Annotated in this window: 50 protein-coding genes and 2 tRNA genes (2 of these 52 only partly in view); 15 read left to right on the top strand and 37 right to left on the bottom strand. The window is 57.5% G+C overall.

The window, feature by feature from the left end; genetic code table 11:
- Positions 1 to 418, bottom strand: partial view of a hypothetical protein gene (locus tag MHX64_RS08320; protein ID WP_239356485.1) — the 5' portion only. It extends 218 nt beyond the left edge of the window; 418 of the gene's 636 nt are visible here — the first part of the coding sequence; it begins with the start codon at positions 416 to 418; its stop codon lies beyond the left edge, outside the window.
- A gap of 27 nt (positions 419 to 445) precedes the next feature.
- Positions 446 to 709: a hypothetical protein gene (locus MHX64_RS08315; protein ID WP_239356484.1), complete on the bottom strand. Its 264-nt coding sequence runs from the start codon at positions 707 to 709 to the stop codon at positions 446 to 448.
- Between the two features lie 134 nt (positions 710 to 843).
- On the opposite strand from MHX64_RS08315, the gene MHX64_RS08310 reads away from it, so the two are divergent.
- Positions 844 to 916: transfer RNA gene (locus MHX64_RS08310), tRNA-Asn, on the top strand.
- Between the two features lie 154 nt (positions 917 to 1,070).
- Here the strand turns inward: MHX64_RS08310 and MHX64_RS08305 are convergent.
- A complete protein-coding gene (locus MHX64_RS08305) occupies positions 1,071 to 1,601 on the bottom strand; it encodes a hypothetical protein (protein ID WP_239356482.1) in 531 nt (176 codons plus the stop codon).
- Positions 1,602 to 1,721: 120 nt separating this feature from the next.
- Positions 1,722 to 2,186, bottom strand: coding sequence for a hypothetical protein (locus tag MHX64_RS08300; protein WP_239356481.1), 465 nt, complete (start codon positions 2,184 to 2,186; stop codon positions 1,722 to 1,724).
- 461 nt (positions 2,187 to 2,647) lie between these two features.
- Between MHX64_RS08300 and MHX64_RS08295 the strand changes: the two genes are divergently transcribed.
- Positions 2,648 to 3,646, top strand: coding sequence for an NADP-dependent oxidoreductase (locus MHX64_RS08295; RefSeq protein WP_239356480.1), 999 nt, complete (start codon positions 2,648 to 2,650; stop codon positions 3,644 to 3,646).
- Between the two features lie 308 nt (positions 3,647 to 3,954).
- On the opposite strand, the gene MHX64_RS08285 is transcribed toward MHX64_RS08295, so the two are convergent.
- On the bottom strand, positions 3,955 to 4,392 hold the full coding sequence (locus MHX64_RS08285) for a hypothetical protein (protein ID WP_239356479.1): 438 nt from the start codon (positions 4,390 to 4,392) through the stop codon (positions 3,955 to 3,957).
- Between the two features lie 171 nt (positions 4,393 to 4,563).
- Here MHX64_RS08285 and MHX64_RS08280 point away from each other — a divergent pair, with 171 nt between their 5' ends.
- On the top strand, positions 4,564 to 5,316 hold the full coding sequence (locus tag MHX64_RS08280; RefSeq protein WP_239356478.1) for a hypothetical protein: 753 nt from the start codon (positions 4,564 to 4,566) through the stop codon (positions 5,314 to 5,316).
- Positions 5,317 to 5,507: 191 nt separating this feature from the next.
- On the opposite strand, the gene MHX64_RS08275 is transcribed toward MHX64_RS08280, so the two are convergent.
- From MHX64_RS08275 to MHX64_RS08255, 5 genes are all read right to left on the bottom strand, one after another.
- Positions 5,508 to 6,098, bottom strand: coding sequence for a hypothetical protein (locus MHX64_RS08275; protein ID WP_239356477.1), 591 nt, complete (start codon positions 6,096 to 6,098; stop codon positions 5,508 to 5,510).
- Positions 6,099 to 6,349: 251 nt separating this feature from the next.
- On the bottom strand, positions 6,350 to 7,150 hold the full coding sequence (locus MHX64_RS08270; protein WP_239356476.1) for a TIGR02391 family protein: 801 nt from the start codon (positions 7,148 to 7,150) through the stop codon (positions 6,350 to 6,352).
- 53 nt (positions 7,151 to 7,203) lie between these two features.
- Positions 7,204 to 8,124, bottom strand: coding sequence for an ornithine cyclodeaminase family protein (locus MHX64_RS08265; protein WP_239356475.1), 921 nt, complete (start codon positions 8,122 to 8,124; stop codon positions 7,204 to 7,206).
- A 67-nt stretch (positions 8,125 to 8,191) separates the two neighbouring features.
- A complete protein-coding gene (locus tag MHX64_RS08260; RefSeq protein WP_239356474.1) occupies positions 8,192 to 13,558 on the bottom strand; it encodes a lamin tail domain-containing protein in 5,367 nt (1,788 codons plus the stop codon).
- Between the two features lie 203 nt (positions 13,559 to 13,761).
- The gene (locus MHX64_RS08255; protein WP_239356472.1) at positions 13,762 to 14,421 is read right to left on the bottom strand and encodes a hypothetical protein; all 660 of its coding nucleotides are present in this window, start codon (positions 14,419 to 14,421) and stop codon (positions 13,762 to 13,764) included.
- Between the two features lie 1,797 nt (positions 14,422 to 16,218).
- Between MHX64_RS08255 and MHX64_RS08250 the strand changes: the two genes are divergently transcribed.
- Both MHX64_RS08250 and MHX64_RS08245 read left to right on the top strand, forming a co-directional pair.
- Positions 16,219 to 17,604, top strand: coding sequence for an APC family permease (locus MHX64_RS08250; protein ID WP_239356471.1), 1,386 nt, complete (start codon positions 16,219 to 16,221; stop codon positions 17,602 to 17,604).
- A 120-nt stretch (positions 17,605 to 17,724) separates the two neighbouring features.
- Complete coding sequence (locus MHX64_RS08245; protein ID WP_239356470.1) at positions 17,725 to 18,843, top strand: hypothetical protein; 1,119 nt, start codon at positions 17,725 to 17,727, stop codon at positions 18,841 to 18,843.
- A gap of 164 nt (positions 18,844 to 19,007) precedes the next feature.
- Here the strand turns inward: MHX64_RS08245 and MHX64_RS08240 are convergent, their stop codons facing one another.
- Both MHX64_RS08240 and MHX64_RS08235 read right to left on the bottom strand, forming a co-directional pair.
- Positions 19,008 to 19,940, bottom strand: coding sequence for an NAD-dependent epimerase/dehydratase family protein (locus MHX64_RS08240; protein WP_239356469.1), 933 nt, complete (start codon positions 19,938 to 19,940; stop codon positions 19,008 to 19,010).
- A 42-nt stretch (positions 19,941 to 19,982) separates the two neighbouring features.
- The gene (locus MHX64_RS08235) at positions 19,983 to 20,951 is read right to left on the bottom strand and encodes a UTP--glucose-1-phosphate uridylyltransferase (RefSeq protein WP_239356468.1); all 969 of its coding nucleotides are present in this window, start codon (positions 20,949 to 20,951) and stop codon (positions 19,983 to 19,985) included.
- A 365-nt stretch (positions 20,952 to 21,316) separates the two neighbouring features.
- Here MHX64_RS08235 and MHX64_RS08230 point away from each other — a divergent pair, with 365 nt between their 5' ends.
- Positions 21,317 to 22,492, top strand: coding sequence for a hypothetical protein (locus MHX64_RS08230; protein WP_239356467.1), 1,176 nt, complete (start codon positions 21,317 to 21,319; stop codon positions 22,490 to 22,492).
- A gap of 767 nt (positions 22,493 to 23,259) precedes the next feature.
- Here the strand turns inward: MHX64_RS08230 and MHX64_RS08225 are convergent.
- The 3 genes from MHX64_RS08225 to MHX64_RS08215 are packed head-to-tail and all read right to left on the bottom strand — an operon-like array spanning position 23,260 to position 26,252.
- Positions 23,260 to 23,844, bottom strand: a complete 585-nt coding sequence (locus MHX64_RS08225; protein ID WP_239356466.1) for a hypothetical protein — start codon at positions 23,842 to 23,844, stop codon at positions 23,260 to 23,262.
- On the bottom strand, positions 23,834 to 25,873 hold the full coding sequence (locus tag MHX64_RS08220) for a glycosyltransferase (protein WP_239356465.1): 2,040 nt from the start codon (positions 25,871 to 25,873) through the stop codon (positions 23,834 to 23,836). The genes MHX64_RS08225 and MHX64_RS08220 overlap by 11 nt, the downstream gene beginning before the upstream one ends.
- Complete coding sequence (locus MHX64_RS08215) at positions 25,863 to 26,252, bottom strand: hypothetical protein (protein WP_239356464.1); 390 nt, start codon at positions 26,250 to 26,252, stop codon at positions 25,863 to 25,865. Before MHX64_RS08215 ends, MHX64_RS08220 begins: the two co-directional genes overlap by 11 nt.
- A gap of 99 nt (positions 26,253 to 26,351) precedes the next feature.
- Here MHX64_RS08215 and MHX64_RS08210 point away from each other — a divergent pair, with 99 nt between their 5' ends.
- Both MHX64_RS08210 and MHX64_RS08205 read left to right on the top strand, forming a co-directional pair.
- Positions 26,352 to 27,701 carry a UDP-glucose/GDP-mannose dehydrogenase family protein gene (locus MHX64_RS08210; RefSeq protein ID WP_239356462.1) on the top strand — a complete coding sequence of 450 codons (1,350 nt, stop codon included), beginning with the start codon at positions 26,352 to 26,354 and terminating at the stop codon, positions 27,699 to 27,701.
- Positions 27,702 to 27,794: 93 nt separating this feature from the next.
- Positions 27,795 to 28,703, top strand: a complete 909-nt coding sequence (locus tag MHX64_RS08205; protein WP_239356461.1) for a hypothetical protein — start codon at positions 27,795 to 27,797, stop codon at positions 28,701 to 28,703.
- 66 nt (positions 28,704 to 28,769) lie between these two features.
- Here the strand turns inward: MHX64_RS08205 and MHX64_RS08200 are convergent, their stop codons facing one another.
- The 6 genes from MHX64_RS08200 to MHX64_RS08175 form a co-directional block, all read right to left on the bottom strand.
- Complete coding sequence (locus tag MHX64_RS08200) at positions 28,770 to 29,957, bottom strand: glycosyltransferase (RefSeq protein ID WP_239356460.1); 1,188 nt, start codon at positions 29,955 to 29,957, stop codon at positions 28,770 to 28,772.
- Between the two features lie 40 nt (positions 29,958 to 29,997).
- Positions 29,998 to 31,914 (bottom strand): hypothetical protein, encoded by a 1,917-nt coding sequence (locus MHX64_RS08195; protein WP_239406327.1) that lies wholly within the window; start codon positions 31,912 to 31,914, stop codon positions 29,998 to 30,000.
- A gap of 53 nt (positions 31,915 to 31,967) precedes the next feature.
- The gene (locus tag MHX64_RS12090) at positions 31,968 to 34,643 is read right to left on the bottom strand and encodes a glycosyltransferase family 2 protein (protein WP_239356458.1); all 2,676 of its coding nucleotides are present in this window, start codon (positions 34,641 to 34,643) and stop codon (positions 31,968 to 31,970) included.
- On the bottom strand, positions 34,640 to 35,026 hold the full coding sequence (locus MHX64_RS08185) for a hypothetical protein (protein ID WP_239356457.1): 387 nt from the start codon (positions 35,024 to 35,026) through the stop codon (positions 34,640 to 34,642). The genes MHX64_RS12090 and MHX64_RS08185 overlap by 4 nt, the downstream gene beginning before the upstream one ends.
- Positions 35,027 to 35,028: 2 nt before the next feature.
- On the bottom strand, positions 35,029 to 36,393 hold the full coding sequence (locus tag MHX64_RS08180; RefSeq protein WP_239356456.1) for a hypothetical protein: 1,365 nt from the start codon (positions 36,391 to 36,393) through the stop codon (positions 35,029 to 35,031).
- Between the two features lie 218 nt (positions 36,394 to 36,611).
- Positions 36,612 to 37,340: a DUF6270 domain-containing protein gene (locus tag MHX64_RS08175; protein WP_239356455.1), complete on the bottom strand. Its 729-nt coding sequence runs from the start codon at positions 37,338 to 37,340 to the stop codon at positions 36,612 to 36,614.
- Positions 37,341 to 37,500: 160 nt separating this feature from the next.
- Here MHX64_RS08175 and MHX64_RS08170 point away from each other — a divergent pair, with 160 nt between their 5' ends.
- Positions 37,501 to 38,364 (top strand): ABC transporter permease, encoded by an 864-nt coding sequence (locus MHX64_RS08170; protein WP_239356454.1) that lies wholly within the window; start codon positions 37,501 to 37,503, stop codon positions 38,362 to 38,364.
- Positions 38,354 to 39,169: an ABC transporter ATP-binding protein gene (locus MHX64_RS08165; RefSeq protein ID WP_239356453.1), complete on the top strand. Its 816-nt coding sequence runs from the start codon at positions 38,354 to 38,356 to the stop codon at positions 39,167 to 39,169. The genes MHX64_RS08170 and MHX64_RS08165 overlap by 11 nt, the downstream gene beginning before the upstream one ends.
- On the opposite strand, the gene MHX64_RS08160 is transcribed toward MHX64_RS08165, so the two are convergent.
- The 6 genes from MHX64_RS08160 to wecB form a co-directional block, all read right to left on the bottom strand.
- The gene (locus MHX64_RS08160) at positions 39,166 to 41,061 is read right to left on the bottom strand and encodes a glycosyltransferase (RefSeq protein WP_239356452.1); all 1,896 of its coding nucleotides are present in this window, start codon (positions 41,059 to 41,061) and stop codon (positions 39,166 to 39,168) included. The genes MHX64_RS08165 and MHX64_RS08160 overlap by 4 nt on opposite strands.
- A gap of 45 nt (positions 41,062 to 41,106) precedes the next feature.
- Positions 41,107 to 42,384 carry a glycosyltransferase family 4 protein gene (locus tag MHX64_RS08155; protein WP_239356492.1) on the bottom strand — a complete coding sequence of 426 codons (1,278 nt, stop codon included), beginning with the start codon at positions 42,382 to 42,384 and terminating at the stop codon, positions 41,107 to 41,109.
- Positions 42,385 to 42,520: 136 nt separating this feature from the next.
- Positions 42,521 to 43,819, bottom strand: coding sequence for a glycosyltransferase family 4 protein (locus MHX64_RS08150; RefSeq protein WP_239356450.1), 1,299 nt, complete (start codon positions 43,817 to 43,819; stop codon positions 42,521 to 42,523).
- A gap of 39 nt (positions 43,820 to 43,858) precedes the next feature.
- A tRNA-Ile gene (locus tag MHX64_RS08145) sits at positions 43,859 to 43,932 on the bottom strand.
- Between the two features lie 62 nt (positions 43,933 to 43,994).
- The gene (wecC, locus tag MHX64_RS08140) at positions 43,995 to 45,278 is read right to left on the bottom strand and encodes a UDP-N-acetyl-D-mannosamine dehydrogenase (RefSeq protein ID WP_370642090.1); all 1,284 of its coding nucleotides are present in this window, start codon (positions 45,276 to 45,278) and stop codon (positions 43,995 to 43,997) included.
- An 88-nt stretch (positions 45,279 to 45,366) separates the two neighbouring features.
- Positions 45,367 to 46,530, bottom strand: a complete 1,164-nt coding sequence (wecB, locus tag MHX64_RS08135; RefSeq protein ID WP_239356448.1) for a non-hydrolyzing UDP-N-acetylglucosamine 2-epimerase — start codon at positions 46,528 to 46,530, stop codon at positions 45,367 to 45,369.
- Positions 46,531 to 46,647: 117 nt separating this feature from the next.
- Between wecB and MHX64_RS08130 the strand changes: the two genes are divergently transcribed.
- Entirely contained in the window at positions 46,648 to 46,920 is a 273-nt protein-coding gene (locus MHX64_RS08130) for a hypothetical protein (RefSeq protein WP_239356447.1), read from the top strand.
- Here the strand turns inward: MHX64_RS08130 and MHX64_RS08125 are convergent.
- The 6 genes from MHX64_RS08125 to MHX64_RS08100 form a co-directional block, all read right to left on the bottom strand.
- Positions 46,917 to 47,834, bottom strand: a complete 918-nt coding sequence (locus MHX64_RS08125) for a Ppx/GppA phosphatase family protein (protein WP_239356446.1) — start codon at positions 47,832 to 47,834, stop codon at positions 46,917 to 46,919. The genes MHX64_RS08130 and MHX64_RS08125 overlap by 4 nt on opposite strands.
- A complete protein-coding gene (locus tag MHX64_RS08120) occupies positions 47,831 to 48,394 on the bottom strand; it encodes a DUF501 domain-containing protein (protein ID WP_239356445.1) in 564 nt (187 codons plus the stop codon). The genes MHX64_RS08125 and MHX64_RS08120 overlap by 4 nt, the downstream gene beginning before the upstream one ends.
- Before the next feature lie 24 nt (positions 48,395 to 48,418).
- Positions 48,419 to 49,117 carry a septum formation initiator family protein gene (locus tag MHX64_RS08115; RefSeq protein ID WP_239356444.1) on the bottom strand — a complete coding sequence of 233 codons (699 nt, stop codon included), beginning with the start codon at positions 49,115 to 49,117 and terminating at the stop codon, positions 48,419 to 48,421.
- A gap of 100 nt (positions 49,118 to 49,217) precedes the next feature.
- The gene (locus tag MHX64_RS08110) at positions 49,218 to 50,021 is read right to left on the bottom strand and encodes a type IV toxin-antitoxin system AbiEi family antitoxin domain-containing protein (RefSeq protein ID WP_239356443.1); all 804 of its coding nucleotides are present in this window, start codon (positions 50,019 to 50,021) and stop codon (positions 49,218 to 49,220) included.
- A gap of 159 nt (positions 50,022 to 50,180) precedes the next feature.
- Positions 50,181 to 51,455 (bottom strand): phosphopyruvate hydratase, encoded by a 1,275-nt coding sequence (gene eno, locus MHX64_RS08105; protein WP_239356442.1) that lies wholly within the window; start codon positions 51,453 to 51,455, stop codon positions 50,181 to 50,183.
- 72 nt (positions 51,456 to 51,527) lie between these two features.
- The gene (locus MHX64_RS08100; protein ID WP_239356441.1) at positions 51,528 to 52,334 is read right to left on the bottom strand and encodes a lytic transglycosylase domain-containing protein; all 807 of its coding nucleotides are present in this window, start codon (positions 52,332 to 52,334) and stop codon (positions 51,528 to 51,530) included.
- A 146-nt stretch (positions 52,335 to 52,480) separates the two neighbouring features.
- Here MHX64_RS08100 and MHX64_RS08095 point away from each other — a divergent pair, with 146 nt between their 5' ends.
- Positions 52,481 to 52,897: a hypothetical protein gene (locus MHX64_RS08095; RefSeq protein WP_239356439.1), complete on the top strand. Its 417-nt coding sequence runs from the start codon at positions 52,481 to 52,483 to the stop codon at positions 52,895 to 52,897.
- A gap of 13 nt (positions 52,898 to 52,910) precedes the next feature.
- Here the strand turns inward: MHX64_RS08095 and MHX64_RS08090 are convergent, their stop codons facing one another.
- Complete coding sequence (locus MHX64_RS08090) at positions 52,911 to 53,516, bottom strand: MazG nucleotide pyrophosphohydrolase domain-containing protein (RefSeq protein WP_239356438.1); 606 nt, start codon at positions 53,514 to 53,516, stop codon at positions 52,911 to 52,913.
- 34 nt (positions 53,517 to 53,550) lie between these two features.
- Here MHX64_RS08090 and MHX64_RS08085 point away from each other — a divergent pair, with 34 nt between their 5' ends.
- From MHX64_RS08085 to MHX64_RS08075, 3 genes are all read left to right on the top strand, one after another.
- Complete coding sequence (locus MHX64_RS08085; RefSeq protein ID WP_239356437.1) at positions 53,551 to 54,198, top strand: hypothetical protein; 648 nt, start codon at positions 53,551 to 53,553, stop codon at positions 54,196 to 54,198.
- A gap of 145 nt (positions 54,199 to 54,343) precedes the next feature.
- A complete protein-coding gene (locus MHX64_RS08080) occupies positions 54,344 to 54,535 on the top strand; it encodes a toxin HicA (RefSeq protein WP_181193099.1) in 192 nt (63 codons plus the stop codon).
- Positions 54,532 to 54,927: a hypothetical protein gene (locus MHX64_RS08075; protein ID WP_239356436.1), complete on the top strand. Its 396-nt coding sequence runs from the start codon at positions 54,532 to 54,534 to the stop codon at positions 54,925 to 54,927. Before MHX64_RS08080 ends, MHX64_RS08075 begins: the two co-directional genes overlap by 4 nt.
- Positions 54,928 to 55,396: 469 nt before the next feature.
- Here the strand turns inward: MHX64_RS08075 and MHX64_RS08070 are convergent, their stop codons facing one another.
- The 3 genes from MHX64_RS08070 to dnaG form a co-directional block, all read right to left on the bottom strand.
- Positions 55,397 to 56,011, bottom strand: a complete 615-nt coding sequence (locus MHX64_RS08070) for a DUF5067 domain-containing protein (RefSeq protein WP_239356435.1) — start codon at positions 56,009 to 56,011, stop codon at positions 55,397 to 55,399.
- A gap of 509 nt (positions 56,012 to 56,520) precedes the next feature.
- Complete coding sequence (locus tag MHX64_RS08065) at positions 56,521 to 57,390, bottom strand: DUF3800 domain-containing protein (RefSeq protein WP_239356434.1); 870 nt, start codon at positions 57,388 to 57,390, stop codon at positions 56,521 to 56,523.
- Positions 57,391 to 57,408: 18 nt separating this feature from the next.
- On the bottom strand, positions 57,409 to 57,671 hold the final stretch of the coding sequence (dnaG, locus tag MHX64_RS08060) for a DNA primase (protein ID WP_239356433.1). Its footprint extends 1,771 nt past the window's final position; only the last 263 of its 2,034 coding nucleotides appear in the window; its start codon lies beyond the right edge, outside the window; the stop codon is at positions 57,409 to 57,411.

Genomic DNA, 57,671 nt, shown 5'->3' with positions numbered 1-57,671 from the left:
AGAACATCACGTTGGTACCAGTAAAGTGCGGCCACTCCGGCACCACCGCGTCGAAAGCCTGCGGCGCGCAAGATCCACCAGCAGCCGCACCATTGTCCTTCTTCGTCAGCCCCGGGATCGCGAGCGCCGGCACCAGCGAGGACAGCCCCGCGGCCGCAGCCGGGTCCACAAACTCGGGTAGCTCCAGCCAGCCCTGCTGCACCGCGAAGTACCCGCCGGCGCCCACCGCGGCCAGCACGCCGAGGGTGATGCCGATAATCGCGCCCGTGCTTAACGACGAACCTTCGGCCTCCCCCGAATCCGCAGACGAACCCGTATCGGTAGTGTTTGCGCCCTCCTCAGCAAAGGTGGCAGGCGCAATGACGGCGGAGGTGGTGACGGCGGCGGCGACACCGAGTGCAAGCATCGGTTTCTTCATGCCCGCCACCTTATCGCGTTATCCCCGTCACTTCGAGGGGAACAGCGCAATTCCCCACACCCCCAACGCGACGGCGGCCGCCACGAGCACCCACCACAGCACCCCGCGCGGCCGCGAGAACCACTTGTCTGCAGCCAACCAAACGACGCTCGGAACGACCAGCGCCAGCCCCAGAAACGTCAGCGCCCGCCAGTCGTCGAGACGGTTCGCCGACAACAGGCACACCACACCGAAGCCCGCCAGCCCCCATGCGACGGCGTTTGTTCGGAATCCTCCTACCGGAATCAACATGCCCGCAACCCTACCCAAAAAATCCAACCGCATAGCCACCCCAGAAAACCCCGTTCAACCTGCCGATTTGGGCAAGTCAAACATCCCGCGCTATTGTTACATCTCGTTGCACAGCGCAAGCAACGGCAACATATTCCTCCATAGCTCAGTTGGCAGAGCATTCGACTGTTAATCGAAGGGTCACTGGTTCGAGCCCAGTTGGAGGAGCAAATACTTAACATCCCCTCACCAGACGGATTGCCTGGTTAGGGGATGTTTTTCTTGCTGTGTCGCTATTTCTGTTTCCGGGGGCTTCCGGGGTCTTTTGTAGTCAAAATGTAGCCACGGACAACGCGTGCCACCCCACACACCTGACAACACCTCACAAACCGGAAGTGTGAAGATCCTTCGCCCCATCAAGCAGGGGATCCTCCTCCGACGCCAGGTACCCGTCCACCTGTTTCACCAGGTTCATCGGCGGCAGCTCAAGGCCGAGATCAATTCCCATCACTTCAGACAGCCACTCGTTGACGGTGTAGAGGCTCCAGATCTTCTGCCGCGCTTGGCCGCCCCCAACAAAATCTGTCTCCACCGGGAAGCCCAAATCAGGGTGCGTGACCCATTTGTTCACCGCCTGACGGGTCACGCCCGTTAGTCGCGCTATGTCGCTCGTATTCGACAAGTGGGGGACGACTTCCACAAACTCAAGTTCGTCGTAAGCTCCCATTTGGCGCATGAGATCGGCCACCTCATAAAAGGCCTTCTCAGGAGAGCATTCCAGGTGCAGTTCCGCGATCGTCCAGCCATTTAGCCGGACGAAAGAAACCGCCGGGAAGGCGCTCTCGATCCGCTCGATGCGTTCTTCATCGTCAAAGTCAATGCCCAATACTCGCAGGCCTAAGACAATAGCCATCCTCTACCCCTCCAACACGCCCGCAGTTGTCAATTGACAACTAGTTAATCAGCATAGGGAAGATTTGCCAAGCCTGCAGCAGCCCGCCAGCGGCTACCGTCACCCCTCGGCTTCACTCCCCTATCCCTGTTGCAGCGTGTTTAGCCGCGCTCGAACTGACCTGTAGCGCTGCCAAGCAGCCTCCACGTCTCGACGTACCGGTTTGCTTTGACGCAACGGAGCAATTTTCTCGCGAGCACGGTTCAGATTGCCACGAGCACGATCCGCGATTCCTGAGACATCGCCCAAATCACCACCGTCGGCGCCCTCCCGTTCAATCACCGAGAGAATCCGCAGCGCCTCATTCTCCAACTTTGCTGCACGATCAAGCAGCGCTCTCCGCTCCTCATTCAGCGCAGCATTCAACAGTGCATTCGATGCCGCCTGTTTTTCTACCGCGCCAATCAGCATCTCCGCGCGGTCGAGAGCTTCGTGCGCCGCCGCGACCGAATCGGTGTGCTCCGCACCGTGTTCGCACAGCTGAATTATTCGGCGAGCTTCTTTCGCCTTGGCGGTGGGGTTCCTTGGAGTCGAGTCGAACCGCACCTCGCATTCCCCAGCTGGGCAACGGATCACAAAGCCCCCGTGGCTCTCCTTGGATCTTGCGGTCCATCCTAAAGACCTCGCCCGCTGCGCCTGCTCATTGCAGTCCTTGTCCTCTAGCTCTGGCCATCTATCCCCGGCCCTATATGTTTTCCTGGCCACCGCACCCCCCAGTGTCGCTTCCTCACGGATTCTAGCACCCGCTTAATCAGCCTCAAGCCCGATCGCTACCCCTCCCCAATCACTCTCGCCACCGCCAGGTCCTCCCACGGCATCCCGACGGTCTTGAACACCACCCGCTGCGCCGAAATCCCCAGCACCTTCACCCCGCAATCAGCGCTAAAGCTGCTCGCGGGGTGTTTTCGTTGTCGCGGCCAAGCGGAGGGCCAAGCGGAGGGAATAGCGACCTCCCCGTCCAACGTTCTTACCGTTGTTCCAGGAACAGCGATTAAAGGAGTAATGCGTTGACTACAGCCAAGCAATGGGTTCTCGCTTCTCGCCCGGAGGGCGCGCCGACCGCCGAGAACTTCCGCATGGAAGAGGTGGAGCTGCCAGAGCTTTCCGACGGCCAGATCCTCGTCCAGAACACCTTCTCCAGCGTCGACCCCTACATGCGCGGGCGGATGAACGACGTGGAGTCCTACATCGAGCCGTTCCAGATCGATGAGCCGCTCAACGGCACCGCGATCGGTACAGTCACCGAGTCCCGCTCCAGCAAGTTCAACGCGGGCGACACGGTCCGGCACTTCGCCGGGTGGCGCACACACGCCGTCCTGAACGAGGACGAGGCGGAGCAGATCGATACCACCATCGCCCCCGCAGAGGCGTACCTGGGCATCCTCGGCCTGACGGGGCTGACCGCCTACGTCGGGTTGACCGCCGTCGGCGAGATGCAGGAGGGCGACACGGTGTTCATCTCGGGCGCGGCAGGTGCTGTGGGCTCGGCCGCAGGACAGATTGCGAAACACCTCGGCGCTGCGAAGGTGATCGGGTCCGCAGGCTCCGCGGAGAAAACCGAATACCTCAAAAGCATCGGCTTCGACGAGGCGTTCAACTACAAGGACGGCGACGTCAACGGCCAGCTGGCCAAGGCAGCGCCGGAGGGCATCGACGTCTACTTCGACAACGTCGGCGGAGACCACCTCGAGGCCGCGATCCAGAACGCGAACACGTTCGGCCGCATCGCCATGTGCGGGGCCATTGCCCAGTACAACGACACGGAGCCGGCGCCGGGGCCGCGGAATCTGGGCCTTTCCATCGGCAAGTGCCTCACGCTGCGCGGGTTCGTGGTGGGCCAATACTCCCACCTTGCCAAGGAGTTCCAGGAAAAGATCGCCCCACTCGTCGTCGATGGCTCAATCACGTTCGAGACCACGACGCGCGAGGGCATCGACAACATGCCGGCCGCATTCCTCGAGCTGTTCGAGGGCGGCAACACCGGCAAGATGATCGTCAAGCTTTAGGAGGACACAATGACCAAGGTTCTTATGGTCGTTTCAGCAGCAGACCACTGGACGCTTAACGACGGCACACCCCACCCCACCGGCTTCTAAGCCGAAGAACTGGTCACGCCCTAGAGCACGCCGGTGGGCTCGCCGACAAGGCGCCGTGGCTGCTCGAGGACCGGCTCGTCGCCCTCGGCGCTGAGTACGAGAAGGCGCCGGAGCCGTGGGCGTCCTACGTCACTGTCAACGGCAACCTGTACACCGGGCAGAACCCGTCCTCGTCGCGTGAGCTCGCGCAGCGCCTGGTCAAGGATCTCGGCTAAGCGTCACCTAGGCCCCGCTTGGACCTGGCCGGCGACAACCCTCGCCACCGCCAGGTCCTCCCACGGCATGCCGACGGTCTTAAACACCACCCGCCGTGCCGGATCCAGCGCCACCTCCCCGCGCACTACCTCAGCCATCGTCACCACGTCATCCCACGCGAGCGCCCCCTTCTCCACCGCAATCGCCACATCGCCAGCCTCCCGCCGCGCGGCCCCCACATCCTCCACAATCACCTGCGCGCCCCGCAGCACATCCTCGTGCAACTCCCGCGTATCCACCGTGTGAGCCCCCAAAAGCACAGTCGCATCAGGTCGCAATTGCCTATCGACGACCACAGGCTCCCCCGCACTCGTCGCCACCACAACCAACCCGGCACGCCCCAACACCTCATCAGCCGCAGCACTCCCCGGCTCGTCGAAAGTCGGCGATTCCGGAAGCACTTCCGCCGCCGCTGAATACCCGTGTCCATCCCTTATGCTCGAGGGTAATAAGCTGCGAAGAATGACCGGAGACTAGGGACCGAAATGCACACGCACATCGACTACTCACGACCGTTCCCTTCGGAGTGGTTAGGCGCTTTAGCACGACTCTGTCGCGAGGTTTCCCAGCTAATGAAGTTTGTGGGCGACGTGGATCCGGATCTGGACACCGCTGTTAAAGCTCGCATAAACGCGTACTTCGAAGACTCCGACTTCAATGTAGCCATGACACCCGAGGAATTGACTCGATCGATTACAGAGTTATGTGGCGGGTCGCTTCATTTCCTAAGTAGAACATTAGACAATGATTTCGTCTCGCCAGTGATTGTCGCCCCTCTCTCCCGATCCGTGGTCGAAAACTGCAGTCTCCTTCTCTTCATCAACTCTTTCGACGACATCGAGAGAACTTTTTGGACAATGCGAGCGGTAACTTCGGACATAAAGAAGGACAAGCAACGAGATCTGGTGCCAGAGGTCGACGAAGCTCTAACCCAAGCGGTGGCGGTGCACATTAATCGTCATAGAGGACAAGATTTTAAATTCCCCGGTTTTGGGAAGCTGGTCGCAGATACGCTTGGCGACGTAGCGGAAGATAATTTGTACAAGTTGCTCAGTAGCTATACGCACCGCAACGCTTGGACCGCATACAAGCATTTTATCTTCAATAAACAGGCCCCAGTTAAACTTGAGCTACTTTCAGCCCGTTTTGTGATTAGCGCACTACACTCAGCGGTTCTTGCCACTAAATCGGTTGCAAGATTTCGACCGAATGATGATGTTAAAGATTACCTAGACTACCTCAACAATCTGATCCCTTATTTGAATACAGTCGAGCGATTTCTGGACTCTTGGATGCAGACTAACGACATTCAGCCGGCGCCATAAGTTCTCCGGTAAGAGGTCAGCACGGACGATGGGCGATATACAGTTGATGAGTTCGAAACCTCAACTGGAAGCTTCGCACACACAAACTTCCTGACACCCTCATCGTGAATGGCAGCTTCTGTTTGCCCCTCTGGGTTAGACAATTCAATTTCATACCAGAGCTCTTTTCGGGCAACACTCGATCTAGATCATCATCGGCATAGAGCCCCAGCCTCCACAACCCTCGCCACAGCCAGGTCCTCCCACGGCATCCCGACGGTCTTAAACACCACCCGCCGCGCCGGATCCAGCGCCACATCCCCGCGCACAACCTCAGCCATCGTCACCACGTCATCCCACGCGAGCGCCCCCTTCTCCACCGCAATCGCCACATCGCCGGCCTCCCGCCGCGCAGCCTCAACATCCTCCACAATCACCTGCGCACCCCGCAGCACATCCTCGTGCAACTCCCGCGTGTCCACGGTGTGCGCCCCCACAGCAAGCACGGTCGCATCAGCTCGCAACTGCCTATCGACGACCACAGGTTCCCCCGCCGAAGTCGCCACCACAACCAACCCGGCACGCCCCAACACCTCATCGGCCGCGACACTGCCCGACTCCACCCACGGATGCGGCAGATCCGCCGGCCTACTTCTCGACACAAACGTCACCAAAACCTCCCGCACCCCCTCCAGCACGTCCACCACCGTGCGCGCATGCGCCCGCCCCTGCACACCCGCGCCAACGATGACACACTCCAACGGCTCACTCGCCGCCCGCAGCCGGTCCGACACCCCCGCCACCGGCCAGACGCAAACGTCGCATCAACAAACTACTCAAGGCATCACGATCGCCAAACCTCACGATCGCTCCCAGAGGTGACCCTTCACATGTCACCATCAAGCCCGTCGTCCAGCGAGGAAAGAAAGTTGAGAGGAATTAGGCGGGTAACCCTATTCAACAACTCGCTTGGGAGACTATCCGGCGAACTCGGTTGAGAGACCATCCTGCGATTCGGCGTCGAAAACGGGGCATAACCGAGCACTTCGAAACATCAGAATTTGAACACGGTCTCAAAGTGCTGGATTGCATCCCATATTTCAGGGGTGCTTAAACTCGGGTAGGAGTTGGCGCAGTACCGGAGAAACTCTACGATTCCAGTTGCTTGGTTCATAGAACTAGTAGGACTATCAGCGTCGTTGATGATTACTTTCAAGTCGTCAGTGTCAAGCTCGCCAGCGACCAACGCCAATTTCATAAATTCAATGTTGCTTGTGTTGAAGGATTTCTGAAGAGACAAGTCCGCCATGACCTGCTTCTTCAGCCAAACCTGTTCCTCCTGAGAGAGGGGCGCAAAAGTGGCCTTTCTCATCCAGGCGCCGGTTTCGAGAGCCGGGTAAAACTGCCTGTGAAGCTTCGAGTGAATAGCCTTCAACTTTTCTTCTAGCTGGACAATCGTCGGCTGCGATGCGGCTTCGCCGATACTAAGATAGGCAAGATTCGCCAAAGCAATATAAGAAATTGCCTCTTCTTTTGTATATTTCGTATGCGCCACTTGATGAGCCAGCTCGTTCCGGAAGAACTGAACTGCTAAATGCGTGTATCCCACCGCTCTCCGATGATTGTTATCGAGAGGATTCGGAGCTCCTAGTCCGTAAAGATCAGGCCAATACTTTTTGCCCAGCCCATTTTCGCCGAAAACCTTGTTTGCTGCCTCATTGCCCGTCACTTCGCGCATCCTGTCACGGGCAACCTTCAAGGCCTCTGACACGGCCTGGTAGTAGTCACCCCGATCAAAGTACCCCTCGGCTGCCCTTCTAATCTCGTCGGCAACGAAATACAACTCTTGCGTCATCCAATTTCTCCCACTTATCAAACGTCAAAAGCGATTGTAGAGCAGATGCGCTGTCAAATCCCCGCTGCCCCCACCCCAACCACCCTCGCCACCGCCAGGTCCTCCCACGGCATCCCGACGGTCTTGAACACCACCCGCCGCGCCGGATCCAGCGCCACATCCCCGCGCACAACCTCAGCCATCGTCGCCACCTCCTCCCACGCAAGCGCCCCCTTCTCCACCGCGATCGCCACATCGCCGGCCTCCCGCCGCGCAGCCTCAACATCCTCCACAATCACCTGCGCGCCCCGCAGCACATCCTCGTGCAACTCCCGCGTGTCCACGGTGTGCGCCCCCACTGCAAGCACGGTCGCATCAGCTCGCAACTGCCTATCGACGACCACAGGTTCCCCCGCCGAAGTCGCCACCACAACCAACCCGGCACGCCTCAACACCTCATCGGCCTCAGCACTGCCCGACTCCACCCACGGATGCGGCAGATCCACCGGCTTACTTCTCGACACAAACGTCACCAAAACCTCCCGCACCCCCTCCAGCACGTCCACCACCGTGCGCGCATGCGCCCGCCCCTGCACACCCGCGCCGACGATGACGCACTCCAGCGGCTCACTCGCCGCCCGCAACCGATCCAGCACCCCAGCCACGGCAACCGCCGGCGTGCGGATCTCCGTCAGCGCCGCGGCATCCATCACGACCTCCGGCGTCAGGGTCTCCCCGCCCATGAGCAGGTACGACCCCTGGACCAGCGGCACATCGACGGTCGAGCCCGCCGGCTGAATCCCCAGCACCTTCACCCCGACCGCCCCATCGAGCGCCGACGGCAACAGGTGAATCTCCCCGTGCGGCAACGCCACCTTCTGACGGTGCGGGTCGGTGGCGGGATCGAAGCCGTCGAGAAGCACCTCCCGCAACGCATCAACCGCCACCCGTGGCGCGACCGCGGACATGACTTCGCTGTAACCCAAGTTGCGCATGCGGCCGAGCATATAAAAAAAGGGACGCGGCGCAACGCAGCCGCATCCCCTCACCTGGGAGCCAGGTTTACGGGAGCATGTCGAGGAACTGCTCGACGTACTCCTGCAGGTCAATGCCCATGTAGTTGAGCAGCGCGGCAATCAGGCCGACCGCCCCCAGCGCGCCGAGCAGGGAAAGCAGAATGCCCAGCGGGGTGATGGTCACGCTGGATCCGACGGTCACGGAGCTGCCTTCGTTCGGGAACTGCTCGTCGGTGACACGGTCGCCAGGCTTCTCGACGGTCGTTTCCACCGTCGTCGGCACCTCCACCGTCGTCGGCACCGTAACGGTCGTCGGAGTGACCACCGTGGTGGGCACGGATTTAGTCACCGTCGTGTTCGGCGCGGTGGAGACTTCCGTGGCAGTCGACGTCAGCGTCGTGGGCGTGACCACGGTCGTGGAAGTGGTCACCGTTTCGCGGTGAGTGACGGCCGGTTCGGTGACACGGTCGCCAGACTTCTCGACGGTCGTTGCCACCGTGGTCGGCACCGTAACGGTCGTCGGCGTGACCACCGTGGTCGGCACGGACTTGGTCACCGTCGTGTTCGGCGCGGTGGAGACTTCCGTCGCGGTCGACGTCAGCGTCGTGGGCGTGACCACGGTCGCGGAGGTAGTCACCGTTTCGCGGTGTGTGACGGCTGGTTCGGTGACCTGTTCGGTCGCGGTGACCTGCTCGGTTTCGGTCGCGGTCTCAGTCGCGGTTGCCGTGGCAGTCTCGGTGGCGGTCTCCGTGTGGGTCACCGGGTCTGCGGACACCGTGGTCGTGGTGGCCGCAGTGACGGTCGCGGTGGGCTGCTCGGCCGAGGTCTCCGGGGCAGACGTCTCTGGGGCAGAGGTCTGTGGCGCCGAGGTCTGCGGCGCGGAGGTCTCCGGCGCTTCCTCGTCCTCCGCCGGCGCGGTGAACACGCGGAAGTCGGAGTAGCGCGGGTCGGCGGCGGAGGCGCTGCCGGCGGCGGAGGCACCACCGGCGGCGGAGGCGTCACGCTGCGCGCGGGCGTACCAGAGGTACTCCGCGTCCGGCTCGAGGTTGTCCCAGGTGAATTCGGCGGCGGTGCCGTCGGCAAGCTGGGCGGTGCCGAGCTCCACCGGTGCGCCGAAGGCGGCGATGCCGGAGGTGGTCACCTGCTTGTCGTACTGCAGGTCGGCGTCGTAGACGAACTCGTCGGATTCTGGGGTGTAGCCCAGGTCGTGCGGGTCGTTCTTCCACGGCTCGAAGGACTGCAGGCGCGGCGAGTACGCGTTGGCCGCGACCTTTCCGGAGTCCAGGTCGAACTGGTACAGGCGGGTGTACAGGGCGTCGCGGGCGCCGTCCTCCTCGTAGGACTGGTAGTCGGCGACGGTCTCGATGACGTGGGTGCCGTCCTCACGCTCCGTGATGCGCTGGCGCACACCGTGCAGGTGGCCGGAGAATACCAGGACGACGTTGGAGTGGGGTTTGACTAGGCGCTCGAAAAGAAGGTCGCCCTGGGCGGTCCAACGGCCGTTGTCCGGGTTCGAGCGGGCGTCCTCCTCGGGGCGCAGGTACTCGTGGGTGGAGAAGATCACGTTGTGGTCCGGGTGGTCGGCGATGACCTTGTCCGCCCAGTCGATCTCCTCCTCGGAGGAATCGAAGCCCATCTGCAGGAAGAGGAACTTCGCGCCGTCGCGCTCCACGGTGAAGAAGTTCGACGCGTTGCCGTCCGGGCCGTGGCCGCCCCACCAGGGGTTGGACTCGTAGCGCGAGGCCGGGAAGTACTCGTTGAACTTCTCGTTGGTTGCGCCCCACACGTTGTCGTGGTTGCCCGGCAGGATGCCGTAGGGCATGCCGGCGTCCTCAAAGATCTCCATGATCTTGGAGGCGCGCTCGTACTCCAGCTCCGCGCGGTCCGGCTCCTGGTTGCCGCGCAGCCAGTTCTGGATCACGTCGCCGGTGTGCACGGAGGCGATGATGTCGCGCGCGTCCTTGTTCGCGGCCAGCCACGCAATCATCTGGGTGTACGAGGTCGGGTTCTGCTCGGTCAAGTACTGCGAATCCGTCACGTGTGCGACGGCGAGGTCGTATTCGCCCGGGGTCTTGAACATTTGGTTCGTCTCGGCGTCGGAGTCGCTGAACGGATCCGCCACGCGCTTGCCGTCCTGCACCAGCACGTCCACGGTGCCGTCGCGGTAGAAATCGGCAACAGCACCAGTGCCCACAAGAGTGACGTCGCCGCCCTCTTCACCTGCCGCGGTGTCCACACGCTGCCACTGACCAACAGTGTGGTTGAAAAAGTACATCTGCAGCTCGTGGCGGTCGCGGGAATGCCCGCGCCACGCAATCGACACCACGCTGTCCTCGGGGCGTTCCACCGCCAGCTCGAAGCGCTGGTACGGGAACGCGCGGCCGGTGTCTTGTGCCTGGTCCATCTTGCGGACGTCCGCGGCGCGGGTCTCACCCTCGCCTACGCGCTGCTCCAGCGCCGCCTGCGGGGAGGCACCGATGTAGCCGGCTGACTTCTCCCAATCGATTGCCGCCGTCTTCGCGCCGTACGCCGTCACGTCGGCGTCGGCGGTGCCAGTGGCGGTGAGCGAGGTGCCGTCGGAAAGCGAAGGCACCCCGGTGCGAGCCGCGCGCTCGACCTCAACCGGATCGAGTGAGCCCTCCACGGGTTGGGTCACGTCGCGGTATTCCGGGCCGTCCGCCGAGCCCGGAGTGCCTGGCGCGGTGACAAAGTCCGCCCAGTTGTTACCGGTGGACTGCACGCGGTGCCAGGCGTAGTCGTGCTTCTGCGCCTCCTCGATGGAGGTAAACCGCATGCGGCGGTCCAGCGGCACGCCGGCGGAGGAGCACGGGCCCTCCGGCGCGTTTGTCACTTTGCCCACGTCGTCGTAGTAGACACCGACGGCGTCGAGAAGCGTGCCTGCGGCATCCGTGATTGTGGCACCGTAGCCCTCCTGCTGGAAGGTGGCGTCGGTGGTAAGCGCATCCTTCACGCCCGCCTCCGGCCGTGCGACGGTGAGCACCCCACCCGGGGCCAGCGAGAGCCCATCCGGCACCACCGCTGCCGGCTCCAGCATGCGGCGCCCGTCGGCGGCGCAGTAGTCCACGCGCAGCCCGGACAAGTCCGCGGGCGTGGAGCCGTTGTTGATGATCTCGATGTATTGCGCCTTCTGCCCGCCCTTGTCATCCGGGCGGCCGGCGGCGATCTCGTTGATCACCACATCGCCCATCTTGGGCTTTTGCACCTCGATGGCCTCAACGTCCGGGTCGTACTTGCCCGGGGTGCGTATCGCACGGACGTAGTCCTTGGCGTTGTCTCCGGTAAACGCGACGCGCTGGTAGGACTCGCCGGAGGCGAAATCGAGCGTGTCGCTTAAAGGCTGGCCCGCGGTGCACGGGGAATCGACACGGTCGAACACGCCAACGGAGTCCACGACGTTGCGGTCCTTGTCCACCACCATCAGACCGAAGCCATTGACGGCGTTAAAGGAGGTGCCGTAGGTCGCGTCCGGGTGCTCCACGGTGGAATCCGCTCCGGTGCGCGCGGCGGTGAACACCTCGCCCGGCGCCATCTCGCCGTCGGGCAGATTGAGCTGCAGCATGCCGTCGTACACGCGCCCGGTGCCGGTGCAGCGGTAGACCTGCCACCCGGTAACATCCACAGGCGCATCGCCCGTGTTGGTCAGCTCGAAGAAGTTATCGCCGGCACCGCCCGGGCCGCCGTTGGTGACCTCGGTGATCTTCACCGGCGAATCCACGCGCTGGTGCTGCGGGGCCTCTGCGTTGCGACGCCCAGGGGTCCTCTCCGCCACAATGAAATCCCGGCGGTCATCGCCCGTGATATCCACGCGCTGCCAGGATTGCCCATGCAGTCCGTTGAGCACGCCGGGAAGTGGCTGCCCCATGGCACAAAAGCTCTCCACGTCCGCGCGTGCGGAGCCGACGCGGTCCACGATCTTGCCGTCCTGGTCGAAAACGAGCAGGCCGTACTGGGTGGCAAAGGAGATACCGAACGTGGTGTCCTGCGCTGCGCGGATATCCGCGCCCGCCTGTCCGGAGCGGCCCGCAGTGAAACGCTGGCCGGGCTCCAACACCACGCCGTCCAGCTGCTCGGCGGAAACCTGCGGCACAGACGCGCGCACGCCGGTGCCGATGCAGCGGTACACGCTCCAGCCGGTCATGTCTTGCGGCGCATCACCGTAGTTCTGCAGCTCGAGGAAGATGTCGCCGTTGCCGTCCGGGCCGGTATTAGTCATCTCCGAGACCAGCACGTTCGCCCCGCCGGTGGTGTGCGGCTCCTCGTGGGTGTACTCGGGCGTCTTCTCCTCGGCAGCCTCGCCCACCTCGATCGCACCCGCAGTGCGCTTCGCAGCTACGAAGTCCGCGGCGTTGTCGCCGGTATTCGAGACGCGTTGGTAGGAGACGCCGTCTACAGCGTCCAGGCTGGCATACGGCAGCGGCGTCCCGTCAGCGGCAGCGGAATCCTGGTTGTCCGCCCAGGCGACTCGGTCCCAGATGTCACCGGAGGCATGGTAAAGCACCACGCCCGCTGCCCCCTCTGTGAAGTCGCGGCCGTTTTCATCGCGCGGCACCACAACCGCTTCACCGGGCTTAAGCTTCTCGACGGGCATCCGCTCCGCCCACACATACCCCGCAAAACGGCGCCCGAACTGGTTGACCACGTCCACGCGCAGATCAGTGACGTCGACCTCCTGATCGCCGAAGTTGGCGATCTCAATCAGCCCCTCCCCGTCCGCGCCCGTGTGCGCGACCTCGGAGATGAGCACGTCGCCGCGCTTCGGCGCCGCCGACGGCTCCGTGGCATTCTCCGCACCCGGGGTGCGCGGCGCGCGGATGAAATCCGCGGCGTTGTCGTCGGTGTCCTGGGTGCGCTGGAAGCTCTCGCCAGCGGCGGAATCTGTTGTGTTGGCCAGCACAGTGCCCTCGCCGCACGCCTGGTTGGCGGTGCCCGGGAATTGGACCGCTACAGCGTCGACGTCATCGCCCGAGCTATCGCGCAGCAGCGCACCGTAGGACTCGTTGGCCAGCGACGTCGAGTACCGCTGCTCCACGTCCGCGTCCCCGATTGTGGACTGATCGCTCTCCCTCGCGAACAGCCAACGCTCCCCCGCACCGATTGTGCCCTCAAGCGTGTTCTGCGGCGCTGACGCCACCGAACCCGTGCCAGTGCAGCGGAACAGCTCCCAGCCGCTGACATCCACAGGCTCGTCGCCCCAGTTGGCGACCTCGATGAAGTTGTCGTGGTAGCCGCCCGGGCCGCCATTTGCGATCTCGCTGATGACCACCTGGCCGCCTGGCTGCGCAGCCGCGTCCTCGGCCTTCGCCGGCGCCACCGTCGCAACCATCGGCAGTGCAATGACGACGCTGGACACAAGGGCGGTGCAACCGCGCACCGCCCGTTTCCGAATTCCCATTTTCAGTTCCTTAGCAATACGTTGCGCCCCTTTCTGGGGCGCATGCAATGGAACTTATAGGTGAAATGAAAATCTACGATTATCTTAAGGTTAAATGTGAATTAACTTAATTCTCTTAGATGTGCGCGTCCGGCGCACCGATCGCACTTTACGGCGAATCATCCCCGCCAACGGTGCCATATCCAGCACAGGAAATCACAACATCAGAGCGATTCGAACACTCTCAGCAAAGTCGTGTCCACCTCCAGTTCCTCAGTGGCCGAACGCAGCCTATGCGAATAGCCCAACTTACCTTCACGCCAGCCCATATGAAGCGCACGAAAATGACGAACGTACCCCGGCCTACTACCGTCCGACGGGGCATACGTTACGGCATGAACCTTCAACTGCTGTCTTTCGGAAAGCCGACTAGGAATCGCAGCGTATTTCGGTTCGCTCCACCGCCGATCAAGGTAGTACGCATAATCAGCATGGCGCCTCAATTCCGGCTCTGGCTGATCAACCAGCTGGACTGGCTCGATATTGCGTGTCGGGAAGTAGCAAACTCCGTTCGCGCTTTGCGCCGCATGAACGTGAACAGGTTTCCCATCTTCAGAAAGAAGCAACTCATCAACATCGCAAAGCAAGAGCGAAGAGGCATACTTAGCAAACCTCCAGCGAGCGACCTCCCACGCGCAGTACTGCCCAAAATCTGCATCCCAATTTCGAGTTAACACTCCAAAGGGATGTGGCCAATTGACAACCACTGCAACATCAATTCCGGGGCACTGCTCAAGCGTGGCAACCAATTCAGCTGCCGAGTATTGATCTGACCTGTTATCAAAGACCAAAACCGCATCAATCTCGTTGGCGTGAACGTTCATCTTCACCCGTCAGAGATATTCGTCAGCGGATTATTTCGGTTTTGAGTACACAACACATGCTTGCCTCGAAAAAGCTCCGAATAATTTCGCCCTACGGAAGCCGTCAGTTCTAGGTCTTCCCAGTCCAAGCTCACGCTCGTCGGACACCACCCCGCGGCACCACCTACACGTATAGGCACCACTGACCGGGTAACCCTGTCCATCTCGTCCCACCTCAGTGCTAACCGTTCTACCGGCAGCCGACCATCCAACTTTATTGAAGCGGCCCCTAGCTTCGTTCTCAGATTCATCATAGGAGGGCCCACACACATCAGTCGCCCATCGTCTTCGAAGATGTCGTAAAAAATTGACGTGAAATCGTAGCGACTGAAAAACCTCTCTTGATTCCGTTCTGGGAGACTGGCGGGCATTCTCGCTAGGTCATAATTTGCGGGGAAGGCCATTGAGTTTGTCTCGACCACTGCGCTAATCATGCGTCATTCCGATCTTCTAAAGTCCTTAGATGCAGGCCAAAGCTGCGGTCAGTTCAGGTAACCCACTTCATCGCACTGAATCCGCTCGCTGAGGCACAATTATATGTCGGCACTCTTTGAAAGGCAGCCCAAAACACTCTTCCTTCTATAAGTAGCCCCTCCGAAAAACCGATTTTTTGGGACTAATGGGCACAGATTCGCTACCTGGGCGGGCAAGGGCTATATAATCGTAAGATTATAGATGAAGTCGGTCGTGCGAAAAGACCGTCGCACGAGCATTAACATCATCTGCACCACCGTCGTACACCACACGGGAGTCAAGAAATGCCAGTTTCGATCCGTTCGAGCAGCAGCGCCTCCGCTACTGTGGAAACGCCGAACCTCGACGCGAATGCCATTGCACAGCGGGTTGGTTAAATTGGTTCGGATTCGCGGTTTCGCAAAAATGCCACGCTAATCATTCCCGGTTACAAGCCAGTTAAACCGGTTGGCAAACTCACACACCTTCCGGGGTAAGAAATTCAGCGCGATCTGACATTCGCCACCGACGGCTCGCCGGGCTCAATCGGTGTGATGAGGCCCTACTTGGTGTTGGCGATGGTCTCGTCGCATTCCCGGCACACCGCTGTGTCTGCTGCCGACACGAACTACCAATGACCCTATCGCCCGGTTGGGACGACTTACCGAGCACGCTTTCAAGGCGGTACCCAACCGTCAGTTATTGCGACCGTGAAGCCGGCAGCGGTAAGGCTCGACTGTTTGAGCCGGTCGCGTTCGCCGAAGTAACCAGCGCGAAAATCGTGCAACCCCACCAAGAGATCTCGAGACCAAAGGCAGCGTCAAGCACACAAACGGATACGTGAAACGCTCTCTTCCCCAGGACGTCGCTTTGGCAATCCTAAGAATGTGCAAGACCAGATCGATGATTGGTTTGCCGCCGTAGCTAACGTGGCCCCCATTGCACTTTGTACGCGCGGCTCATTGACCTCTTCCACACCTATCGACCGGCAATACATCTGTTTCAACTGTATGCACCAACAATCGGTTTTCGACTGTACGTTTGCCTCACAACTGCTTCACCACCATCGATACCAACCTGTACCGCGCGGAAACAGCACGACCTGATACTGGCGCCCGGGTCGCAATCGCAGAACGTACAGAACAAGTCTTAATTGACCTCCACTATGCCCGCGAGTTCAGGCATCCTCAACCGGCATTCTCCAAGTAACCTCGGAATACTAGCCATTCAAACTTTTTGGAGCAGAAATCGATGATTCAACCCGACCGTTCGTCCAACTCATACAGGCCCTCTTGGGTTTTCGCTATGGCCGTAGGTTCTGCAATCGGATGGGGATCTTTCGTATTGCCCTTTGACTGGATACAGCAGAGTGGCTGGCTTGGTGCAACCATCGGGTTCATTGTTGGTGGCTTGATGATTGAGGTAATTGGATTGAACTACAGTGTTGCAGTTAAATGTCTTCCAGTTAGTGGAGGCGGCGTTGCCCACGCACTGGCCGCCTGCGGCAGACTCCACTGCGCTATCGCGGGTTGGTCCTTAGCCCTCGGATACAGTTCAATTGTTGCTTTGAACGCCTCAGCAATACCGCTCATTTTCAGGTCGCTGTACCCAAATTCAAGTGCAGGCGTACTGCTATACACCGTCGCGGGCTGGGATGTCTACCTCTCAGACGTTCTGCTCTCGTCGCTGTCGCTTATTGTTTTCGCACTTGTCGCTACCCGTGGTGCAAGATTTTCCGGGCGCTTTCAAATGATCGCCGTGGCCACGATGATTATTACCGTGGTCACGCTGCTGGCATGGACAATCGCGGTGCACGGCTCGGCCGAAAGCCTCAGCGGTCACGCACTACCTGATGACCTGAATATCTTCACAGCAGCGGGTGCGATTGTCGCAATTGCGCCTTGGGCATACGTTGGTTTCGACAGCATCCCTCAACTCGCTGGAGAATTCTCGTTCCCCCCAGAAAAAGCCCGCCGACTCCTATTGGGTGGGATCTTCGGCGCGACCGCCATTTACATTTCAATGATTTTTGTCACTACTCTTCTAACCGAGGGGGACACAAAAGATCTACAGCATTCCGTTTGGCCGATTGCAGACGCAGTTTCGGTCAGCTTAGGTCCGGTTGGTATCTCCCTGCTGATTATTGCAGTTCTAGCCGGGATCTTAACCGGGCTAAATGGGTTCTATACCGCGAGTAGTAGGACAGTCATGACGATGGGACGAGCCGGAATCCTCCCCGAAAAATTTGCACGACTAAACCAAACCCCCGGTATCCCTTCGAATGCAATTTATGCAGTAATGTGTCTTTGCCTGATAACTCCTTGGTTCGGCAGAGCTGCTTTAAGTTGGGTCGTAGATATGGCCAGCGTCGGCATTACCGTCGCCTACCTGTACACCTCGCTTTGCGTTAGAAAGATTGGGCAAACTGGCACCGTGGCCGGCATGCAAACCCCCCGCGAACCGAATTCGGCGATCAAACTTCTAGGAAATACAGGCTGCATCCTCTCATTCGTTTTCCTGGTGCTCCTGCTATTCCCCGGCGCCCCAAGCAGCCTCTCCTCCCAAGCGTTAATCGCCCTAGCCATTTGGATTGGAATAGCAACCACGCTTTTTCTGGTCCGAAGGAAACAAATATTCCGGACCCCAAAGTCTGCCCTACATAACAGCGTTTTTGGCGTTAAGACTAAGTAAGACGCAGTCAGAGCCAGAACAGGCCATCGGCTAACATTTAAACGAGTTCGCTAAATCAACTTCACGGGCCCCTCAACAAATTACGAAAATGCATTGGACCCCGGGCAGCAAGGAGACCTCATGAATGACTATAAGCATCTCAAGAAGATGATCGCCGATATGGTAGCTGTTCCAAACCTGCCTCGAAATAGCTACTCAGGTTTCAAAAGCCGCACGAAGTTACTTCTCGATGAGGCGGAAAAGAAAGGCTGGACCCCCCACCAAGTTTGGAAAAGCACTTGGCTTTTTCTCGACGGCAACAAAGTTATCGGGGGCACCTACGAACACGCCTTGTCGAACCAAGCACATCTAGCGCGTACCTTAGCCACCCACAAAGAGGCCACAAAGCTAGCACTTTCGACAATTGGAGTGCCTGTACCCGAGGGCAAAGTGTACGAACCGACGGAACTCCACACCGCAGTCGACGATTTCGCTTCGCGCTCGAGAGCGAAAATAATGAAACCATCTTCAGGGGCAACAAGCACGGCAGTGACCCTTTCACTGCCGGATGAAAATGCCTTCATCGATGCATGGTCGCTTGTTAGGGAAACCCTTCCGAAGGCCAAGATTCTGGTAGAAGATCTCATCGAGGGATTCGATGTACGGATCGTTGTCATCAACGGCAAAGCTGTAGCGGCCGCGAGCCGAGTAAATCCGTTCGTCATTGGAGACGGCCAATCCACGCTCGAAGAACTCCTCGCCGGCCGAGAGCGCGATCGCGAAAAGTCGGCGTACCTCAAGAGATATAAGACACCAATCGACGACGACTTCCTTCAAATGCAAGGAGTGAGTCGCGGATCCGTCATTCCCGACGGCGAAGTCGTTCTCATAAATCGATCGATGAACGTCGCTGGCGGCGGAGAGTCCATAAACGTCTACGAATCCATCTCTCGCGACTTACTCGACCTGGCGGAAAAAGCAGCTTCCGTTTTGCCTTTCCAGCCAATTGTTGGAGTCGACATCTTAACCCCGGAGCTAACGTCACCGAACGGAGTCGTTTTGGAGCTTAATGTGCAACCTCACTTTGACCTCCATCACTACATAACCTATGGCAAGCCTGTAAACGTCGCTGCAATGGAAATTGAATCGCTCATGGCGAAGCCGACGATTCCAACCCTGAGATCGGAGAATGGCCGCCAACCATCTACGCTCACCATCAGTCTTGACGGCCCGATCGAAGTCCGTCTGTCCAGTTCTTGATAACCGATTCACTTGCGAACGGTTCACAAGAATCGGTGATCTCCGCGCAAGCCGTAGCTCCGGTACTCCCGTGAGCCCGTTTTCCGGAAAACCCGCGACGGCCGGCCGCCCTTAGAAAGCGACCGATGAAAATCGGCTCCAGAACCGTCTTGTTCAGCGGGTTCCTAATGACGGAAGTAATCCACGGTGAGGGCCACGCCCTCATCCAGGGACACCAGCGGCGTCCACCCCAGCACTCGCTCTGCCTTCTCGTAGCTCAGCGAAGAACGAGCGACATCGCCCAGACGAGCGGGCTCATCCCTCGGCTCATCCGGCGCGCCGACAGCCTTCGCCACCGCGGTGTGGAGTGCCCGGTCAGTCGTCTCCACACCAGTGCCGATGTTGAAGCGTTCACCATCACCGGCCTCCGCTGAGGCAAGGTAGAAAGCACGAGCCACATCCCCCACGTAAACGTAGTCGCGCGTGTTCTTGCCCCCACCGAACACGCAGGTCGGGTTGCCATCGAGCAAGTTCCGGGAGAAGATCGCGACTACTCCGGCCTCTCCGAATGGGTTCTGCCGGGGGCCGTAAACGTTTGCGGGAGCTATGAAGCTCGTTTCAAGCCCGTAGAGCTGCCGGTAGACGTTCAGGTAAAGTTCGCCAGCGACCTTCGAGGCCGCATACGGCGACTTCGGGTCAACGTGTAACTGCTCCGTAGCTGGCAGCTGCTCCGGCTCACCGTAAATCGAACCACCGGAAGACGTGTGCACCACTCGACGCACCCCCGTACGCCGGGCCGCCTCCGCAAGACGGATAGTCGCGGTGATATTCATCTCCGCATCCAGAAGCGGGTCCTCAACTGAGCGTCGCACATCGATTTGTGCCGCCAAATGGAAAATGACTTCAGGCTCGAGGCGACGGAAGATCGCTTCAAAATCTGCGTCGCGTATGTCCTGCTCGAGCAGTTCGACTGCACCGGATTCGAGGTGATTAGCAATGTTTTCAGTGCGCCCCGATGTCAGATTATCGATCACTGTGACCTGGTGCCCGTCTCCCACCAACAGGTCCACAAGATGAGAACCGATGAACCCGGCACCGCCAGTGACAACCGCCCGCATTGAAAATCCTCCTGAGCTGTATTCGCCTGGTTGATTCCGAGTTTAGTGCTGCGCCTTTGTGGCAACCTCGGGGTGTTCTGCCTCGAAGTCGGCGATGATCTTCTTCACCGCGGTGTACACGGCAGGCCCGAACTTCTCATCGCGCAGACCGAAATCCACATTCGCCGGGATATAGCCGGCAGGGTTGCCCAGATCGTGGCGCTTGCCCTCATGCACCACCACATGCACCGGATGACCCTCAGAGATCATCAGCTCAATCGCATCCGTCAGCTGCAACTCCCCGCCCTTACCCGGCTCAATGCGCCGCAGCGCATCAAAAATCCCGCGGTCCAACAAGTACCGGCCGGTAGCCACCAGCGTCGACGGCGCATCCTCAACAGCAGGCTTTTCCACCATGCCACGCACCTTGAGCACCTCAACGCCATCAATCTCAGCCTGGGCATCCTCCACGTCGAACACGCCGTAGTTGAACACCTCCTCACGCGAGACGTTAAACGCGCACAACACCGAACCACCCAACGCATTGCGCACAGCGACCATCTTGTCCATCACACCTGCCGGCAACACCAGGTCATCCGGCAGCATCACAGCAACCGCATCCTCGTCGTCGTCCAACGCTTCCTCGGCGCAACCAACCGCGTGCCCAAGCCCGAGCGGCTCGTCCTGGGTGACCGCCACAGCCTCAATCAAACCGTTGGCACGAGCGACCTTGTCCGCCTGGGCCTGCTTGCCACGGGCGACCATGAGGTCCTGCAAGTCCGAAAACTCGCCGAAGTGCCGCATAATCTCTTCCTTATTCGGCGCAACCACCACAGCCAAACGCTGCGCCCCAGCCGCCGCAGCCTCCTCAGCAATCAGCTCAATGCCCGGGGTATCCACCACCGGCAAAAGCTCCTTCGGCACCGTCTTCGTCGCCGGCAAAAAACGAGTCCCCATACCCGCCGCCGGCACCACAACAGTCTTCACCGAAGCGTTCGCAGCATCAACGGGAAGGTCAGTAAAATTCTGCATAAACACTAAGCCTACAGCCCCCAGCCTTCACAACCCGGCCCGGACTCGACTTTATTGAGGACTAAGACTACGACTGGGGGCACTGTCTCGTAACCTTTGACAAATTGAAAATATGGAAAACAAATTGTCTGAGGTCATGGCAATTTAAACCAAAGTTTTAACCAAGGCTTGAATGGAACACTTGTATCGGAAAATTACCGGTACTCCGCCCTCGGTAATTGGACCATCGCACTAATTTCCCCGATCAAGCGAACCGGAACGTGCTCCAGACAACAGACGAGTATGCAGATTCTGCCGCCAATAGATACTCATCCCTTAAAAGGAGCCTCACTTCGTCTATTCTCGCCCCGCTAAAATAGACACCCATGCACACCAAAACCGCTCCAGAGGCTATCAGATTCCAAAACCTCTCTTTATCTCCACAGCGTATCGAGGTGGAGGCAGTTACTAGCGAGGGATCGTTCCCCCTTTGGTTCGAATTTGATAGGGCGCTTTCCACCTCAACGGACGCTGTTGCAGTTGCCCTGTCAACCCTATGCGGGACGAAGTATGACCAAATTCACTTCGATTTTCCAGTTGCACAAAACCTAGCCGAAAGTATCTCATCGTTCACCAGGTCCTCGGTCACAAACAACGGCAACGAACCGTCTATGCAGCCACTAGGCTCTAACGTTACCTTGAGCTTCAGCGGAGGCTTTGACTCGCTTGCCGCTCACCGCCTCCTAGGCGGAACTGGACAACTAGTATCGACAGATTTCGGAGGCTGGTTTGAAAGAGAAGCTGCTTTCTTTGAAAAGTTTCACCCCCTAGTGGTATCGACCAATGCGCGTCGCACCCCTAGTCAACAAGACTCTTTCGCTCGGAACCACTGGACTTTCATGAGCATCGGAGCGATTTTGACGGCTGAGCATCTGGAGTCAGGTTTTCATGTGTTCGGAACCATCCTTGGCGAACGGTTCGCCCGCAAGCCAGGTCGCAGGTCGGTAGCGCCGCTCGATATGCTGGGTATTAAGAACGTTCCGATTACCGACGGCATCACAGAGCTCGGCACAGCTAAGATACTCGCTCAGACGGATGGTCCGCTTGTTGCGGAATCCATTAGATCCTTGGCCGGAAAGACCGACAGAAAGCGGCTTCTAAAGCTTATCCTGGCGACTGTTGCGGCGGAGGAACTCGGTGTTGATGTATCGCTTCCTGATCTCCCAAGCGAGTGGGACAAACCTATTGCATTCGACTCCTCGTATACAACTGCGCTTAGCACGTTGTATCTGATAGCAAAAGGAAAAGCGCACCTGATTGAGCCTCTCTACTTGGACATACCGGAGAGCGCATATTCGATCGTGCAGGGTCTCAGCCTTGACTTTCTTATGAAAGTTAATACTGATTTTTATCCTTCGCTGCCCAGCGAATTGGCGAAGCAGATCGCGCCCAGGTTCATAGACCTAGGTTTCTCGCCCTACACCGAGTCGGACTGGGTTGAAGCCAAAATCATCCGCGCATACCTTAATCGAACTTTTAATATTTCCTCACCTTCGCGTTAAATATCCTCGCCTTGAGAGGTAACGGCCGACTAAAAGTACCGCATGCGATGCTGCGGACTTCGCTGGAAACGTCACCAGGCATCCGTTCGACTCGACTTGGCCGTAAAGTCCAAAATTTTGGATCTGTTTGGTGCGGAATTGAGCGGTTAGTGCGCCCCCATTTAAAAGTCGTTCAGGCAATCCACGCGGTGTGACTTCGTCGAGGACCTGTCGGGGTGTTTCGTCTCGGACCTACGCGACGTGCAAGCGCGTGACAGTGGCGGAGTCGGTGCTCTTTCGTAGAACCGGTGCCGGATCGAGAACGACTCTGCTGTGTTCTACGACCGGACGCGCGTGTTTGCTGCCCTCCGCGATACATTGCGTTCGCAAACTTGCTGAACCGCTCCGCGTCGAGACTGATGGCCTCCCTTGCGACACGTTCACCTGCTTCCCGCCGGGGGATACGAGGCTTATAGGCAGCACGGTGACTACACTGACAGACAGTCCGTCGCTAACAACGAATGCCAGCGCACCTGGTTACATGCCGAGCCCGGCAGCCGTACTCGACACTGACAGACCTGAGTTCAGCTATGCCAACGACCCTTCTATCGCGTACGCGCAAAAGATTTTTCGGGGATGCCGGCATGCATTACCCAATCCGACCGACAGTCTTAATATTGCGCTCATTCTCGAGCTTGTTTTGGCTCGCCACCTAGCCCGCGGGTAGAGATCAAGACTGGCATCCTTTTGGACGGCTGTGGTTCTAGTGCACGCGTAACCCCGCGTCTTTAGCCAAGCGAGATTCCTACTTGTCTTAGTAAAGATGATATCCCCTGAGTCATTGCGCTCGAACCGCAATCAAGAACAATCTCGGCTAAGTCGAGCTCTTCGGCCAGTAGGACCGAGGTTGCCAACTTCGCTGTAGGAAATTCATCTATCTTCTCAAACACGTCCGCGTTGGTCGAAACAACGAGACCCGAGGTGGACTTAAGGCTTCCGTTCCAAGTTGAGCCACTCAGAACAACTAAAGTTTTGGCGCCCGCCTGTTCGAGGCGATCAGTAACCGTCACTGTGTTTGAGCCCCGGAAGATTGGTTTCGGATAATATTCAATGGGGCCGGGAAAGAAGTCCATGCCCGCATGCGCGCTGATGGCTGCCGCGGTGTTGGGTCCCATTTTTTGTGGCACTACAAACTCTCCACCACACCAACCTCCGAAAATGAGATACAGCGCAACCGCCTCAAGTTCTGGGTTGATTTTCTCCGGGAGGCCATCCAACAGCCAGGTTCTCGCGGGCGGTTCAGCGTCGTACTCCGTCAGCTCAGCCGTATAGGCAATTTGATGATGTTTGTTTCGGCTCCTGCTAATCCGCATTTTCGCTCTCCCAGTACTCATTTCCGAAGATCATCCAATCAGAGTCTTCGGTTACAGCTCGCTCAACTTCCTCAGCATCACACACCTGTACCTCCCAGGGGAGGTTCTTTACCCCGGAAGTATCACCGCGTCTGACCAAAATGAATTCCTTCTGAAGGCCCTCATTTGCGATTACACTGTCGACACTCTTGAGAAGCAGTTCGACCTGATTCATGCTATTTAACGCCGATTCTTCACGGACTGCCTTAGCAGACACTGTGAAATCAAGGCCAGCTTGTCGAGCAGACACTATGTCGCTAAAAGTAGCGTTTCTCACCACCGCTAAGGGGGCGACTGATCCATCCTTAGTCCCGAGCGACACCTCAGCCTGGACCAAATCACCGTCCCATTTTTCGGGTAGCGGCGCATTGGCTGGTGCCGCCAGAATCAGGTCGCGATTCGCTAAGTGGTCTGGGAGAAATAGGTCCGCGTCCTTAAGCATCTCTTCCCGTGGGGCAGTTTGAGGATACTCGCCCGCTTCTTTTGCAGCGTTCGCGATATTCTTAAGATCGCCTGGATTGAGACGCCATTGGATAAACTTCAGAGCCGAACTCGCGCTCGCAAGCTGACGATCGGTATCAGTTACGGTTACTTGCCTGCTATGCATGCGTCTAAATGTCACCGGTTTTCCGACATGCGTGAGCTTTAGACCCGAGCGGAGAAGCCGAAGCATGATGTTGTTGTCTACGCCACTAGTCAGCGTTTCGTCGTACTTGAGACTCCGAATAACGTCGGTTCGCAGCATCCACGTGCTGTGCCCTGGTGCTGTACCGTTCGCCATCGCTGTCTCAATCGAGGGCTTCTTCGAAACGATCAGCTTTAACTCTCCCGTTGTATCGTCGAAGTTGACAAACGAACCCACGTTGCCCACCGTCCCAGGGACCAAACCGCCGATGTGCCATTCCAGCCGACGTGGGTGCATTAAATCATCGTCGTCTAGCACAGCGGTGTAGATTCCTCGGCTCTTCTCAGCAGCGAGGTTTCGTGCTGCTGAAATGCCCGCATTTTCCTGCCAATAGTATCGGATCCGCTCGTCGCCAAACGCCTCCACTACCTCCTTGGTGTTGTCATCGCCGCCATCGTCAACGATGACAATCTCAAAGTCCTGCATAGACTGAAACAGCACCGATTGGATCGATTCGCCAATTAGGTCAGCACGGTTGTGAGTACATATGGCGACTGTCACCAGCGGCGGAGCGTCTAAGGGTTTGTGATCCCACTGCAGATAATTGCGCACAAAGGATTCATCGTTGTAAACGATGTCGCGGTTCCTCTGCACCGTAGCCCGCCCCTCTTCGGTCTGGTCTACGATCGCGCGCGTCGAAGGATGCCACATGTGGTACATACGCACATCCGGGTCGTTAACCCAAACGGTTTTGAAACCCGCACGGCGGGCCCGCTTGGCAAAGTCGAGATCTTCCCCGCCATAGGTATGAAACCGCTCGTCAAAGCCACGGATTTCGAAGAATCCGCGACGAGAAATCGCCATCATTCCGCCCATTCCCCACCGTGGCCGAAGGCGAGAGTTACGCTCCATTTCATCCCACGCAGTGGGGTTCGCAGCTACCCATTCATCATCCATCCCCTCGGGCAGATCACGACACTGCAGGAAGTAAGCCGCTTGCGGCTGGGCAATTGCCGTTTCCACGATCTTCTCGAATGCTTTTGGCGTGAACACCATATCGGCGTCAGTAGAAACAAGTAATTTGCCGTCGCTAATCGCAAAACCCGCATTTAGCGCACGAGAACGTGACCAAACTTCAGTTCCGGCGGTGTAGACATATTTGCAACCGAGTTCCTTCGCCAACGACTCGTTGACCTTAGGATCGATCGATCCATAATCAGAGATGATCACCTCACCGTTGAATCGACCGAACGAACGTTGGATGCTATCAACCGCGAGTCGGATGCGCTGCAGCCCCCAGTCTCGGAACCCGATAACAACTGAGACGTCTATCGGCTTCATGGAAGTTTGGTCTTTAGCCGTCATTAATCGTGACTCCGATCTGCGTAAGTTTATTCATTTTAGACCAGGGAGCCTGAATCTGCAGGTCAATGCCATTAATGTGCGCAACTTCTGCCTTTTTGGCCCACCGCAAAACTTCAACTGTCAATTTGGTAGCGCCGTCTGGGAGATGAAAAAAACTTGTAAACCCCGTCCGACCGACGCTCTGACCTCGGTTATATAAGTAAATAGCGTCGAGCGCGTGAGAGAAATGTAGATTCAGCTCCTTAGCCAGGTCTCGTGTCATATCGACGCCTGCGAAGCTAACCTTAAGTACATAGTCTTTTGGGTCAAGGGAACCGTCCGCTCGGATAGCAAAGCGAGCTGGCACCTCCGTTAGGGTTAACGGGAATTCTACTTGCATAAGTCTCAATCTACCGTAGAAACGTCCGTAATCGGACATAGGCAACGACTGCCGAATCAACCTCTATAGCCAATGAACGAACTGCTATTCTGACCTGTTATGCGGATGACTGTGATTGGCACTGGTTACCTTGGGGCGACGCACGCTGCGTGCATGGCTGAACTCGGCCACGAGGTGCTGGGGGTAGACGTTGACGAAACCAAGATCGAGGCACTGAAGAACTCCAAGGTGCCGTTCTACGAGCCGGGCTTGCCCGAGGTGCTCGAGCGCAACATCGACGCAGGACGCCTTGGCTTTACGACGGACTACGCCGAAGCCGCCGCCTTCGCGAACGTCCACTTCATCGGTGTGGGCACCCCGCAGCAGCGCGGCTCCTACGCAGCCGACACCCGCTACGTCGAAGCCGTCATCGACGACCTGGTGCCCCAACTCGAAGGCGAGCACCTGATCCTGGGCAAATCCACCGTCCCGGTCGGCACCGCCGCCGCCCTGCAGCAGCGCGCCGACAAACTCGCCGCCGCCAACGGCAACAAAGCCCAAGTCGAGATCGCCTGGAACCCGGAGTTTCTGCGCGAAGGCTACGCGGTCAAAGACACCATCGAGCCGGACCGCATCGTGCTAGGCCACCGCGCCGAGAACTCCCGAGCCGAGGAGATCGCCCGCGAGGTCTACGCCACCCCGCTGGAAAACAACACCCCGTTTATCGTGACGGATTTGCAGACCGCGGAGCTGGTGAAGGTCTCCGCCAACGCTTTCCTCGCCACGAAGATCAGCTTCATCAACGCCGTTTCCGAGGTGTGCGAGAACGTTGGCGCGGACGTGACCCAGCTGGCGGACGCCATCGGCTACGACGACCGCATCGGCCGTAAGTTCTTGGGCGCCGGTCTGGGCTTCGGCGGTGGGTGCCTGCCCAAGGACATCCGCGCGTTCATGGCGCGCGCCGGCGAGGTCGGTGCTGACCAAGCTTTGACCTTCCTGCGCGAGGTGGATGCGATCAACATGCGCCGCCGCCAGCGCGTGATCGACCTGGCGCGCGAGGAGCTCGGCAGCGTGATCGGCCGCAACATCACCGTGCTCGGTGCCTCGTTCAAGCCGAACTCGGACGACGTGCGCGACTCGCCCGCGCTCGCCGTGGCCGGCCAGCTCTCGCTCGCCGGCGCAAGCGTGCGCGTCTACGACCCACAGGGCATGGACAACGCCCGCAAGGTCTTCCCCACCCTCGACTACGCCGTCAGCCTCGAAGACGCCCTGCGCGGCGCGGAACTGGTCATCCTCGCCACCGAATGGCAAGAATTCAAGGACATGGACCCGCAGTGGGCGGCGGAGCTCGTCAACAAGCAATTGCTCATCGACGGACGAAACGTCCTCGATATCAATCCCTGGCGCAGTGCCGGATGGACAATCCACGCCTTGGGCCGGATGGCCGCTCCAGCATCCCGGAACTCCTAGCACAGACCTCGACACGAGCTTGGTTAGTATTGAGCACAAATCACCCCTCGGTCTTTAGATAGCTCAAGGCTGGCCACACTGAGAGAGCATTTAATGAGCGCATATCCACGTAACGCGAAACGCTACAAGGCAAACGTGTTTCAGCACGAAGGCATCACCGATTTCGGATCCAAAGCAGTCCGTAACGGGATCCACCAGATTGCTTACGGCAATGGCCTCCTAGAAATCTTCATTGAAGATCACTTTGCCGACACCACAATCGTGTTCTTTCACGGTTCTATCCCTGCGAAGAAGATCACGCTTCCTGTGTTCACCGGTATTAATGTGGGGCGCACAACTGGAGCAAACATAGTTCTTGTGTCGGACTCAACTCTCGAAACCGGCGCAAACCTTGCTTGGTACGCCGGTGACAGGAACCGTGCCCTACAAAAGGACCTACCACTTATGTTGGAAGCCGTTTTTCGTTCAATGGCTAGCCACAAGCACGCAATTTTCTATGGAGGCTCCGGAGGCGGATTCGCTGCGCTCTACTATGCCAGCTGTTTTGACGGGGCGCTGCCGATCGCTGCCAATCCCCAGACATCGATAGCTAAGTACCTCGAACCCGCTGTTCTGAACTTCACACGGCGCGCTTGGAAGTCCGATGCTCTTGAAGGACTTCCAATCACCTGGGATCTGTGCGACTTCTACTCCAACGTTTCACCCCGTCCTATTCTGTACTTGCAGGCAATGGGCGACGCTCATGTTGAGCTGCACCTTTCTCCTTTCCTTGAAAAGATTCCAGAAAGAGAGCAGGTTCATGTTCTAAAGCTCTTTAATGGCAAAGGACACAACCCACCCTCTCGGGATTTCGTGGAGGAGTTGCTATTTAAGGCGGTCCGCGTGAGTGGGCAGTGGGATCTGCTTTGGCCTTCGTTGCAAACGGACAACTCAAGCACTGGACCCGAACTTGTAGTACAGCACGATGAATATCTGGAAAGCTTAGGCACGGACGAGGACTAATAAGCTTTCCCGGAGCAACGTGGTGTTTGACACTCGTTGGCTCCGGGAATCTTGGGGTGGCTCGATCTAGCGCACGGTGAGTTTAAACTCCCACTTCTTCAACACCTTTTCAGCGTCCCGATCAACCACTTCCAGTCTCAGGTTCCACACCGCTGAGTTAAAAGCACAGAGGAAATCAAATTCCCCGGTGCGCTCATCTACCTCCACCGTCTTAAATAGCCTGTAGTTAAGGCTGCTGCCCGCTACCGACAGGTTTAACCGGGTACCAGGGGTGGCCACTCCCCTGAAACGAACTTTGCCCTTTTTGACCGATGCGGGGGGAATCACAGGATCCAGCAAGTAGAGGAACGGGGTCTTCGGATCAAAAATGGCGCTATTGGTCTTTACGATTTCGCGTTTCAGCTTATCGATCTCAGAGAACAGCTCCCGAATTCGCGTGGTTTCGGGCATGGACCTGCGCCACGTCAATCCCAACGTAGGCTTCGCTGTACGCTGAAAATCCTGCCATTCGGTCAACCCTTCGATATTTAACCCGAACTCACGCGCCAATTCCTCTCCAACGGGTGCCCATTCCCGGATTCGCTTTTGGCGCTCCTCGTAGGACCCGTCGGCTTGACGGTGAACCGTATAAAGGAAGTGCCTCCCTTTACCAAGAACCGACGTTGATTGAAATCCGAATCGTTTAGCGTTGAAGAGCGCCTTCGTGTGATTGTGCCAAATAACCCGACGGACTTCAGCGAGGGTTCCATAGTAGTAGGTGTTACTGGTCTGATTAGGAGACGTCCATTCACCATATGCAGCACCAGGCGCATCAAGCATGTAGCCGTCGGCCAGGGAAATAACTGCAGGCCGTCCCATATCGTCAACGGTATTAAGCGCGATTGTAAACGCATCGCGGGACACTGCGTCATCATCGTCGATTCGAATTACGAGTGCCCGTCGATCATCGCCCGCAACCGACCGCACGGCATTAAGGCCAGCACGGTTCGCCTCAATTGAGGTTCGTACAAATTGAAGGTGGACAGATCCTGCGCCGCCGGCTTCGTCGATTGCTGTGCGCAGAAATTCAAGAGCTTCAGCCGGCATATCTTCATCAAGCAGAATGAACCAATGGAACTCATGCCCCTCAGCTGCTTGCAAAACACTCGGCAACGTTACAGCTTTGAAAAGACCGAGTCGAGGGACCCACCAGTCAAGATCGAAGATTCCGATTCCGCATTTAGTAAGTGCGATTACAGGAACGGATGTACTCAAGATGCAAACCTCTTCTTAAACTTTTGGAAATTAGCTACTGCTACGGATGATTTGGTGAGTTGGGCCAATCCGAGCGTAGGTCTGGACTAGAGTCTCCGATTGTGCGGGGATATAGTTTGCTGTCTTCAATTCGAAGTCGAGTCGCCCTTGACCATGATTCAGCCCCCTTGACTTTCTTCAGGAAGTTCAATTCTACAAGCACCTCATCTTCCGGCGAGATGTTGTCAACAGAGAAGCTAATGGGCACGCCTTTTTCCGCACCGTCGATAGTGAAGCACGACTCCCCATTAATCCTAACTCCCCAGTTGAAGTAGCCTTTTGCAGAAGGACTGCCATAGGGAACCAAGACCCGGAAGGAGAGGGTCCCTGGCTCGTCCACAGGCGCAAACTTAATCCGTATCCCGGCGCCGGGTCCCACTTGAGACTGCGGCAATCTGTACTCGGCCTGAGGCTGGACTATTTGACTATTTCCTTTGCCGTCAAAAATAGAGGCTTTGCCCAGCATCCGGGTTGCCTGAAAGCGCAGATCGCGCCAATCTTGATAGAGCGTCTGTGCAGAGTTGACCGGCGGCCAATTCAGCTCAGGAGCATTTCTATCAATTAAGTCCCGTATAACGAGGCCTTCCGTGATTTCATCCTCAGGAAATGAGCTCATCAAGTCACGAATGCGCCGGTTTCCGGCAGGGATCCAGGTGTCGAACGCTGCATCAAGCTCATTGTTAATTTCGCCGAGCCACTTACCGTGCCTCAACTCCCAATACATCATGAGCTGTCTGTTATACCCATGCAAATTCGAACGGTACCCTAAAAGCTCCATTCGTTTTTCAATGTCATCCGGAAATCCGCTTTGAGCCTTGGAGACGGCGCGGTCAAATCCCGGCCCCAGTTGCGCCATTCGCGCCAACTCAATCGCATTACCCCGAATGTTCAGCCAGGTCCCACTCGCAAACTTTTGCCGGTAAGAGGCAACCAGATGATGGCCGTGCTTCCCATAAGTATTTTTTTGAAGCAACCCTGCCAATTCGCCACTGACTTTGGATTGTTTGGTCACGTCAAAAAAAATGTGCTCATTAAAGCGCACCGACTCAAGTAGGTCCCGAACGATGCGATCATCGGCAATCATGGTTCGACGAAAATAGGTTCCACCACCTCCGGCACCGTCACCAGATGGGACACCGTAGGTATAGCCTTTCAGCTTGTGCCAGTAGGGTTTGGCCATTGCAAGGACTAGTCGGCTGTCTATTCCGCCACTGATCGAAAAAGCAATATTCGGGAAAGCCTCGAAATAGGTCTTCTGGGCGCTCTTCCAGATGCGCTCGATCTCACGATACTTTTCTTCTCTATCAACGTCCCAGAATCCGTTCTCTTCTCGCGGATAGAATCGGGAGACCTTGAATTCTGGTACCTCCAAGACAAAGTTAGGGAGGAGATTGAAAACGCCTTTGATTGGCGTGAAATCTGCAGCCCATTGAAGTTGTCGCGTACCTTTGGTGACATCGTATTTTTTGAATGTTCCCAGCTCGTCCACGAGATGGAGGTGCGACGCAACTAGACGTTCCTGGTCGGAATAGTAGACAGTGCGCGCTCCGATGGCGTCGTTGTACACGTACGTTTGTCCTGCAAGATGTAAAACGATGACGTACCTCCCGCTGAGGAAATCAAGCTCCTCTTCAAAATCCTCTTTAGAAGACTGAGCACGTTCAAACAAATATCGCGCAGCAGGTAGGCCCTCGCCCTCGGGCGACGTGAGTGCCCAGTGCCCTCTAATCAATAGGAAGCTTTGATCGAGCCCTTGCACTAGCTCTTCCGCGACGATGTTGTCACTCCACCAGAAGAGCCCATTCGGGAGCTCTCTTTGAGTGAATTTCCGAATTGCTCCCAGATCATTTTCTGAAAGAACAAATCCACCTACGTATGGATCGCGGTGTCTTGATATCACGCGAGACTCATCCTTCATTTCCAACGGGACTGTCTGATCATTGAGGTCATTATTGGATCTGCTGGATCTGCTCACAGGCTTGAATCCTCTTCTGCCTCAGCCATCAAGCTTTGGAACTGCGGGCTTTCCGTTACCCGAGGGCCATACATTGAAGCAATCTCGTGAATACGCGAGATGCTCTCTGCCCGATCCTCGCCAACAACGTCTTTCAGCTTCACCAAGTACCACTTCTCAAGGAACGCCATAAATCGCGTGTCGGAGTAGTGGTCGATAAGGCCGATCTCCTTCAACCAGGAAGATCGAGACTCCTCTAGCGGCAAGTATTTTCTATAGAACTTCGCCGAAATAGAATTCACCGTCGAGTTGGCAACCTCCGCATAGTAAACGTGCACCGGAGTGGGTACGACTGCGATGTTTTCGGCGTAGTACAGCATCTGCTGGAAGAAGTACGAGTCTTGTCCGACAGCGCCCTCCGGCTGCTCAATACCAGTGCTGCGGAGCCAGGCGGTATCAGCGATGAGTGCTTGGATACTCATCGGCTGATACTTGGCTGTAGCCAGTAAGTCGCGGTTATTGCCACCCAGGTGGTAAGTCCCCTCTCCGCTTCGTTTGATTCCAGCTGCCTTAAGAGACTTCTTGAGGTGCCACGAATTGTTGATGACGCTTCGAGTTCCCTTGAACTTCACCATGTTTCCAAGTGCGAACGAGAGTGGCTCAGAGCGCATTAACTCAAGAAGCTGGATATAAGCATCTTCCACTTGTTCGTTGTCCGGATCTAGGTAAGTAACGAACTTTGTGCGCGCGAGCTCAAGGCCCTTGTTCCGAGGACGAGAAGCGCTACCCGATCCCCCTGGTGGGAACCGGAAAACTGAGACATTCTCGTAAACCTGCTCAAGCACGGCTAATGCATGAAGCGTTTCCTTGTCCGTCGACCCGTCGTCGACCAGAAGAATTTCCGCCGTTGAGAATACGGAGCTCCTCCGCAATGATTGGAAGCACTTGTGAATCAGGAATCGGCCGTTGTTGTAGACCGGCACAATTACTGTCAGATCCTTTGCCTCCGGCGAAGAAACTATTGTATTTGCAACCGCAGCGGTTCTCACCAAAATCGCCCGCCCAATGGGGGTGGTGTTAAAGGTCTCCCCCGGCTCCAGCCAAAAAACCTGCAGGGTCGACCTCGGCCCCGGCTCCACGAATTCATAACAAGTCCGCGGGTCATCTACTGGGCAAAGCTCTACTGCGTCGGCGTCGCTGTAGCGGAAAGCCGCAACCGCATCTGCAACCAAAAAAGGAGAATTGAGCGATAGGTTGTTGGCGAAGACGACGACATCGCCATCCTTGCTGCCTTGTGTTTTTGCAAGCTCGTCTCGAGTGACCCATTCAAAGTCGAAGTCTCCGTCTTGAGAAGCCACGAAGTCCGCGAAGTTTTCCTCATCATCAGCGACAACGAGAATGCGATGCTCAGTTCTAGTGTGCGGCACTCCAACCACATCGAGGATTTGATCGACTCGTTCAAACGCAGTGTCATTGAGGAACACGTCTCGGATGCCGCTCGCTCGACCGTAGCGGAAATACTCCGTGCTCAAGTTATCAACGAACTGCTGAGCGTCTATCTCAGAATCGACGATTGCAACATACGGGTATAGGGAATTCACTCCGTTGCTGTAGTTAGATAAAACGGTCGTACCGGTCGCCAGTAGCTCTACAACGCGATTGGCAAACATGGTTGAACTCGCCGTAACTGAATTCAGGTTTACACCAAAAGGGAGAAGCCGTTGAATGCGATGAACGTCTTCGTGCGAGATCGGTCTCCGCAGATGCGGAAGAAAATCATCCGGGTAGTTATAACGGGATAGATCGCTTTTGAAGTCGCTCTGATCCAAATCCGCATTGCGGTCGAAAATCGACAGGTCGAGGTGGGAATCCTGGACTCCCTTAAAGATTTTCTTTGCCGCTTGTGCACGAGACTTGTATTTGTGCGAAAGCCACGATCCCGCAAAAATTACATCGTTACCGTCGAATCGCTCACTTCCAACGGGATTGGTTCGCTCGAAGTTGACCGCGAAACGCAAGGCCTCGACCGGTGTTCCATCACCCACCGCTTCCTGGTACTTGGGCACCATTTCTTCAGCGGACGTGAAAATGAAGTCCGCTTCCTTCGCAAGACCAAGGAACTTCGCAAAGTTTGGCGGGTCTTCCTTCGAATAAAAAACGATCGGGATGTCAAGCGACCGAGCAAGCGGAGCGGCCTTTTCGGAGAAGAGCCGACGCCCTTCAGAATTCGCCCCACCGAACCCATGCCATTCGTCCTCCAACCCTCTCCAAGCGGAAACTACGAGCAAGAGGTCCAAAGTCGGAATCTCTTTGTCCAAGTTCTCCGGGGTCAAAGGCACAAAATCGGCCGCAACTCGGAGAGACTCGTAAAGAAATCTATCGGCGATGATGCCGATCCGAACGTTCCTTCGCTTGTCCCAGCGCTGTCGGAGTATAGCTGGCAAGGAACCAGCCTCTGTCAACATCTCGTCTAGTCGTTGCGAAAACTCGCTGTTATAAAAGTCCACGCGCTGTTCGTAAGCGTCGCGAGAATTAGTGGGATCCAAAAAGACGTGCTTGCCCGACAGAGCATCGCGGTATGCCAGCGTGTGAGTGTATGAGCGTAGGTCCCGGGATGCCGACTTGGTTGCTTCGGCTTTAGCTTCCAGCTCAGCCAGGCGATCTAACTGCTTTTGTACGGCCGCGTCCTTCACTTCTTTGCCTTCCTAAAAGTGCTTCTCATTGCCCAATACTTTTTCTTAATCTGCAAAACCCCTCGCGGTACGTCTTTGCCGCGCAATGATTTTGGTAGGAATGGCAAGCCAGCGCGCTCTTCGTCGGGAATGCCGAGCTTCTTTTCCAGGACGCGGACTCGCTGTTTTAATTCCGCAATCTTCCGATCTCGCTTTTGAATTCCGGCAAGGAGTTTTCTATCCCGATCAATCTCAAAGAGCAGAGCATCGCAGGTCTCCTCTAGTTCGACGGTCAAACGCCGAACTTGATCAGCTACGTCTTGAGATGATTCGAAATCGTCAACCGGTCGCACTTGTTTTGCCACGCCGCTAATACCTTCTCTTTGACATTCGAGTTCGGACACACTCAGCGATATTGCTGGTCAATTCTATCCAAAATGATCTTATAGACACGCTTACTTAGGCGCTCATTTAGGGATTGCTCCAGCATCGGCACAAGAATCCTCCTAGTATTAAAAGGCAATATTACATCGGCTGCCATTTCATATTCCGCGTAACCGCCGGCAGCCCACGAGCTCAATCGGCTTTCCCAGTAGAACAGATCAAACGGGTGGAAAGTCGCTTGTTCACTCATATCAAGCTGGGTGTAATCGACGTACGAATCGAGGTAACGCACCAGTTCGACATTCTCTGAAAACGAAGATTGCGTGAATTTCTTTGCGAGACCGTGTGCATTGAGAAGTGATGAATCCCTCTCACGGTAGAAAACCGTGCCAACCTCCGGCCCAAGCAAAATCGCCACCTGGCCGTCATGGTCAAGTTCGTTATAGAAGTTTTCCGCCAACGCGGGGAATCGTGCCCACCCTGTAAACGTCTTTGCATAGGTTTTTCTGAAGCGACTGGACTTATCGGACGGCTTCAAATCCATTACCAAAAACCGCAAATCAGACTCCACGGCTAGGCGGCTAGCCGCTATCAGGTCATTTCTGGAGTGGGATGGGTTCTTATCGAAGGAGTGGTAGGTGAATGCAATCGCATTCAGTGCATGCAGTCGATCGAGGGTCGCTTTGAGAAACACTCGCGAATCCCAGCCCGCGGTCAACCCGAAATAGAAAGGCCTTCTCCTATCTATTCCGAGCTCGAGTTGGCGGTTGAGCTCTTCCTCCACCTGACGTGCTGTTTCGAACGCGTCACGTCTCTTTGGTGAGTAGCCCTCCGAAGGGAAGAACCGAGAATGCTTTGCCTCGTTATTGTTCACCGTCAAGACACAGTTCGCCGTGACCATTGAAACTGCATCGTGCGGCGCCATTGCTCCGGGCAGCCACTTTCCAGCGGGGCTCTTGTAGTCAGGGTGATTTAGAAACGAACGCGACCTGTCTGTAGCCACCGCATCGATAGCGCGTGCGGTCAGAGTCGAATGTGACGATGCGACAAAACCACGCTCCGTTACGGCCCAGAAACATGACCGACTTGCGGTCGCATCTCCGTAGATTCTCATGGTCTCCCCGTTGACCATGAGAATTACAAACCTGCCTCCGAGCCACGTGACATACTCGTCCAATGCACGAAATTCCGAGCCGCTGCTCGCCGCTTCTATGAGCCTGCGACAAATTTCGGAATGGTTACTCGAATGCAAATCTGAATCAATCGCTGTGCCGATGAGGACCGCAGCCCACTCGAAATCGTCTGGTGCACAGATTTCTACGGGCAACCGCTCGTCATGCCAGAGATCGAGGTCACGGATGGAAAGATGTTCCCACCCGCTAGGCACAAAATGCGGCTCCTCACCTCTAGAAATGAGGTATCCCCTACCAAACGGTGTTACCTCATCATCGATTCTGCGAAATCGTGGAACCAAGGCAGCGCCTCGAGACGATCTACCACGTTGCCGGTACGCGGAAACCTTCGTTTTCACCGGTCTCACACGTCGGTATAACGACTCAAAAGGCCACCAAGCGGCGACGCACTTCAGACTGCTGCGAATGGGCATTATGCCAATTTCCCCATTATGGTTTCCCGGAAAACGTCATATACGCCTTCAGTGTAGTGAAACGGCGCAGGCCCCCACTTGTGCTTGGAATCAGCAACTGTATCTTGCATCCGCAGAACCTCAAATCCGTTTGCCTCCGCGAAGTCCCAGTACCGCCGGTAGATCGCGTTATACGCACCAGCCTTGACTGCCTCAAACAATCCAACAGTCTCACCAGTTTCATCAACCAAAGCCCAGTCAGGAGCTAACAGTAGCGTCTTTTCAACTAGCCCGTTCTTTTGGAGCACGTCTTTGAACTGGAGGAATCGCTCCTTCCATATTCGGAAGTGGTCCTCTTCGCCGAAGTCGATATGGGGGACACCAGTAGTGATGCTGCTGTAGTTCTCCATCCGCCTGAACTCTCCGCTGTCTGTAACAAACGTGTCCACATCGAATTGCCAAGCGCCGAGCCGTTCAACATTCAAATCCCACAGCACCAGGTCGACTTCCGAATTTTCTTCGACATCACGAAATAGCGAGCCTGCAAGATCAGCTTCGAGCATTCGACGCTGAAATTGACTGCGCAGGTCGACTTTGGGAACTAGTTTCGTTGCATCAGTGCCGGCAGAGATGAAGGATTGACGCGCTACGTACCGCTTGAGCTCAAGGGACTTTCCTAGAAGGGGGTCGACCGTGTCGCGACTAACGCAGCCGCCAACAATGAGCAGACTGTATTTCGGTGATGTCACTTCTGTCCTCACGCACTAGAGCAAACTGGTTGTAATCGAAAAAGTTTGAATAATCCTACTAGCACCCAACTCATTTCCCTTTTTAGGACGATCGGCGAAAGAAGTCTAGATTATGGTCGTGCATTACAAACCCAACGCGAATTGTTAGCTGAGGAAAAACGTGAGTACGGTGCAACAAAATGTCATCGAGGTCGATGACACCTATTTGAGGAGACTTAGCGCCAGGCCAGGCCTAGGCAGATATCTCGCACAACTTTGGCAACGCCGCCATTTTATTTGGGCTGAGGCTAGGAACAAGGCTTTTTCACGAGGTAGAGACATGTACCTCGGGCGGGCGTGGATTGTGCTTCAACCGATTCTTGATACCGCCGTTTACATCCTTGTCTTTGGTGTTGTCCTCAACATCTCAAAGAATATTGACTATTTCATTGGGTACCTGGTTATCGGTGTTATTTTCTTCAACTTCATCACTAGAGGCCTGAATTCTGGTGCTGGATTGATTCAAAGCTCGAAAGGAATGATCTCGTCATTCTCATTCCCGAAGGCGGCGCTCCCCATCTCGCTGACTGTCAAGCAGCTGCTTGACAACATCGCGCCAGCGATCGTCGGTCTTCTCATTGCGTTTTTGTACCACGGGCTGACGCCTAGCCCTGCGATCCTTACGGTGCCCGTCTTTTTCCTGATGATCCACTTGTTCTCTCTAGGAGCAATGTTGATCGTCGCAAGAATTACGGCGTTCATTCCCGATTTGAAAGCCCTTGTGTCTACTTTTACTCGCGGTTTGTTCTTCGTATCAGGCGTGTTCTTCGACATCCACCGATTCGATTCGAATGAGACCATTCAGTCCATCATGCTCGCAAATCCCGCCTACCAGTTTTTAACAGCGGTACGCGAAGCAACCATTTATCAAACCGTTCCTCCCCTCGGCCGGTGGCTCTATCTCGCTGCTTGGACATTTGGTCTACTCATTATCGGTTTGATCTTCTTCTGGGAAGCTGAAGAAAGGTACGCGCGTGTCCGGTAAACCAACCGTTGTAGTACGAGATCTGTCTAAAACCTACCGCCTGACGTCTTCGGGCTCTATCCGTGGACTCGGAAGGAAGACCACATCTGTCGATGCCTTGAAGTCCGTTTCGTTCGTCTCCTACCGAGGCGAGTCAGTCGGCATTTTAGGCAAGAACGGCTCAGGCAAATCTACCCTGCTTCGGATCATCGCCGGAAACGAGTCTCCTACGTCTGGACTCGTACGTGTATCTGCTGAGCCACGGCTCCTGGGCGTGTCAGCCGCCCTTCAAGGCGCTTTGACTGGAAGGGAAAACGTAAGACTCGGCTTGCTTGCCATGGGACTGCATCCTGACGAAGTTGCGCAACTAGAAGACTCCGTAATCGAATGGGCCGACTTAACGGATTCAATCGATCGGCCACTGCGTACCTATTCCTCAGGTATGTCTGCCCGTCTGAAGTTCTCCATCGCAACATCAGTGCGTGCCGAAATCTTGCTCGTGGATGAAGCTCTGTCCACAGGAGATTCAACCTTCACCTCAAAAGCTAAGAAACGAATGGATTCATTCCTCGAGGAATCTGGCACTGTTTTCCTTGTATCGCACGGAGCAAAGACGATTCAGGACAATTGTTCACGTGCGCTGTGGCTTCACGAGGGCGAAATCATCGCAGACGGCCCCGCCGAGTCGCTTACGAAGCGGTACAGAGTGTGGAGTAACCGAGCAGCCACAGGAAAGGACGACGAGGCTAAGAAAATCATTCGCGAAACAGCGGCTTCCTATACCCCTCCCACTATCCGTCTTTCCAGCGAAACAGCCTCCCGCTAACACTCGACGTTGAGTATGCCCGATCCGATCGCAATTACTCGGGCATTTGCAAAGATGACTTCGTCGTCGACTTCCCAAGTGTGCGCTACTGAAGGCGATCGCATCTGGACGAAGTTAAAGCGGTCCGCGGAATAGATGGTGTATCCGTTCTTGACCGCACCGTTGAGAAAACCCGTGTCTTCGCCCTTGGTGCGATCCGGAAACGCCAACCCTTCAGTTACCTGGCGGCGCCAGACTAGTGTCGGACCTGCCACAAAATCCGTGAAACACATTTCGTGGTCTGGATTCCTGAGCAAAAAACTGTCCGACTGCCCATGGTGCAAATACGATGCCCGCTTACCTACGATGTCGGCGCCAGAATACTCAAGTGCGTTGATCTGATCCCGCAGGTAGTTTTCAAAATAGAGGTCGTCGTCATCAAACTTGGCCATGAAGTCGCCGGTTGCTTCGGCCGCCAAGTGGTTCATACATTTACCGAGGGACCAAGACTTTGGCGCTTGAAAGACCTGTCCTGACACCCCCTCAGGAAACTGCGCTCTGACGGCCTCCGGTTGTTCGTCGATTCCATGAAGCATCATCATGAGCTCAACTTCGACATTACGTTGCCGCGCAACCTGTGAGAAGAGATGACTCAACTGTTGCGGGCGGTTTGTCGAAGCCAGAATCGACACCTTTGGTCGTGCATCGCTTTGCTTCTCAACCAATCCGATCGAACTAAGAAGAGTGAAGGCGCGATCGGTGTAGGTGTGATTCTCCCAAATTTTCCGTTGTGCCCTGTGGCTGATCCGGTCTCGGACTTCTGGAGAATTAACGATGCGTCGAAGCAGATAGCTGCCCCCCTCCACATCGCGGATGATTGGGATCTCATCCTCGCTAAACATTTCATGTAAAGCAACACTGTCGGTTGAAACGACCACCGCACCAGACGCACCCGCTTCAAAAATACGACGGCTGCACATCGTAGGGCTTTGTGTGATCGTGTTGACGTTGAGAACAACTTTGAACCTTTTGAAGGCCGACAACATCTTGTTGTACGGCAACGCACCTTCTACATAGCGCTCGTATTCTGAGGGAAACTGGTATTTATCTTCTTTTCCTGCAAAGCGGGAAAAGATTACTAAACCGTCCTTAAGGCTTCGAGATGCTCGCACCGCAGCGTCTAAAACAAGTGCGATCTGTTGTTGGCGCGATTCGAATTTATGCGCAAAATACGTGCCGGCAAATGCAATGTCGCCCCGGCGTTCCTCCCCGGCTTTCAAAATCGGGTTATGAAGAACCGGCTGAGCAGCGAACGGTAGGACGCCCACTTTTGCACTTGGCAAAGCGGCCTCATACTGCGGGACCAGGTTCGCGTCTGTCGTGAACACGAAATCGAACAATTCCGCCGTTTTGATGAAGTCGTCGAAGTGAGCCGGATCTTCCTTATTCCAGAACACCGTCGGAATGCCACTAGCTTTGCACCAATCCACCAATTCCTTCAGCGCTGGAGATGGCGCGTTTTCTCCAGTCAGCTGATACTGCCATTTTCCTCCATTGCCGTTCCACGCGGATTCTACGAAAAGTAGCTCGAATGGCCGCTCGTCGCTTTGTCCATTGAGTACAAACTCGCCAGGGTTCACTGGACGCAGGTCAAACTCGTATCCCCACGCTCGTTCGGAAAACTCATCCAGAATCGATCCAACCGTTACGTTTTGAAAAGGTTTTCTCGGGTTGATCGCAGGAGTGATCTCTTCAACGTCAGACCACTCACCAAAAGACCTCGGGGCAATGCGTCGCGACAGAGCGAAGGCAGCCTTTTCTGCTGCTTTCCGCGCTCCCTGCTTTCGCATAACATTCACGAAGCGCACCATGTCGCCGCCCACCGAACGCGCTTGTTCTTGAAATTTGACCATCGCGGTTACTCCTTTACATTTTGGCGTCTATCGTCTCATTCTGAATTACGCGTCAGGCGAAAGTGTCTCCTCGTAAGCTTCGATCAGTCGTTCAGCACTGGACCGCCATGTCCGTGTTTCCAAGAAGGCCTCCAGCCGATGACCATAAAAGTGGTCTGGTTCCACAAGTGCCTTCCTAATCGCGTCGCTCAACGCTTCGGGATCATCGGGTGGAACATACAAAGCCAACTCACCAGTGGCTTCCCTAACCGCGGGAAGGTCGGAGGCAACCACTGGAATCTTCATTCCCATTGCAAGCAGCGGCTTAAGCGGGGTGACTGCCCTGCAAACTTCGTAGTCACGTCGTGGCAACACAAACACGTCTAACGCAGCACACCACAAAGGAATAGCTTCTGGGTCTTGCTTGCCTGCAAAGACGACGCGATCTGCTAAACCCCTCTCCTCTACTAAATGTTGTAGGGCAGGCAGCTCAGAGCCGCTACCGACTATCAATGCTTTGGTGTCGTCATCAAGGAACTCCAAGGCTAAGACAAGCGAATCGAGCCCCTCATAGTCAACAACCGAGGTGATTGTCCCGACTAGTTTTGTGCTCGACGGAATCCCGATCTTTTCTCTTGCGAAGTCCCTGGTGGGGGCTTCTATGACCTCATTACGATCGAACCCATTCGGAACAACGTAGATGTTGTCCTTTGGAACTCCGCGTTCTTCAACGCGACGCCGTGATACGTCGCTGAGCACAAGGACTGCAGAAGCAGCTTGCATAGCTTGGGTTTCGCGTCGTCTGAACTCTGCGAGAAATTCCCTACTTCTTTGCCTCGAGTTCTCTAACTCCAATGTCTTATCGCGCTCCCCACGCACTTCGTAAACCCATGGGATTTCAAGGATCCGTGCGACCTCGCTGATCAAGCTCGCATTCCTGAAGTCTGTCGTTGTGTGCAGCAGGGTGATATCAAGCTGCCGCGCCATCTCTACAAGCAAATTAATGGCTTTACGGCGATTCTGAGCTCTCTGCAAAGACATTCGGCTGGGCAGCAACAAGAAGTAATTAATGTCATCAACGGATACGGAATTCCGTGTGGGAACCACGCCAATTGTCGCCGGATATCCCATTCTTGTAGCTGGGTAAACAGCTACATCTTGCCGCCTAAGTTCTTGGAGAAGCTTTTGCGTACGCACCGTGTATCCACTGACTGTGTACGGCTGCGCACTATTGACCAAATACAGGACTCGGGCTTTGTCACTAGGCTGCCGAATATCTGATGGGAAAATTGGATCGTAAAAGTCTTGCCAGGAGGTTGTGTCCGGAACTCCCGCTCGAGACATGCTCCCCAAGGGAACAGGCAATCTGAAGCCACATTCCTGGAACTTTCGGCCAATTTTTACGGAGACTTTCTGTAGAAACGGCATCGGTCCCGACAAGAAGTCCGCCGCCATCGCAGAGAAAAATAGCTGGCAGTACCTAGCTGGATGCATTGTCATCCGATGCTTCGATCTGCTGCAGTATCTGAAGCAATCGCACAGGCGTGATTTCTTCACGCTCTCGGATCACCCAATCACGGCCGGTGGTTCCGACACTAAGACGCTTTGGGTTATTTCCGAGCGACACCCACAGGTTTGCGAGCGCCAATGGATCCTGCGGTGCGACTACGTCTCCACCGCCCAGACTTGAGATTAGATCAGCGGCCTCCCCCTCCACAACCCCCGAAATATGAATCCGGTTAAAAAGTAACTCATACGTCTTGGACGGCACTGTGCGTCGCAGCGGTTCCCATTCGGCCAAATGCACTAGCGCTGTGTCAGCCCAGTCGTAATAGGCGTTCAAAAGTTCTGCTGGTTTCAGCCGAATAAAACGCGCGTCGACTCCAAACGCCTGGGCTTTTTCCTGAAGCAGTTCACGGGCTGCACCCGCGCCAACAAAAATCATATGAACTTGGAGCCCCTGTTGTTTGGCCAGCTTGGCAGCTTCCAAAGCGTTTTGCAGGTTTTGCGCGCGGCCTATAGTTCCTGCGTACAGTACGTTTAAATGGCCGCTCTTGCGGTGACTCCCTCTATCTTCCGTCGGCTGGCTAGCTACTGGAAAGACATTTCGAATTACCACAACTTCGGGGCTATTTCCTCGCGTAGACAATTCACGGCGAGACTCCAAAGAGGCTTTCAAGGTGCTCGAGGTGACTAAAATCGCCCTTGCTCCCCGCAGGAGAGAATTCAGTACCTTTGTGGACACTCGAGTGACGAGCTGAAGAGGTCCGTTCTTTGCCAGCTTCTCTCGGATCGACGGGTCCCCGACTTCAGCATTCCAAGACGAAGCTTGCCCCATGAGGTCTGGCCATGCATCTCGGAGGTCGATAACGTAGGGGCGATCGAAAATTTTCGCGGCCACCCACGTAACCCCCGCGGTTGGCAAAGCGGGAACCGTCCCTATAACAAGATCCGGCTCAATCTGCTTCCTGTTCCTAATGAGCGTGCGAACTTGCGAAAGAGCAATCAGGAGCTGGCTAGCAGCCTTCGACGTTATCGAATCGCCTACCCGGTACGCGGAACTACGGAAGATAGTCTCGCCTTTTGCCCCTTTATAAGGCATCTTCCGCGTCTGTGTACTGTCACCCGTGGTGTCGACAGAACGACTGTTCCGCGGTGGCGGTGCAACGACGCAAACTTCATGCCCGGCATCGATGAGCATTTTTGCAAGCCAAGACCAACGTCGTTGCGGCACTCCATTTTCTGGGTACCAATACTGGGTGACGAGAAGAATACGCACGTCCTCGCCACCTCCGTTCGACTATGGGCTGAATGATTGTGGGGCCAGCGGGGCTCGAACCCGCGACCAGCGGATTATGAGTCCGCGGCTCTAACCGACTGAGCTATAGCCCCTAGTGCGGCTCCGGAACTCTTGTTCCTAGAGCTGCAGTCCTTAGGCGTAAAGCACGAGTGCGTTAGCGCCAAATGCCTCTAGTATCAATCACAGTCTTTCCATTGAGCAAATCCTGGTCGACGCCAACAAACTCTCGGTGGTCCACAAGAAGGACTACGACGTCCGCGTCTTCGATGGCCGTGGTGAATTCGGCCAATTCGATGTTCTTGTGCACGGCGAGACGGTCGGGCAGGGAATCTACGTTCGGTTCCACAACAGAAACCGTGGTTTCGGGATTTCGTTCAGCCAACTGCTCAACGATGCCCAGCGCCGGCGACTCTCGAAGATCGTCGATATCCGCCTTGAATGCGATACCAAGAGCTGCAACCTTTTTATTGTCAGACTTGCTGAGCGCCTCTTCTACCTTGTCCAGAACGAACGACGGCTTACCATCGTTGATCTCTCGTGCCTGGCGAACAATCTTGGCTTCCTCCGGAACGGCGGAAACGATGAACCATGGATCGACAGCAATGCAGTGTCCGCCGACGCCCGGACCCGGCTTGAGGATGTTGACACGTGGATGGTGGTTGGCGAGCTCAATCAGCTCCCAGACGTCGATTCCAAGACGGTCGCTGATGAGAGAAAGCTCGTTCGCGAAAGCGATATTCACGTCTCGGAAGGAGTTCTCGGTGAGCTTCGCCATCTCTGCGGTCGTCGCATCCGTCGTTAGCAATTCGGCGGTGCAGAACGTCGCGTACAAATCACGAGCAAGCTCCGTGCCCTTTGGAGTCAAACCACCGATGACGCGGTCATTGTTCTCCATCTCCTCCATAATCTGTCCCGGCAGGACGCGCTCAGGACAGTGAGCGATAAAGATGGCATTCTCGTCTTCTTCGTTGAGCGAGAGGTCGGGCCGCTTCTCAATGATGTACTCCGCCATGTTGCGAGTCGTTCCCGGAGGAGAGGTGGACTCCAACACCACGAGGGCCCCCGGACGCAGGTGCGGAGCCATCGCATCGACCGCTGAGTTGATGTATTTGGTATCGACCTCGTGATTGTCGCCCTTGAACGGCGTTGGCACGCAAACGATGTAGGCGTCCGCCTCGACCTGATCGAAACGTGCAGTAAGCAGGCCGCGTTCCACGACGTCCTTGAGCAACTCGTCAAATCCTGGTTCAACAAACGGCACTTCGCCCTTGTTGATGGACTCAACAAAGGTGGGGTTCACATCAACACCAGTTACCTTGACGCCCTTGGACGCGATAAACGCGGCGGTCGGAAGACCGATGTACCCAAGGCCAACGACGCAGACATCTTTAAACGTATTTTGCACCGCGGTGTTTGCCACTTTCATTTCCTTTCGCATGGGTCCTCTTCGAACCCGCTATCTCTGCGGCTCGGATTGTTCCATTAGAGCGTACCCTTGCCGACCTATCCCTTGTATCTAGCCTCGGCTAGTTGCCATCGATTTCTGGTTCAAATTCACCTATGCGTTCGCCGATGCCCACCAACTCGGCAATCGCGGCAACAGCTCGCTCGGCGGCTTTGCCATCACCATATGGGTTGACTGCATTTGCCATCGCTTCATAGGCCGCATCTTGGTCGAGAAGGTTCCTCGCCTCCGCGACAATTCGATCCCGGTCAGTGCCGACGAGCTTCACCGTTCCAGCCACAACGGCCTCGGGACGCTCGGTGTTCTCACGCATCACGAGGACCGGCTTTCCAAGCGACGGCGCTTCTTCTTGGACGCCGCCCGAATCTGTCAGAACGAGGTAGGCGCGGCTCATCAAAGCCGTGAACTGGTCATACGGCAGTGGATCCGTAATTATGACGTTCGGGAGATCCTCTACCTCTGGAAGAACTGCATCGCGCACCTTTGGGTTGAGGTGCAGCGGCAACGCGAAAATGTGGTCCGGATAAGACTTTGCAAGGTCCTGGACTGCCCCACCAATCTCTTTCATCGCGTCGAGGTTCTCACGGCGGTGGGTCGTAACAAGCACAAGCTTCTCATCGGAGTTCCGAAGCTCCTCTAGCCGCGAATCCTCAAACTCGACGTCCCACTCCGACGCGGCGAGCAGCGCATCAATGACGGTATTACCCGTCACAACAATGTCCTTCGAACGGAAGTTCTCTCGGCGAAGATTTTCTCGTGATTCGTTGGTCGGAGCTAAGTGAAGCGACGTGATCTGCCCGATGATCTTACGGTTCGCCTCCTCGGGGAACGGGGAGAAGATGTTACCGGTGCGCAGACCAGCCTCGAGGTGAACCACCTTCACCCCCTTGTGGAAGCCAGCAAGTGCCGCCACCATCGCCGTCGAGGTGTCGCCCTGGGAGATGATCACATCAGGCTTTTCTTCCTCGATAATCGGATCAAGCCCTTGAATTGCACGCGCCACCAACTCGTTGAGCGTTTGCCCCGGCTTCATCAGCGCCATGTCGTAGTCCGGAGTGATACCGAAGCGCTTGTTCACCTGCTCCAGCATTTCGCGGTGCTGGCCGGTCGAGACCACTACGGAATCGAAACGGTCGTCGTTCTGGAGCGCGCTCACCACCGGTGCGACCTTGATCGCCTCCGGGCGGGTGCCGTAGACGGTCATAATTTTGGGCTTGTCCGACATAGATTCCTTAAGGGTCGTTCGTCACAGGGATACTCACTACAACTTAATACAGCACCGTTAGTCAGGTGAGCCAAGAGCAGCAAACCCACTCCACTTTCCCGCTGTACTCTAGCCACCATGTACCAATACGTTGTCGGGGCCGCCGCCGGGTATGTGCTCGGCACGAAAGCCGGCCGGAAGCGCTACCACCAGATCGTCAACGCCGCCCAAGCTGTGGCCAACTCCCCGGTGACCAAACAGGTGACCGCCTCTGCTCGCCGGGCCATTGCGAACAAGATTGATCCGGAGCCGCGCATGCGCGAGGTGAAGGACCTGCGCAAGGGCAAGAAACTGCGCGGCAAGTCGGACAAGCAGATCGAGGACACGATCTACGAGCCGGATCAGGATTAGGCCAGCCCGGCGACGATCCCGTCGAGGATGTCCTTTTCGCTGATGATGAAGCTGGTAGCTCCGGCTTCGCGCTCGAAGGCGTCCATGAGCTGCTCCACCACGGTGGAACCGGAGCCGATAACGTCCGCGCGGCCGGGGTGGACGACGGGTTTCTCGCGGCGTTGCGCCGCGGTCTTGCCGCGGAGGTCAGCGGTTACTTCACGGAGACGCTCGAAGGGGATCTCCGACATGTGGATGCGTTCGGGGTCGTAGCTATCCAGCCCCTGCGCAAGCGCGGAGAGCGTCGTGAAGGTGCCGGCGCACCCCACGAACGTCTGGGCCGCTGCAAACGGAATGGTGGACGCGGCGTCGGCAATTTTCTCGTCGATAAGTGCGCGTGCCTTAGTGGTCTCCTCCGCTGTGGGCGGGTCCGTTTGCATGATGCGCTCGGTGATGCGCACACACCCCATTTGGGTGGAGATGGCGTGGCCCTCCATGACGAACTCCGTCGAGCCGCCGCCGAGATCGATCACGCAGAACGGGCCGCGGGCCGGGTCGATGTCCGCGGTGGCGCCGGCGAATGACAGCGCCGCTTCCTCCTCGCCGGTGATCACCTCGGCGACTGCGCCCGGCTGGATCTGGCCGAGCAGCTCGCGGGTCATGGCGAAGAAGTCCTCGCGGTTGGCGGCGTCACGGGTGGCGGAAGTGGCCACCATGCGCACGCGGGTGACGTGCTCGCGCTGCATCTCCTCGACGTAGTCCGCAAGTGCTGCACGGGTGCGCTCGATCGCTTCAGGGGCGAACTGGCCCGTCTCGTCCACACCCTGGCCGAGGCGGACGATGGTGTTGCGGCGGGAGACCTCGCCGGTGTCTGCGTCGTGGATGAGCAGGCGGATGGAGTTGGTGCCGCAGTCCACGGCGGCGACGCGGATCATGCCAGCCCCTCCCCTGCTTCCTCAAGGGTGATGCCGAGGTCGCCGAGCGTGGGCCAGTCGGCGGGGATGGCGGTGCCGCGCAGGTCGCCGTGTTCGGCGGCGAGTGTTACCGCTTCGGTGCCGAAGCGGACGCGGTCCGGGCCTTCGGCCAGCGCGTAGGCGATGAGGACGTGGAGGCACTTCACTCGTTCGGGCATGCCGCCGCCGGAGAAGTCGGTGCCCAGGTTCTCGATGGCGTTGCGCTCGGCGAGGAAGTGCTCGTGGGCGGCTTGGTAGTCGGCGCGGAGGCGCTCGCCTTCATCGCTGTCTTCGTTGAGGCGGTTTTCCATCCACTTCATCACCTGCGCAACCTCGAGTCGGGAGGCCTCGGCGGTCAGGCGCGGGTCGGTGAGGTAGTAGAGGGTGGGAAACGGGGTGCCGTCGTCAAGTTTGGGTGCGGTTTTCACCACGGCCGGCTGGTTGTCCGGGGTGGTGTACGCGATGGCGAGCACGCCGCGCGGGGTGCGGCCGAGCTGCTCCGCAACGGTGGCGAGTTGTTCGTCTGTGGGAGGAGTGTGCATGCGGGCCATTGTCCCACACGCTGGTTACTGCGCTGGCGCGGGAGCTTCTGGCGCCGGCGCTTCGGGGGCGGGGGCGGGCGGAGCGTCGTCGATAGGCGGAAGCTCCTCGGTTGGGACCTCGCGCAGGGAATCCCACATCACCTGTGGCCAGGTGCGGGTGTCGGGGATGTCGTCCTTGCCGGTGGTAATCGCCTCGGGGGCGGTCATGCGGGGGTCGATGATGCGCCAGGCGGTTTCGCCCTCTTCCATCACGCCGAGGCGGCGGCGGGCTTCCTGTTTGAGGAAGGCGTCGTCGTCGTACATGGCGATGTCGTCCTCAAGGGCCTTTTTCTGGGCCTCCAGGCGGGCGATGGACTCGTTGGCGCGGGCGATTTCGGCGCGGCCCTCGTAGAAGTTACGCAGCGGAGCCGCGATGGCCAGCAGCACGAGGATCAGCACAGCGATGAGGATGACCACGCTCGCCATGTCCTGCTTCGGGAATGCGATGGCCCTGCCGCGCTGCTTGCGGCGCGCGGCGCGCTCGGCGTTTTCCCGGTCGCGGCTGGCAACGGGGACCGTGCTGGGGCGGCGGGTGCGGGAGCGCTTCGTCATAATCAGCAGATGATACGCCAGAGGTGAGAGGTGCTCGAGGATCTCGCGGATGGCGGCGCGGCCGGCGTGGCGGGTGCGCGTGTCAGCTGATCGGACATGGCCAACTTTGGGTGCCGGGATCCCATCCTGCATCGAGGTGGTGTTGCGTCGTAGAAGCTGACATTCCAGCGATTTTCGGTGTGCGTTTGCCCAGGTGGGAATAGTGCGTCGTTAACTTTTGCGAGCACACGCCTTAAGCCCGATGTTTTTCCATCCGATCTAGCTGCTTCCGGAGTGGTTCTAGCGCTACTTCGATTTGGTTATTAATCAATTGCAATACGCTGTCGCCGATAACCATGTCCCCCGTTCCTTGCATGGTGTGAACCAGCCGTTTGCGAAGTTCATCGATGTCCTCCGCGGAAGACGCTTCGGCGCTAAGTTCAGAGACCAGTTGCATACCCGATTTCGCCCCGTAGGAACGAGCTGCCGGCTCCAGCTTCTCGGCGAGGTCATCGATGCCCACGTTTTCTTTCCGCAGGGCATCCGCGACCAGGTCAGCCAGGTATCCCCTTTCGATCTTTTGTTCAGCCAGGTCGCCGACCGTCCTGGCTACGCTCGTCACCGGCAACCCATCCACCGACACAATGTCCGTTTCGGGAATCTCGCGGCGGGTGCAGATGCGGATTCCCTGCTGCCGCGTCTGCTTCGTGCCACCGGTCGAGAATTTGAGCTTCGGCGGGATCAAACGCCCAATGCCGTGGATGCGCGCTGCAGACTCGTGAGAGACCACGACCGGCTGCTCATCCTCCCAGCGCTCATCGATGAACTTCTTTGGCTCAAGAGACAGCCACGCGGCACGAATCTCATCCTGCGGCCCAGCCTGATGGGAAGGCAGCAGGTACACCCCATGCCTCGCTCGATCAAGGTCGCCCTTTTCAGCCAACCGCGACAGTTGCAGTCTTTCCACGCCCTCCCGGCCAGCCTGCGCCGTAGTGACGATCCCCCACTGATCGGAGGCGATCGTCTCCAAGGTCGCCAGCACCTCCGCTTGCTTCATACGCCCCTCCGTCACTTTGTATCGCTTCTTGCTGACGATTGTATCATCTAAGGACATACAATCGTCAGTCTCGATTGATACAAACGTCAAACACCACGACCAAAAGGAGGCCCCGCGCCGGAAACGGGCGGGGCCGAAGGTGCGTCGATAGGCAGGTGCTTACTTGAAGCGCGGGAACGCGGAGCGGCCCGCGTACTCGGCGGCTGGGCCGAGCTCCTCCTCAATGCGCAGGAGGCGGTTGTATTTGGCCACGCGCTCGGAGCGGGCCGGCGCACCGGTCTTGATCTGGCCGCAGGACAGGGCCACGGCCAGATCGGCGATGGTGGTGTCCTCGGTCTCGCCGGAGCGGTGCGACATCATGGTGCGGTAGCCGTTGCGGTGGGCCAGCTCCACGGCGTCGAAGGTCTCGGTGAGGGTGCCGATCTGGTTGACCTTCACCAGCAGCGCGTTCGCGGCCTTCTTCTCGATGCCCTCGGCCAGGCGCTTCGGGTTGGTGACGAAGAAGTCGTCGCCGACGATCTGCACCTTGTCGCCCAGCTGCTCGGTCAGTGCGGTGTAGCCGTCCCAGTCGTTTTCATCCAGCGGGTCCTCGATGGAGACGATCGGGTACTGCTCCACCAGGTCCGCGTAGACCTTGATCATCTCCTCCGGGGTGTGGCGGCCGCCCTCGAAGTTGTAGGCGCCGTCCTCGAAGAACTCGGAGGAAGCGACGTCGAGGGCGAGCGCGACATCGTCGCCGAGCTTGTAGCCCGCCTTCTCAATGGCCTCCACGATGAGGTCCAGGGCCTCCTTGGTGGAGCCGACGGACGGGGCGAAGCCGCCCTCGTCGCCCAGGCCGGTGGACAGGTCCTTGGACTTCAGCACGCTCTTGAGCGCGTGGTAGACCTCGGCGCCCATGCGCAGCGCCTCGGTGAAGGTCTCCGCGCCGATCGGGGCGATCATGAACTCCTGCACGTCCACACCCGAATCCGCGTGGGCGCCACCGTTGAGGATGTTCATCATCGGCACCGGCAGCACGTGCGCGTTCGGGCCGCCGATGTAGCGGTACAGCGGCAGCGCGGCCGAATCAGCGGCGGCCTTCGCCACAGCCATGGACACGCCCAGAAGGGCGTTCGCGCCCAGCTTCTTCTTGTTGTCGGTGCCGTCGAGCTCGAGCATAAGCGTATCGACGATCCGCTGGTCGTCCGCCTCAATCCCCGCCAACTCGTCCGCGATGGTCTCGTTGACGTTCTCGACAGCCTTCAGCACACCCTTGCCGGCGTAGCGCTCGTCGCCGTCGCGAAGCTCGTGCGCCTCGTGCTCGCCCGTGGACGCGCCGGACGGCACACCCGCGCGGCCGTGGGAGCCGTCCGCGAGCAGCGCCTCCACCTCCACAGTCGGGTTGCCTCGGGAATCCAGAATTTCGCGGGCGAAGATGTGCATGATGTCGGCCATGGTGACTCCTTGCGTGGGTCGGAAGCTTCTTACCGCGTACTAGCTTAGCCCGGGGCTGCTTCTCGGAGCTTGCTATCGGTGCGCTGGTTGGTTCATGGCGTAGTTCGCTGCGGCATCGCGGACTTTGACCACGTAGTCGTTGGACTGGTTGTAGGCGAAAATCGCCTGGCGCCAGCCCTCCTCCGTGGCCAGGTCGCGCGTGGCGCCGCCGGAGTTGCACAGCAGGTTGGCGGCGCCGAGGGCGGCGTCGTCGATCTGCTGCGGGTCCGGGTGGCCGTCGCCGTTGGCGTCGCGACCGTAGCGCGCCCAGGACTCGGGGATGAACTGCATCGGGCCGACGGCGCGGTCGAACTCGGGGTCGTTGTCGAAGGCGCCACCGTCGGTGTCCGTGACGTGGGCGAAGCCGTCGCCGTCGAGCTTCGGGCCGATGATGGGCGGCTCCGGGTAGCCGTCTTGGTTTAACTGGGAGTTGTTGAAGTGGCCCGTGTAGGTGCCGTGGCGCGTTTCCACCCAGCCGATACCGGCGAGCGTGTTCCACTGCAGGTTGCAGGCCGGCCAGGACTCGTTGGCGATCAGCGCGGCGTTGGCGTAGGCGCGGATCGCCTGGCCCGAGACGTTGGTGGCGTTGCCGATGTCCTGCGACCAGTCAAAGAGCAGGTCGGAGGTGCGGCCGGGGCCGTGGACGTCGATAGGCGGGGGCGCTACGGCGGCTGGCGGCGGCATGGTGGTGGGCACCGGCTGCAGCGGCTCGTGGCGGTCGGGCGTAGAAAACGCGGCGATGAGCCACGCCACCAGCGCGACCACCATCACCACGGCGGCGGCCGCGACGAGGACACCCGCGCAGCCGCACCCGCGCGCTACTCGCCTGGCTGCTGACATGACCGGAGAGTGTACCGCGCGGGTGCCCGCGAATGACTAACGCGCCGGTGAGAAAATTGGTTTATCCACTTCTGTCACACCTGTCACTTGTTTAACATGTATGATTCTCCGCGACCTCGTTTCTTCCCCGAAAGGATCCGTTCACAATGCGCCGTATCGCAACCCTCGCCGCCGCTGGCCTGATGGCCGCGGCCGCCATCGCCTCCCCCGCCACCGCCCAGGCTCAGACGCAGTCGCTCGAGCTGATCAAGCTACTCAACGGCAACATCGCCACCGCCAACTGCGACGCCCTGCGCGTCGGCCTGACCTCCACCAACATGGTCGGCCCGGACACCACCCGCTCCCAGCTCGTTTCCAACGTGAACAACGTCGTGGGCACAGACGCCACGCTGCGCCTCGTGTCCGCATCCACGGTCGGCGCGCTTGCGGACCGCGCTTTGGAGTGCGGCATCGTCAAGCCGGACCCGGCCACCCCGCTGGATCAGTTCTTCGAGATGAGCTCCCAGATGTCCTCCCAGGCCAACTTGCCGGAGATTCGCAACTACATCGGCGCGCTGCGCTAGCGCTTCTCGGCGGCTAGCGCTTCTCGGCGGCCTTGCCTTCCTCCCACAACCGGTCCTGGGTGGCTTTGTCCACGGGGCCGGTTGAACCGTCGAAAAGATAGGGCGCGCGGCGGCGCATCTTCTGCACAAACGCGTCGGCCACGTCGCCGAAATCGAACGCGCCGGACTCCGAAGCGATCTCGGCGTGGAACAGGACTTGGAGCAGCAGGTCGGACAGTTCGGACTTTAGGTCGTCGATAGGCAATTTGTGCTCGATGGCCTGCGCGACCTCCTCAGCCTCTTCCCGAAGAAACGGCAGGAGGCTTTCGTGCGTCATCGCCTGTTCCCACTCGCCGCGGCGGCGCGCGGCGTGCATCGTGCGGGTGGCCTCGAAGACCGGGTCGTCGAGACTAGCGACGCGTTCCGTGGCCGCGCCGTCCTTCTGCCAGCGCAGGACCTCCGGGTCGTCCGGGTCGGTGGAAATCAGCCACTTCTCCGGGCCGCCTTCGACGTTGAGGGCCCAGCGGACGTCGACAGGCACCTCAGGCGTGAATGCGACGTCGCCCCTGATGCGGCCGGCGAGGTGGAGGGGGATGAGGGAGGGCCAGCGGGGGTCGAGAAGCAGGACGGTTGCGGTCATGGTGGGCAAGTCTAAGGGCTCTAGGATGGAGCGCATGACTCAGATTGCTCAAGCCCTCGAGACCGTCAAGCCCACCGCGCAGGACGTGCTGGGCGACTCCGTGACCTTCTCCCCCATCCGCTGGAAAACCGGCTGGCCACACCACCTGCGCCGCGTGCCGCCGTTCCGCGACGACGCCACCGCCTCCATCACCCGCTCCGAAGTGTTCGCGTTCGGCGCCGACGTGCGTGAGTCCGGTTTTGCGCGCGAGCAGATCATCGACTTTCTGGGTGCCTGCTTCGCCTACGTCGCCGGCCAGTCCAACCAGGTGATGCAGATGCAGGCGTTTTTGCGCAACAAGGGCAACGCGGCTCAGTTGCTTGCGGCTGTGCGGAAGTTGGACGGCGTCGGCGCCGTTGACGCCTATTCTTCTTTGGTCGGCACTGGCTTGCCGCCGAAGTTCGCGTCCGCCGTGGCGTACTTCCTGGCCGGGGAACAGGAGGCCGGGGAGGCGTCGAAGCCGGCCATCATCTGCTCTAACCGTGCGAAGGTGGCCGGGCTGGCCAAGGATTCCGACTGGGCCGCCGAGGAATACGGCGAGTACCTGGCCGCCCTGGCCTCGGCGCGCGACGCTTACGACGCTGAGCTGCCGCTCGATGCCGTCGAGTGGGCGCTGCGCGAGTTCGCCCGCCGCTCCGAGTAGGGGGAATGTGTGCGATCCGGCGAGCTCAGGGAAAACCTGAATTCGCCGGATTTTGTTTTAGGTGGTTAGTGGCAGGCAGTACATCACCAGCCCCTTCCGTTTATCCCCCTAAACTTGATTAAGTCAATCGCGCTAAACTAGCATCGTGACAAAACGCAAGGACATCCTCAAAGCGATATCCCACTACGCAAAGACAACCGAGCAGGAACTCACCATCAAAGAAGGCGGAAACCACACACGCATATGGGTCGGTGACCGCTACACGACTGTTCCCCGGCATCGAGAAATTCCCGATCTCGCCGCCCAAAAGATTTACAAGCAGATTGGACTGAAATGACGATGAACTGTTTTACCGCGACTGTCGAACGTGACTCCGGCTGGTGGGTCGGCCAACTCGATCAAGACCCTGGTGTCATTGTCCAAGCGCGTCGCCTTGATCAGATTGAAGACGAGCTCAAAGACGCCCTTGGACTTTTTCCCGAGCTGACCCACGATGCAGAGTCTGCCCAGATCGAACTCGCCATCGGTGGCGAAGCGGAAAAGGCGGCGCTTTCGGCACGAGACGAGCTCGAAGAGCTGCGTCGGCGAGAACACGATCAACTGGGGAAGATCGCCCAGCACGCGAAAGACCTCTCTGAACGCGGTTACAACTACCGTGACATCGCCTACCTCCTGGGCATCAGCTACGGCCGAGTCGGGCAGATTCTCAAACAGCACTCCGCAGCGTAAAGCCAATGTTTGCCCCGGTTTCGAGGGTTTCACCATTTGGGCCCAGTGTCAGCTGGCAGCGCATCAGAGCGTACTCACGCCCTGGAAGGCAGTCGCTGGGTAGGGCTGTTTGGGGAATGTGGCAAATATTTGCCACATTCCAATTTCGGTATATCCCTGCCCTTTACCGGTTGCCGCGGAAGGCGCGGTCGTTGAGGTTCCGGCGGGCCTTCTCGAGCGCGACGAGGTCGGAGAAGAGGGCGTTGTAAGCCTCCTCTTACCTAGTAGATCGCCATAGGGTTAAAGAGGATGCTTACTCCAAGCTGCTCGTCGTTCGTCACCCGGTGCCTCATCATGTTCAGTCGCACTCGAAACGTAAACGTCCAGAAGTAAGCATCCTGGACCTACATCATCGAAACATCCCAACGAACGCATAAGAAAGCCCAACTCCAGTCTCCCGGAGCTGGGCTAACACGTTGACTCGCGAGGCTTACTTAATCGGGTATACCTGCTTGCCCGCAGCATTCTTCAGAAGCACACCTGTCTGCGCAGTAAGCGTCACGGGGAGATCTGCTTCCTTCAGTTCGTAAGCGAACTTGGCGGTCACTTTACCGTTCGGCTTAACGACCTTCCTATCTGCTAGATCATCGGTGTAAAAGGCGGCCATCCGCAGATCCTGACGGACATTTTCGTCCTCCTGCTTAGCGGAGAAGGTTCCGAGCCATGCTTCGATGGTGTCGACCTCGCGTGCACGCTTGTTGGTGAAATCGTAGGTGAACACAATTACTGGTTTCGAGCCCCACACATTCTCGCGCCCGCCCGCGCGGACAACTTCGACCTTGGTGATCTCAAAGCGGTAGTCGAGAGAATCGAGAAGGTTATTCTCAAACTTCCCGGACTGCGCTTCGGTGGTCGGATTTGGAGTCGGTGTCGGCGCCGGCTGCTCCAAGGCTGGTTTGGCGGTGGTGGAAGGAGCCGGGTTGGTGCCACCCTCGCTCGAACCTGCACCGATGCCAACCAGAGCGAGCAACAGGACAATCACGCCGATAATGGGTCCGGCGAGCTTGACCAGATCCTCAGGCTTAGTGGGGAGCTTAAAGTCCATCTGACTTCCTTTCAGGAACCGTTGAGGCGCCCGGGCGGAACCTCATCAAAGTGTTACTTTAACCTGTGAACGCACGTTGCGACAGTTGTCCTCAAAAGTGCCGAAGACGCTTTAATAGTTCCGCGCCGATTCGCGCGGATTCACCATCGGGTTTTCACCATTTGAGGTCCGACGCCAGCTGCCAGCGCACCAGAGCGCGCTCGCACCGTGAAAGGCAGCCGCCGGATGAGGCCGTTTTTGGAATGTGGCAAATATTTGCCACATTCCGATTTCGGATTTCGGCACAGCCCGTCCCTTACCGGTTGCCACGGAAGGCGCGGTCGTTGAGGTCGCGGCGGGCCTGCTCAAGTGCGACGAGGTCGGAGAAGAGGGGGTTGTAGGCCTCTTCGTCGTCGGAAGGCCGCATGCGCTGGGCCTTGACCCCACACCCACCTAATCATTACCATTCGAGATAGACCGAGAGGGGCGCTACGTACCCCGTTGCAGCAATGCACTCGGTCTCTTTCCCTTTATCGACTGTCAGTGTCGAACGGGAAAATGAGGTTTGGAGTTCCATCACTTTTCCACTCCAGCTTTTGTTTCTGTGTGAACTGCATTTCCCAGCCGTGAACTTCTCGGTCTTGGGTAGTCCATGGTGCAGTGCGTGCTGCAGGCATCTGGACAGTGTCCAGGTTGCTGAGAACTTTGAGGCCTCTTCCGATAACCGAGTGCGGGTAACCGTCCGCAGACCTTGCAAATGTTCTTAGATACCCTGGGTCGCCGTGGTTTAAATGCCTCGAAAATCCACCGGCCACGAGGTCCGCTATCTGGATGCCAATACTTTCCTCAGACGGCATAAATGCGATGGTGTCGGCGATTCGGTCATACTGAAAAAATGGTGAGCCCTGACGCAAACTTTCGCGAAGGGCTTTGTCTTCCTTTCGCTCTTCGTCCATCAATACGAGCCCGGAAGTTCCATGCTTTTGGCAGTTCAACTGAACTCTCTCCAGCAGGAGCGTCAGCGCTTCCGAAATTGCGCTTTGATCGCCACTTAAGCGCCCTTTGTTAACCCCAACGCAGAGAGCTTCAGCGGACGGAATAGATAAGGCTGCTCGGAGACAGGAATAGACCAAAGCCCTTCGTTGATTCATCTCCGTCAATCCCGAGCGAAGCATCCACTGAGGTTTTGTTGGCTTGTTATCCCTGAGAGTTGCAACGTGATGAAGCTTCAGCTCAGTCGGGTAGCCAAGCTCCATCCCGTAGAAGCGAGCTTGCTGAGTTACTGCCTTTTTCAGCAATGGCAGATCGTCGCTGTCGATCCCGAATCCTGCGAGAACAAAAAACGGTTTCCCCTTCCCTGGAACCCGCGAACCGGAATCGTCAAAGTAAAACAAACGCAAGATCGAGCTCCTCGGGTGCTACCGGTTGCCGCGGAAGGCGCGGTCGTTGAGGTCGCGGCGGGCCTGCTCAAGCGCGACGAGGTCGGAGAAGAGGGCGTTGTAGGCCTCTTCGTCGTCGGAAGGCCGCATGCGCTGGAGCTGCGACTTCAGCTGCGCGATCTGCTGGCCCACGCGGGTCTCCTGCAGGCGCGAGAGCACGGAGTCGGCGTATTCGTACAGGTCGTCGGCGTGGATGGGCTCGACGGCCAGCTCGGAGACGAAGTTGCGGCCGGCGTAGTCGC

Source organism: Corynebacterium sp. ACRPZ (genome assembly GCF_022346205.1).
Classification (GTDB): Bacteria; Actinomycetota; Actinomycetes; order Mycobacteriales; family Mycobacteriaceae; genus Corynebacterium; species Corynebacterium lehmanniae.
This window is presented reverse-complemented; position numbering and strand designations above follow the sequence as displayed.

What these genes read in the sequence shown, in the direction of transcription:
- MHX64_RS08315 (WP_239356484.1), bottom strand. Translation starts at nt 709, where the DNA reads ATGTTGATTCCGGTAGGAGGATTCCGAACAAACGCCGTCGCATGGGGG.
- MHX64_RS08305 (WP_239356482.1), bottom strand. Translation starts at nt 1,601, where the DNA reads ATGGCTATTGTCTTAGGCCTGCGAGTATTGGGCATTGACTTTGACGAT.
- MHX64_RS08280 (WP_239356478.1), top strand. Translation starts at nt 4,564, where the DNA reads ATGAAGTTTGTGGGCGACGTGGATCCGGATCTGGACACCGCTGTTAAA.
- MHX64_RS08270 (WP_239356476.1), bottom strand. Translation starts at nt 7,150, where the DNA reads ATGACGCAAGAGTTGTATTTCGTTGCCGACGAGATTAGAAGGGCAGCC.
- MHX64_RS08265 (WP_239356475.1), bottom strand. Translation starts at nt 8,124, where the DNA reads ATGCGCAACTTGGGTTACAGCGAAGTCATGTCCGCGGTCGCGCCACGG.
- MHX64_RS08260 (WP_239356474.1), bottom strand. Translation starts at nt 13,558, where the DNA reads ATGGGAATTCGGAAACGGGCGGTGCGCGGTTGCACCGCCCTTGTGTCC.
- MHX64_RS08255 (WP_239356472.1), bottom strand. Translation starts at nt 14,421, where the DNA reads ATGAACGTTCACGCCAACGAGATTGATGCGGTTTTGGTCTTTGATAAC.
- MHX64_RS08250 (WP_239356471.1), top strand. Translation starts at nt 16,219, where the DNA reads ATGGCCGTAGGTTCTGCAATCGGATGGGGATCTTTCGTATTGCCCTTT.
- MHX64_RS08245 (WP_239356470.1), top strand. Translation starts at nt 17,725, where the DNA reads ATGAATGACTATAAGCATCTCAAGAAGATGATCGCCGATATGGTAGCT.
- MHX64_RS08240 (WP_239356469.1), bottom strand. Translation starts at nt 19,940, where the DNA reads ATGCGGGCGGTTGTCACTGGCGGTGCCGGGTTCATCGGTTCTCATCTT.
- MHX64_RS08235 (WP_239356468.1), bottom strand. Translation starts at nt 20,951, where the DNA reads ATGCAGAATTTTACTGACCTTCCCGTTGATGCTGCGAACGCTTCGGTG.
- MHX64_RS08230 (WP_239356467.1), top strand. Translation starts at nt 21,317, where the DNA reads ATGCACACCAAAACCGCTCCAGAGGCTATCAGATTCCAAAACCTCTCT.
- MHX64_RS08225 (WP_239356466.1), bottom strand. Translation starts at nt 23,844, where the DNA reads ATGCGGATTAGCAGGAGCCGAAACAAACATCATCAAATTGCCTATACG.
- MHX64_RS08220 (WP_239356465.1), bottom strand. Translation starts at nt 25,873, where the DNA reads ATGACGGCTAAAGACCAAACTTCCATGAAGCCGATAGACGTCTCAGTT.
- MHX64_RS08215 (WP_239356464.1), bottom strand. Translation starts at nt 26,252, where the DNA reads ATGCAAGTAGAATTCCCGTTAACCCTAACGGAGGTGCCAGCTCGCTTT.
- MHX64_RS08210 (WP_239356462.1), top strand. Translation starts at nt 26,352, where the DNA reads ATGCGGATGACTGTGATTGGCACTGGTTACCTTGGGGCGACGCACGCT.
- MHX64_RS08205 (WP_239356461.1), top strand. Translation starts at nt 27,795, where the DNA reads ATGAGCGCATATCCACGTAACGCGAAACGCTACAAGGCAAACGTGTTT.
- MHX64_RS08195 (WP_239406327.1), bottom strand. Translation starts at nt 31,914, where the DNA reads ATGAAGGATGAGTCTCGCGTGATATCAAGACACCGCGATCCATACGTA.
- MHX64_RS08160 (WP_239356452.1), bottom strand. Translation starts at nt 41,061, where the DNA reads ATGGTCAAATTTCAAGAACAAGCGCGTTCGGTGGGCGGCGACATGGTG.
- MHX64_RS08155 (WP_239356492.1), bottom strand. Translation starts at nt 42,384, where the DNA reads ATGTCTCGAGCGGGAGTTCCGGACACAACCTCCTGGCAAGACTTTTAC.
- wecC (WP_370642090.1), bottom strand. Translation starts at nt 45,278, where the DNA reads ATGCGAAAGGAAATGAAAGTGGCAAACACCGCGGTGCAAAATACGTTT.
- wecB (WP_239356448.1), bottom strand. Translation starts at nt 46,530, where the DNA reads ATGTCGGACAAGCCCAAAATTATGACCGTCTACGGCACCCGCCCGGAG.
- MHX64_RS08130 (WP_239356447.1), top strand. Translation starts at nt 46,648, where the DNA reads ATGTACCAATACGTTGTCGGGGCCGCCGCCGGGTATGTGCTCGGCACG.
- MHX64_RS08125 (WP_239356446.1), bottom strand. Translation starts at nt 47,834, where the DNA reads ATGATCCGCGTCGCCGCCGTGGACTGCGGCACCAACTCCATCCGCCTG.
- MHX64_RS08120 (WP_239356445.1), bottom strand. Translation starts at nt 48,394, where the DNA reads ATGCACACTCCTCCCACAGACGAACAACTCGCCACCGTTGCGGAGCAG.
- MHX64_RS08115 (WP_239356444.1), bottom strand. Translation starts at nt 49,117, where the DNA reads ATGCAGGATGGGATCCCGGCACCCAAAGTTGGCCATGTCCGATCAGCT.
- MHX64_RS08110 (WP_239356443.1), bottom strand. Translation starts at nt 50,021, where the DNA reads ATGAAGCAAGCGGAGGTGCTGGCGACCTTGGAGACGATCGCCTCCGAT.
- eno (WP_239356442.1), bottom strand. Translation starts at nt 51,455, where the DNA reads ATGGCCGACATCATGCACATCTTCGCCCGCGAAATTCTGGATTCCCGA.
- MHX64_RS08100 (WP_239356441.1), bottom strand. Translation starts at nt 52,334, where the DNA reads ATGTCAGCAGCCAGGCGAGTAGCGCGCGGGTGCGGCTGCGCGGGTGTC.
- MHX64_RS08095 (WP_239356439.1), top strand. Translation starts at nt 52,481, where the DNA reads ATGCGCCGTATCGCAACCCTCGCCGCCGCTGGCCTGATGGCCGCGGCC.
- MHX64_RS08090 (WP_239356438.1), bottom strand. Translation starts at nt 53,516, where the DNA reads ATGACCGCAACCGTCCTGCTTCTCGACCCCCGCTGGCCCTCCCTCATC.
- MHX64_RS08085 (WP_239356437.1), top strand. Translation starts at nt 53,551, where the DNA reads ATGACTCAGATTGCTCAAGCCCTCGAGACCGTCAAGCCCACCGCGCAG.
- MHX64_RS08075 (WP_239356436.1), top strand. Translation starts at nt 54,532, where the DNA reads ATGACGATGAACTGTTTTACCGCGACTGTCGAACGTGACTCCGGCTGG.
- MHX64_RS08070 (WP_239356435.1), bottom strand. Translation starts at nt 56,011, where the DNA reads ATGGACTTTAAGCTCCCCACTAAGCCTGAGGATCTGGTCAAGCTCGCC.